The following is a 56779-nucleotide window of genomic DNA, read 5'->3' on the forward strand; positions in this document are numbered from 1 at the left end:
GGTTTGTCGATGTTCGGCATGCTCATACGCGGCGGCAGGATGGTCAAGGCTCCAATGCTGTGGATGTCCCTGCCGTTCTTCTTCGCGTGGTTTTTATTGGCATCCTTCTGCTGGCCTTCTTCACGGCTGTTCGGCTCCAGCTGGTCGTCCGGGTGGGGGCTCAGGGGAACCAGGATGGTGTTCGGGAAGGTCATGAAGCTGAGGTTGGTAGGCTGGATATAGCGGTTTTCCTCCCTTCTGTCCTGGAGGCGCATGGCTTTGACTACGGGAGTAAGGCGCGCGCTCTGGGTAATGGAGGATTCTTCGTAGTACGGGGGAACGAGCAAGGCGGCGATGAGGGCCGGGTCGTTCCCCTTCACCGTCCGGATAATCAAGTTCTTAAGTTCGTCGTCCGTTGTTCCCTTGACGGCTTCCCGGCGGAAGCGCTTGATGTGTTCCAGAGCAGTTTTGACGGCGGCTACGGAGTACTGGCGGGCAAGGCCGAAAATTTTCTTTCTGGCTTCCGAGGACAGTTTTTCCGCTTCTTCCCGGATGCGGTCGTCAAAAGGAAGGAATGTGTTGTCAAAGCTTCCGGGAGTCAGGGAGGCCTTCCACTGGCCCCCTTTTTTCACCAGGGCCACGGCGGTGGCCGCATAGACGTACGGGTTGGTCTTGTCCGGCAGCAGGATGTAGGCCATCGCCAGGTCGCCTTCGGCAATGATGGAGTTTTCATCCACAAAGGGGGGGCGTTCCGGGGCCGCTCCGGTGACATACCCCTGGACCGCCTCCAGACGGGAAAGGATGCTCTTTAGCCTGAGCTGGCTTACAAAGGGGGAAGTGGCGGGCAATGACTGGTATGGCTCGTGTTCCCAGTCCGTTTTTTCCTGAAGGGCGCGGAGCAGCAGTTTGGCCGCGTTCAACGGCGTGCTCTGATCCGGAACGGGGCCGGGGGCCGGGGCCTTGTTTTCCGGCGCCTGGTCCATATTAATTTGGAAACGGACAGGAGAGACGTCAGGCGGCTGGTCGCCCCGGGAGAACCCGAAGGAAAGGCAGAGGCAGAAAAGAGGGAGGGAGAGGGGGAGGATGTTCATGAGCGCTGGCCGCCACTATGGCATAAACGGCTGCGGGTGTAAATCATTCGTTGGAAGTGTTGACGCGGTCTTTGAAGCGGGGCGGCCAGCCGTGACGCCACGGGAAAAGGAACGAGAGAGGGTAAAGGAAAAGGATGCGTTCAAGAAGAATCCGCCATCCGGACGGAAGGGCTTTTCCGCGGCGTTCATGCCTTGAATTTTCGGGAAGAAAGTCTTTTTGCATTTGCCAACAGCGTTTAAGAGGGGTTTACTAATGCGCGTATGTCCGAACACAAGGAAAGAAAGACTCTTGAAGAACGCCAACAGATGTCTGATCTGGAACGGCTGCGCCACTCCTGCGCGCACGTTCTGGCTACGGCTGTCTGCCGCCTCTGGCCGGATGCCCAGCTGGCCGGCGGCCCCGCCGTGGACAACGGTTTTTATTATGACGTGGAGCTGGAGCACCGCATCAGCACAGAGGATTTTGAGCGCATAGAAGAGGAAATGAAAAAGGTGGTGAAGGAAAACCAGGTTTTCCAGAAGGAAATTATTTCCCGCGCGGATGCCATGAAGATGGCGGAATCCGGGGAATTAGGCGCCCTGGGGCCCCGCAGCGAGCCTTCCCGTTTCAAGATCGACCTGTTGAACGACATCCCGGAGGACGAGGAAATTTCTCTCTACCGCAACGGAGATTTTACGGACCTGTGCGCCGGCCCCCATGTAGGCCGCACGGGCAACTGCAAGGCGTTCAAGATCATGAGCGTGGCGAGCGCCTTCTACAAAGGGGACAAAAACCGCCCCATGCTCCAGCGCATTTACGGAACCTGTTTCCCGAACCGCACCCAGCTTGACGAGCATCTGGAACGGCTGGAGGAAGCGCGCCGCCGGGACCACCGCAAACTTGGCCGCGAACTGGGCCTGTTCTGCATTGACGAGTCCGTGGGCCAGGGACTCATCCTCTGGAAACCCAAGGGGGCTCTCATCCGCCGTTCCCTGCAGGACTTCATCACCGAGGAACTGGACAAGCTGGGCTACTCCCAGGTGTACACGCCCAACATCGGCAAGCTGGACCTGTACCGCACGTCCGGCCACTTCCCGTATTACCAGGAAAGCCAGTATGCGCCCATCCCGGAACGGGACGCCATGGAGAAGCTCAGCCAGGAAGGGGCTTCCTGCGCGGAATTGTTCAACGGCCTGGCCACCGGCACCATTGAAGGCTACATGCTCAAGCCGATGAACTGCCCCCACCACATCAAGATTTACGCGAATGACGCTCATTCCTACCGGGATCTTCCCGTGCGGCTGGCGGAGTTCGGCACGGTGTACCGCTGGGAACAGAGCGGAGAACTGGGCGGCATGACGCGCGTGCGCGGCTTCACGCAGGATGACGCCCACATCTTCTGCACGCCTGACCAGCTGGCCGGGGAAATCCGCCAGTGCCTGGGCATCGTGAAAACCATTTTCGGCACGCTGGGCATGACGGACTACCGCGTGCGCCTTTCCATGCGCGACCCGGAAAGTGACAAATATGTGGGTTCCCCGGAAAACTGGGACAAAGCGGAACAGGCCCTGCGGGAAGCCGCGGAATGGCTGGGGGCGGACTACAGCGAGGAAGCTGGGGAAGCCGCTTTCTACGGCCCCAAGATCGACTTCATCGTGCGCGACGCCATCGGCCGCGAATGGCAGCTGGGCACCGTGCAGGTGGACTACAACCTGCCGGAACGCTTTGACCTCCATTACACCGGAGCGGACAACAAGCCGCACCGGCCCGTGATGGTGCACCGCGCTCCCTTCGGCTCCATGGAACGCTTCACGGGGCTGCTGATTGAACACTTTGAAGGGAAATTCCCCACCTGGCTTTCTCCGGAACAGGTGCGCGTGCTGCCCATCTCCGACAAAGTGACGGACGTGGCCGCCGCGCATCGCGCCGCCCTGTCCGCCAGGGGAGTGCGCGTCACGGTGGACGAAACGCCGGATAAAATCGGCGCCAAAATCCGCAACGCCCGCCTGGACCGCGTTCCCTACATGCTGGTGCTCGGCCAGCGGGAGGCGGAAGACGGCACCGTCTCCGTCCGCCACCGGGACAAGGGGGACCTGGGCGCGATGCCTTTTGAGCAATTCGCGGACCTCGTGGCCCGGGAAATCGCGGAGCGTCATATTTCTCCCGTGATTTGAGTTGCCAAGTTATTCCTTTTAGTTTAGTAGTATCCGGACGTGCCAACCAAGCCAACGAAGAATAATGACGGAAATCGCCGCCGTGAGCGCGGCGATCAGACTCGGATCAATGAACGGATTCGCGCGCCCCGCGTGCGGGTAGTGACTGCCAACGGCGACCAGCTGGGCGTCATGAACACGCGCGACGCGCTGGAAAAAGCCAAGGCTCTGGGTCTGGACCTGGTGGAAGTGGCCGGCAATGCCGATCCGCCCGTATGCCGGGTGGTTGATTACGGCAAATACAAATACCAGCAGGCCAAACTGCAGAAAAACAACAAGAGCCGAACCGTCAAGCTCAAGGAAATCAAGCTCCGCATCGGTACGGATACCAATGACTATAACGTGAAAATGGCCCGTACGGAAAGCTTCCTGGACCATGGCCACAAGGTTCGCTTCCAGCTCCGTTTCCGTGGTCGTGAAAACGCCCACCAGGAACTTGGCTACGACGTCTTCAACAAAGTCATCGCGGACATGAAGACCATGGCGCAGGTGGACCAGGCCCCGCGCCTGGCCGGCAACACCATGCACATGGTGCTCTCCCCGCTCCCCGCCCAGCAGCGCGTGAAAAAATTCACCGCCCACTTGGATAAGGACTTCGATTCCGAAGACTCCGCCTTTGACGCGGAAGACGACGAGTAAAACGGCATTTTTTCTTTTTCAGGCTTTCCGCCCTTATAAGGCGGAAAGCCTTTTTTACGGGCAAATGCTTTTCTATAGAGACCCGGGGAATTCTCCCGGAGGCGCTGGAGGAATTGTTTCTTTCCGTTCAATAGGAATCTGGAAACCGTCCGGAACGCCTGGAAAAGATATTGCTCCATTACGAGGATATGGAGCCGATTCGTGTCTGCCGGGTATGTGCAAAAGACGCTATGCCGGGTATTTAAGCATCGTTCTCACTTCCTGAAGGGCAGGAATGGTTTTATTCCGGGCCGGACGCAGGAGGCTATGCGTTCTATTCCTCCTACGTTCGGAGAAACCGGGATGGAACGGGAAGAAGGTGATATAATATCTCAATTTTCTTTGGACATCCGTTTGCAGAAAGGCTGCATGCGGCACATGGTGGCGGTGCGCCAGAGCCATTCCAGGGGGCCGTACAGGAAGCGGGTGAGCCAGAGGCGGCAGGCCCAGGCCTGGAGGAGGAAGACGGCAACGGCCGCGCACAGGCATGACCACGGCCCCATGTCCTGGGCCAGGCCCAGCCCCCACCCGAAGAAGAGGAAGGTGAAGACCAGCGTCTGGGTGACGTAGCAGGTCAGCGTGCATTTGCCGGCGCTGCTGAGCAGCCGGGTGGGCAGGGGAAGGCCGGGATGGGTGAACAGCAGGACGGCAGCGGAGACGAAAGCCACGGTATAGGAGAGGTTTTCCCATGGATGCAGGAGGCGGGCTGCATCCGCTTCCAGAGGGGCGCCCAGCTGCGGGATGAGGTACAGACGCATTGCCAGCAAAGCCAGGAACAGGAGCCCGGCCACGCCCAGCGTCCGCAGGAACAGGCGGCGTTTGTTGGGCGCGTCTTCAAAGGCGCGCCATCTGCCCGCCAGCATGCCCAGGATGAAGAGGCCCATCGTCTGCCAGAGGCGGCCGCTGAGCAGGAAGAACTGCCATTTGCCCGCCTGGCCCTGCGTCAGGTTCCACAGGGCCGCCTGGCTCCAGCTGCCGTGGGCGTACAGGAATTCCCGCGTGGGGCCCGCAGCCGGGGAGCCCGTATGGAACCAGCCGGAGGAGTGGGGCCACCAGGCCGCTAGCCCGGCATGGTTCAGCAGGTCCATAAGCATGACCGGCTGAATCAGGCACAGGGCACAGAGGGTGATGAGCAGGGGAGTACCGCATTTGTAGAGCATGACCAGGGCAAAGCCCAGGGTGCCGAAGAGGGTGAGGATGTCTCCGTCATAGAACAGGGTATGCGCCAGACCTAGCAGGAACAGGAGCGTCAGGCGCCACATGAAGCGTTTCCGGAAGTCGATTCCTTGTTGCTCCCGCCTGTCCAGCTGGATGAAGAAGCTGAGGCCGAACAGGAAGGAGAAGAGCAGGAAAGATTTGCTGACAAAGAGATGTTCATAGGCCCAGTCCGCCGCGCTGTTGGCCGCGGCCTGCCATCCCTCCGCCGGGGGCATGGGAAGGTACAGGTTGAAGTGGTCGTGCGTGTGGACGATGACGATGCCCAGCAGGGCCAGAGCCCGGAGGATATCCAGAATGGTGATGCGCGCGGCCGGGAGCGGCGTTCCGGCGGGAGTCCGGGCGGTCATGGCGTCAGCAGGGGCGGGAAAAGGATGGGAGCAGTTCCGCCGCGCGCCTTCTGGCCCATTGGTCCGCTTCCAGGATGGGGGCCAGTTCCCCGCGGGGATCCGCCGGGGTGTGGTCGTCCATGACGGCCTCCACCAGTTTCCAGATGCCGGGGAAGGAGATCTGGCCGTGGATGAAGGCATTCACCGCCGCTTCGTTGGCGGCGTTGTAAACGGCGGCCAGGGTGCTGTTGCCGGCTCCGGCCCTGCGCGCCAGGTTCAGGGCGGGGAAGACGTCCGTGCGGGGTGCCTCGAACACCAGCCGGCCGATTTCCGCAAAATTGAGCTGCTTCAGGGAGTTGGGAACGCGGTCCGGCCATGTGACGGCGTACTGGATGGGGAAGCACATGTCCGAGCTGCTCATCTGGGCCAGCACCGTGCCGTCCCGGTATTCCACCATGGAGTGCACAATGCTCTGCGGGTGGACGATGACGTCCACTTTTTCCATGGGAACGTCAAAGAGCCAGCGGGCTTCAATCATTTCCAGCCCTTTATTGAACAGGGTGGCGGAGTCTATGGTGATTTTGCGGCCCATGCTCCAGGTGGGGTGCTTGAGGGCCTGTTCCAGCGTGACATGCTCCAGATCTTCCCTGTTCCAGGTGCGGAAGGGACCGCCGGAGGCCGTCAGAATCAGGCGGGAGACGGCTTCCGGGCCGCCGTGGTTGCCGTTCAGGCACTGGAAAATGGCGTTGTGTTCGCTGTCCACCGGAAGCACCTGCACACCGGCCCGGCGGGCTTTTTCCATGACGATTTGCCCGGCCATGACCAGAATTTCCTTGCTGGCGATGGCCAGGTCCTTGCCTGCTTCAATAGCGGCCAGCGCGGGCTTGAGACCGGCGGTTCCCACGATGGAGATTAACACCATGTCCGCTTCCGGGAGCTGCGCCAGGCGGCACAGCCCTTCTTCTCCCGTTTCCACCTGCGCGCCGGGGAGAGCGCGCGCCAGCTCGTCCGCTCCGGACGGGTCAAAGATGCATACGCTGCGCACGTTGAATTCGCGCGCCTGGCGGGCCAGCGCCTCCACGCTGGTTCCTGCGGCCAGCCCCACGATTTCCATTCTGTCCGGAATATCCCGGGCGACTTTCAGGGCGCTGGTTCCGATGGAGCCGGTGGAGCCCAGGATGACGACGCGTCGTTTCTGCATAACGGAGAAGCATCATGCAAAAAATACGGTCTCTTGACAAGCCGGGGGGATGAAAAATTTCCCCCCGCCGCATGGGCCGTTTTTCCGTCAGTCCGGCTTCATTCCGGTGGGCCGGGAGGAAGGACGCCACGCATTCGTGCCGTAGGTGGCTTGCGCCGTGGGTTCGGGGAGCTGCTGGAACTGCATTCTCTGCCGGTCTCTTTTCCATTTCCGCAGATTGAGGGAACGCCAGTTCCAAATGCGGCTTTTGGCATTGAGGGCTTCCCGGGTCATGGCGTAAACATTGGCTCCGGCTTCCGTCTCTCCTCCCAGCCGGCGATAGACGGCTATGGCAAAAGGGATGTTGTCCCGGAGTTCAAAGCGCGGCAGGTCTCCATCGCTGAAGTACCAGTCCGGATGCTCGTCCATCGTCATCAAATTCAGGTCGCCGCTCAGTTGGAACGGACTGCGGAGTCCGGTCAGAGCCAGAAAAACGAGGGCGATGGCTCCGCAGAGCTTCCCATAACGCAACCAGTTTCCATTGCCGGCCATGTAGCGGAAGAGAAGATACAGGAAGAAGGTTCCCATCAGCAGATAGATGCCGGCCGTAACGCGATTGGGAGAAAAGCCGAAATCTTTTATCTGGAAATACAGCCTCATGCCAACGCTGGCGGCGAGCAGACCTGTTTGCGCCGCCAGGATGAAGCCCAAGACAGTTCCCGTTTTTGATGCCCGCACGGAACCTTCCGGACGGAACAGAACCAGCAGCGTGACGGCGGAAAGAAAGGCCGCCAGCATGATGGAGTCCGCTCCGTCGTGTAAATAGACGGTCTGGGAGATGCCGTCAGGCACGCTCCCCCTCCATAAAAACGCCACATCCGTACCGTTGTTGACCAGAAAGGCCAGGTTGATGAACAGCAGGGACACGGCGGGAAGGCAGGGAAGCCACGGGCGTCCCGGGCGCACGGGATGCTGTTCCGGAAAGGATGAGCAGGGGCGCGGCGCGGTTATGATGCCGAAGGCCAGGGCTCCCAGGCACCACAGGAGGATATCCGCAATGGTTCCCATATCCGGAATCAGCCAGGAGAAATAATTACAGAACCATTGGTTCATGGCTGATTTGAAGGCGGCGACTACGGGGTTTCCTCCCGCAAAGATGGATAGGAAGAGCAGAAACAGAATCACTCCGATGGCGACGCTGCCTGCAAGCGGAATTTTCCCCAGGACTTTTCCGATTGCCTCTTTTGCCTGGGTCATCCGGAAAAATTTGTAGCCCCACCAGGAGACATACCGTTTGGCGGGATCGAAGCCGTTGCCTTCCTTCCGCGGCAGGAAGGTCATCACGGCAGGGAGCCCCAGCCCGATGAGCATGTTATAATGGGTGAAGGAAGAAAGGTTGATTCCTGTGGCGGCGGCGTTCAGCACGGCCATGAAAACGAGAAACGCCTGCTCCTTCCGGCTGAGATCCGTTCGCAGGGCCAGAAAGGCCGCCGTATACAGCAGGAGACCTAACGCAGTACCGATGCCCAAGCCCTCCAATGTGCCGAACATGAAGTCAGCGGCGAAGCCGGCGGCGATCAGAACAAGGAGGGGAATATGCCCGTGTCTCCACCATGAAGGGGAAAGCAAGGGGCGCGGATCGCTGCGGAAGGAAGGAAAAAGGGACGGACGTTCTGGGAAGGGGGAAGGTTCTGCCATGGGCTGGTGGTTGGATGGTTGGTTGCAGAACAGCCGGACGCACGTTGCAAAGGCATACTCTACCTGTTTAATCTAGCCGTTCTTGCTGGCGCGTCAAGCAGGGAGGGCCGGAAAAGAGCGGGACTGGACGTGAAGGAGCATTCCTCCGCATGGAAAAGGGTTGTATTTTCCTCCGGAGGGCGTATAGGATGGCCGAATGAAGCGCATCGCCGTGTATGCCGGTAGTTTCGACCCTCTGACCAATGGTCATTTATGGATGATCAGGCAGGGCGCGAGGATGTTTGATGAGCTGATTGTGGCCATAGGCGACAATCCGGACAAGCGTTATACGTTTTCCCATGAGGAACGCATGGATATGCTGCGGGTGGCGCTTTCCGACATGCCGGATGTGCGCATTGCCGAGTTCCACAACCGCTTTCTGGTGGATTTCGCCAATGAACACGGGGCTACGTTCATGCTGCGCGGCATCCGTTCCACGCAGGATTACGAGTATGAACGCGTGATGCGCCATATCAATGCGGATATGGCCCCCAAGGTGTGCACGGTGTTCCTGATGCCTCCCCGGGATACGGCGGAATTGTCTTCCAGCATGGTGAAAGGGTTGATTGGGCCGGAAGGATGGGAAAGCCAGGTGAGCCGCTATGTCCCCCATAATGTATTCGCCATGTTGAAGGAGAAGTACCGGGAGGTTTTTCCGCGTTCCTAGCGGTGATTCCGGATTTCCGTTCCGTTATTCGCTGTCCGGTGGAGAGGGGGCAGGTGCGGAACGCCTGCGCCTCCTTCTGTCTTTCTGCTTTCTCATGCGCTGGATGACGCGGGCCCTGGCGGCGCATCGGCCCGTTTGCATTTGTTCCACAGCATCGCACAGTTCCCTGCGCGCCAGAAAGCGGTTGAGTTCCCTGGATCTGTCCGCATGGCATTTGACGGCAATGCCCGTGGGCGTGTGCCTGAGATAAACGCAGTTGTTGGTTTTGTTCACTTTCTGGCCGCCGCGTCCGCTTCCGCGGACAAAGCTTTCCTCCAGGTCCTGCTCACGGATGCCCAGGGCTTCCATCCGTTCCTTGAGAGCCGCCAGTTTTTCAGGCCTGACCATAGCCGGAAGATTGCAGGGTGTTGACGCGCTGCCGGACCGCATGGACCAGCATGTTCCGGCTGGCAGACGTCATGGGGCGGAGGCTGACGGCAACGGTTGAACCGTCAGCCAGGCGGAGGTTCAGCCGGCCGCCTTCCCGGTCCGCAGAGCGAATCTGCTGCCAGAAGAACCATTGCATGGCGCGCCGCGCCCGCAGAAAGGGCAGGATTTCCACGCCCACCGGGGTGACGATGATGGCCGCGTGTTTCAGGCAGCGGTGCCCAGCGGCCAGGCAGAGGACGGCGGGAACAAGCGCCGCGGCCTGCATGGCCCACAGGGGGGCGGGCAGGTACGGGGTGATTGTATCATATCCCGTGAGCTGGAGGAAAGCGGCGGTGGCTGCCAGAAGGAACCCCGCCGCCGTCAGGATGGCGCCTGCCCGGTTCCGGGTGAAGCGCAGTTCCCTCTTTTGGACGGGAATGTGGCGGATGTCTTCCACGCCCAGCCCGGCCTGGACCGGACGGGGCGCGGAAGCGGGAGTATGGCGTTCAGGCTCCGGCATAGACGCCCGGGAGGATTTCCTTCGTTTCGTCGGAATCGTTTTCCATCAGCAGGGTGCCCCGGAGAACGGCTCCGTCATGGAAGTGGAAGCGGCCGCGCAAGGTCAGCTTGTCCATGCCTGCCAGGGAGGGCAGGCCCAGCCCGTCCAGGGAATCCACCAGCTTGTACAGTTTGGCATCCAGGTCCACTACCGGGGTGTTGCCCTGCCGTTCCGGAGCCAGAGCCACGTTGCCGTGTTCATCCACAACGATGGCGTCCGAACGGAGCAGGAACAGGTCGGAAGTGGTCTTGACGGGGAAGAAACGGGAACGCGGGACATTGACGGCCCTGGCTCCCGGGAAGCATTCGATGCCCGCGCCCATGGCCGTTTCCAGCTGGTACACCGGGGCGGATTCCGGATCGCGGGGGTTGAGCGTTTTTTTATTGCGGATCATGGGCAGCGGGAGCACGCCGCCGTTGGCGTCCAGAATTTCCTTGAGGGCGTCCAGGCGTATCCAGAGCGTATTGGTGTTGAAGTAGCGGTGCCTGGAGATATTCTGGAATTCGGGAATGTCCTCATCCGGGCATTGGGCCACTTCCCGCAGAATCAGCTGGCCGTCCGACTTCCTGACCGCCAGGTGGCCGCCTTTCCTGTCCGCCTCCGTGCGGCGGGTGACTTCCATGACGAAGGGGGCGCCGCTTTCCGCAAACCAGCGGAGGAAGTTCATGTCAAGCTGGGCGCCCAGATTGTCGGAATTGGAGACAAAGGCGTATTTAACGCCATCCGCCAGCAGGCGGTCCAGCCAGCCGGACCCCAGCAGGGCCGGATACAGGTCCCCATGGCCAGGCGGGCACCATTCCAGCTCCGGCTGCTCCGGGCAGCTGGCCGGGGAGAGGCCGTCCGCCAGAATTTTAGGCACGCGGTTCTGCATCAGTTCCACCTGGGCGGGGTCCGCAAAGCCGTCCGCCGCGTATTTTTCCAGGTAGGCCAGCGTGTCCGCGCTGGTGGAGAAAGAATTCATCAGCAGAAGGCGCACCGGCGTGCCGGAGATGGAGCGCAGATGCTTCACCTGCCTGACGATCAAATCCAGGAACGTATCCTCTCCTTTTATTTTCAGCAGGCTTTTCGCTTTCTGGAGGCCCATGCTCGTGCCGAGGCCGCCGTTGAGCTTGATGCAGACGCACCGGGAAATCAGGTCCTTGTCCGCCGCGGGGGTGGAGGCCGTGATGTCCTGCCAGTCTTCCACCTGGTCGGCGGGCAGGATGTCCGTTTCCGGAATCATGCCGGAGTGGTTGGAAACAAGGGATTCGTAACAACGGGAGAAAGCGTTGACGGCCGCGGCTGAAACGCCGGCAGACTCCATCTTTTCCGCAAAAGGAGTGAACGTACTCATTAACGGCTTTTGTACAAAATGCCCGGAGGCGGCTCAAGCATTATCAGCGTATCCGGAATGCCCGCGCGTTTTCTTTTTCCTGTGGGGGCTGCTCCGGATTATCTGGCTGCCGTCACCCGGATGCGCCGGTAGTCCGCCACCCATTGGGAACCGTCCCATAACTCATCTTTCAGGGAATTTTCCATTTCCTTGAAAATCTGGATGCGCTGTTCTTCGTGGAGGTTTTTCAAATCTTCCCGGAAGAATTGGTTGGCCCAGTTGCGCAGGCCGTCAGGACCGTCTTTCAGCGGCGTGGGGCGGTCAAATTCCTTCATTGTTTCCGGGCGGAGCCCGGCTTGTTCCAGCACGCTGCCGTATTCCTCCGCGGCGGGAAAGTAAAAACGCGTTGTGTACGGGAGGCTCCTGCGTTCCAGGGCTGTCTGGAAAGCTTCCCTGATGCGGAGAATATTGAAGCGGGCTCCGAATTCGCAGACCAGTTTCCCCTGTGGTTTCAGGACGCGGTAAACGGCATTTAAGAGAGTTTCCTGATCCGGTATCCAGTGGAAGGCCGCATTGGAGAAAACGATGTCAAACCTGTTGCGCCAGGGCATGAGGCGGGCGTCCAGCACGCGGAAGTCCATGCCGGGATAGAGCCGGCGGGCTGTTGCTATCATTTCCGGAGAGGAGTCCAGGCCGGTGACGGATGCCGATTTTTCCAGCAGGGCGTGCGTCAGCGTACCGGTTCCGCAGCCCAGGTCCAGAATGGACTGTTCTGGATTTTCCGGTACGCAGGAGAGCAGCTCTCTGCCGTATTCCGCGACAAAACCGTGTTTGTTTTCATACCATTCAGCGTTCCAGTCCATGACCTCTCCATCGTAGGGAAAAAAGGGATTTTTTTCAAGAAAGACTCTGTCTTGTTTTCATGGCATTTCTCCCGGAGGCGCTTTGTCCATTTCTCCGCGCCGTGCCGGGATTCTTCCTTGCGTTGGCGGGCGGGAAATGATTAAGATAAGCTTACTATGAAAGCAACAGCCCTGTTTCTGGCGGCTTCCGCCCTGGCCGCGGTTTCCGCCGGCGCCTATGACGGATACGGTTATGACCCCCGGCCCGCGAGTTCCTATAACAATACCATCAGCGGAGCGGCCCACATCGGCTATGATTCCCGGTATGCCTATAAGGACGTGGTGGCTTCCTCCGTGTTGAACCGCAGCGGCGTGTTCAATATCGGCGGCGAGCTGAACCTCAACCTGGCCAGGGACTGGAAGCAGGAAATCGGCGCGGAATACATGGCTTTCTGCGACGGGCTGCTGAGCGACAAGGACGCTTTTGACGCCGGCTGGAAGGCTGTCAAGGAGCTGTTCCCCAATCTTTCCTTCCGGGGCGGGTATGAGTTGAATTACGGCGGCCTTCCGGGGTATTTGAGCAAGCATATGGGGAAGGCTCCCCATTCCCTCGCCCAGTCCGTCACGGCGGGGCTGGCGTATGACGATCCGGGCCACGGCTATTTTGGCTCCCTGGATGTGCAGTACGGCTTTTACGGTATGATCGGCTGGCGCGTTGACCTGAACGCGGGCAAGCGCTGGAGCGGCCTGATTCATGAAAAGGTGGATCTGGAGCTGAGCGCCGGAACAGGTTATTCCTCCAGTTACTGGGGGCCCGGCGTAGCCGGGTTTGACCAGGTTAACATCAAGCTGGCGGCTCCCGTGCGCGTAACGGGCGTGGACTCCAGCCGCGGGTTCCGGGTTATTCCCTTCATCCAGCTTGACTGGGCGGGGAACACCCGTTCCGAAATCCGCCGCTACGCCGGCATGAACGCGATTGAGGATTTCCGCATCCGTGTGGGCGTGGAAGCCGTTTACCGTTTTTAAGCGGATGCTCCGCGGCCCCTTTCACCGGGAAGGGCCGCGGAGGCCGTTCCCTCCCCTTCCGGGGGCGTATGCCCCCACTCCCCGGCTTCCCTGAATCCCCTGCCATGTTGAAAATGATTTTTCTGCTGGCCCGGCGCATATTTATACGGCTGTTGCTGGCGCTGCTTCCGCTGGGCCTGTTTATGTTCCTGGCGCAGGCCATTCCCCTTTCCCCGCTGCAATCCCTGCTGGCGCTGGTTCCGGTGATTGCCTTTGAAGTGTGGCTCGTCATCAGGCATCTGCTGCCCGTCATGGGGGAGCTGGTGACCAAGACGCTGTATTCCTCCAATATTACTACGGATGAGGAAGTGCTGGTGGAGGCTTCCAGGCGCATGCTGAATTCCGGGGATCCCCAGGGCGCTCTGGAATTGCTGGAACGCTACCGGAAGGAGAATCCGGGGCTGGTGCGTTCCTGGCTCATGGAATCCAGCCTGCTGAACGATATGCGCCGGTACGCGGATTCCGTCAACGTCCTTCAGAAAGGTCTGGAATACGGAAGATGGCGCAAGGAGGACCGGGCTCTGTTCCTGTACAAGATAGGAGCCATTTACGAGTCCCAGCTCAATGCTCCGGACAGGGCCCGGAAATATTGGGAGGAAGCTGCGGATAAATATCCCGATACGGCCTATGGACGCTCCGCCCTGGACAAACTCTGACCGGAATCGGGAACGGAGCAAGGGTTTTTGATATAAATTTCGCCCGGCGTTATGTGCGTGGGGATTCTTTTTTCCGGAGGCGGCGGAGTCATGTAATTTCCGTACACGCAACGCAGGTAGCCATCGGCGTTTCCCATGGCGTCAAATTGGAATCCTTCAAAAGGCACGGCTTGATTTCCTTGATAATACGCGCCGGGAACTTTTTCTTTTGTGCCATATCCCCAGATGACATTGCCGGCCCAACGGGATTTTTCCCATGAATAGCGTCTGGCGATCCAATGACTTATTTTGTTCCAGCGGGCGGACGCCGCGCCCAAGGTGAGCGTTTTAAACATGAACAGAAACAACTGTTTCGGAAGGCTCCTGCCTTTTACCCGCAGATGAAGGCTGGCCAGCGTGGTGGCATGGCGGAACAGTCTGTGAAGGTATAGATAGGCGTTAGCTGCAATGAGGGATTTCGGCATGCCGTCAAGAGGGAAAATGTCAATGTGCAGTCCTATGCGGACTCTCTCTTTTCCCTTTCCAACCATGATGGTGCGGGTGTCTTCCAGTTTCATGAACGGGTAGAAGTAATCCGGCCTGGTGCGGGAATCATTTAATTCCAGATGAGCCGGATGCGGAGAAGTGTGGTAAAGCTGAAACAGCCGTTCATAATCTTCCCGGGGCATAAGTACGTCAATGTCATCATCCCACGGAATGAAACCCTGATGGCGCAATGCCCCGATCAGGCTTCCCGCGTATAGGGAATAACGTAAATTTTCTCTGTGGCAGAATTGATGAAATTCCTGTAAGATCTCAACCAGAATCCGTTTCGCCTGGGGTGCGGAGATTTCTTTCATCGGATTTTCAGATGATTTTTTATCCGGGTCGTGGAAATTTCCGGAGTCCGTTCCAGGTAGACGACTTCACATATGTCTTTTAGAAAATCGAATTTTCCTTCCCAGTCATTTCCCATGACAAAGATGTTGACGTTGTGCTTGATGATGTCTTCCCGCTTCTGTTCCCAATCATTTTCCGGGATGATCAGGTCCACGTACCGAATGGCTTCCAGCATTTGCCTGCGGTGTTCGTAATGGAAAAAAGATTGCTTGTTTTTGATGGCATTGAATGAATCCGAAGAGAGGGCGACAATCAGATAATCCCCCAAGGCTCTGGCCCGCCGAAGCAAGTTGATATGGCCGTAATGCAACATGTCGAATGTGCCGTAGGTAATCACTTTTTTCATAATGATTTGTTTTGATCCATAGCAGGGTTGGTTTGAGCAAGAGTGCTTACGCCGATAGTGGACTGGGCGCCTTTTCCCGGCGCCACTCGTATTCCTTTTTCAGGGATATGCCTTTGAGGGCCGCTTGATAGCAGGCATAAAATTCATTTTTGCGTAATGCAATGGCTGTGTTGATTTTCCGCTTAAGCCACTTAATTTGGTGGCTGCTCCTCATGTTCAGGGCAAAATAAGAGCCGTTGTCCGGTTTCCAGGAACCGCAGCAGTGGTGAATGGAAAAGCCGCGGGAGCGTATCAAGGCCGGCTGTTCAAAAAATTCCTTGGGATAAATGGTCACCAGGTCATTGCTCCAGGTTTTTCCGTTTAATAAAAAACCGGGAATTTCGTTAATGAAATAATCTGTATAGACGGTGTTGGAGACAGGCCAGCAATCCGGTTTAATTTGATCATATAAATCAAGCAGATTCATGCAGACCGGGTGATGAGGCGGGGCATAGAGAAAAGCGGTGCCGAGAGCGCAATTATAAATGTATCCCAATGAAAAACGATGATTTACAGGAAGAAGGGATAAAGGCTTAACTAGTTCTATATCGCAGTCCAAATAAAAGCCTCCGTGCTCCGTTAAAGCCTGAAGGCGTACGACGTCTCCTAAAAACCCCCATTTTTTTTGTTCCAGACATCTTCTGCCAAACTCAAAAGCGGATACATCAATATTGTTTTCGTTCCATTCAATCAGTTCAAACTCCGGGTTGAGGTCTTTCCATCTTTGCACATTGTCCAAAACGGCGTTGGGAACAGGGCCGCCAAACCAGCAATAATGGAGCTTTCTGATCACGTGATTGAGAAACTTATTTTCCTTTCACTCTGCGGATTGCCTATCCGCTGTCATGCTCCGAATAGTTGAATTCCAAGATTGTCAAATGGTTATTATCTCCTACCCCTTTTTATTTTTCCGTTTTTTCCACAATCAAAATTCTCCTATCATGTTTTCATTCAGATTTTTCTGTTGACTTCTGATAGGCAATCCGCTATCCAGCGGCAAGGCAAAGAAACAGAGGGTAGTAGAGTTCATTTTTATTTCAAAAGCGGAGTTTTTTACAGACTGAATATGGCAGGACTGGGGCGTATGAAATACATGGTGCTTTGCAATCTTCCCTACCGTTTGCGGAAAATCGCCGGACGGGTCGCGAAGAAATGCAGGAGAAGGAGGGACCGGTCCCTTGATGCGAAGCTGGAGGATATCCGCAATCTGCTTATTTATAACCACCCTATTTCCTCAGTTCCTCCGGCTACGGGAAAGTTGAGGCTTCTTCAGGACGGCAATACGGTTTTGCTGGCTCTTTTTGCGCGCAAATGCCGGGAAAACGGGCTGCGGTACTGGCTGGATTACGGGACGCTGCTGGGGGCGGTAAGGCACAGGGGCTTTATTCCGTGGGATGATGATCTGGATGTGAGCATGATGAGGCCGGAGTTTGACCGCCTGCTGGAGCTGCTTCCCGTTCTTTTTCCCCGTGAGGAAGGATTCACCTGGAATAGGCACGCCTTTCTGCAAATAGGGTATGAGGGCACCCCCCTCAACCTTGATGTGTATCCCTATCATTTTTATTCAGAGAGTCTTTCATCACCGGAACGGCATGAGAAGCTGGACAGGCTTATGAGCGGATTTAAGAAAGACGTGGTGCTGGTAGGTGCCAGGATGAACCTGACCGATGAACAGGTGCAGGAGAAAATCCGCCGGGATGTTCTGGAAGGAAGGGATGCCGCCGGGGAAGAAGAAGCCCCCGGGATTTTTCTTTCTCCTGCCATTACGTTTACAAAAAACACGCACCTTTCCTATGAAACGTTCTTTCCCCTTGGCTCCGCGGAATTTGAGGGGGTGATGTTTTCCGTGCCCAACCATGCCCGTCAGTACCTGCAATTTTTTTACGGCGATTACCTGTCCTATCCGGAACGCATCCAGTTCAAGCATCCTTCCGTGAAGGCCATGGTGGAGAAGGTTCCTTTTGAGGCGGCGGTCAACCGTTTCATTGACGTTTACGGAAAGAGGATTGATGCGCCCAGGCCATGAAAACGGTTATTACCTACGGAACTTTTGATTTGCTCCATACGGGGCACATGAATCTTCTGAGGAGAGCCCGGAAACTGGGGGACCGGCTCATCGTCGGCGTAACTACGGACAGCTACGACCAGAGCCGGGGCAAGCTGAATGTCATGGAGAGCCTGGAGGAGCGCATGGAAAATGTGCGGAAGACCGGTCTGGCGGATCTCATTATTAAAGAAGAGCTGGAAGGGCAGAAGATCCATGACATACGGAAGTACGGGGCGGATGTTTTTGTGATTGGCTCCGACTGGTCGGGGAAATTTGACTATCTTCGCGAGTATTGCGAGGTGGTTTACCTGGAACGCACCAAGGGCGTTTCTTCAACAGACCTCCGTTCCGCCAGGAATCCCATTGTTTATATGGGAATTGCAGGGCACGGGCGCATAGCGGGCCGTTTTCTCCGGGAGTCCAAATATGTCAGCAATATTGAAATAACAGCCGTTTTCGGAAGGAATAAGGAGAGAGTCCGCCGTTTTGCCGAGTCTCATGCTTTGCTGGAATATGATACGGAATATGAGCAGTTCTTGGACCGGGTTCATGCCGTTTACATTGCCGTTCCCCATCATCTCCATTATGAAATGGCTAGGAGGGCCCTGTTGCGGGGGAAACACGTGTTGTGCGAGAAGCCCCTTGCCCTTGCCCGGGATGAGGCGGAAGAGCTGTTCCGGATTGCAGCGGAGAAAGGAGTCGTTTTACTGGAAGCGCTTAAAACTGCGTTTTGCCCGGCCTTCCAGCAGTTGACCAGTTTGGCGGGCAGCGGCGTCATTGGTTCCATTAAGGCGGTGGACGCCACGTTTACCAAGCTGATAGAGGATGAAACCGCCAGGGAATATGATCCCATGCAGGCCGGAGGCGCGTGGACGGAGCTGGGTTCCTATCCCGCTTTTGCCGTCGGGAAGCTTCTGGGGACCGATCCCCGCAGGGTCCGTTTTGTGACTTGCAGAAATTCTCATACGGGCGTGGACGTGTTCACGCGCGCGGAATTTCTTTATTCCAATGCAGTAGCCACCGCCACGGCAGCCATAGGCGCCAAGCAGGAGGGGGACTTGTGCATTACCGGAACGGAGGGGTATATTTATGTGCCGGCGCCGTGGTGGAAGACGGAGATGTTTGAAGTGCGGTTTGAGGATTCCCGGCTCAACAGGAAGTATTTTGCCAATTTTGAAGGGGACGGGCTGCGTTATGAGCTCGGCGTGTTTTTGCGCCTGATTCACGGCTGTCATCATGGCAACCGTCTTTTGACCCGTGAGGATTCCATGTTCATGGCTGATGTTGCCTCCCGCTTCAGGCGTGGGGAATGTGTTGATGAAATCAGCTGATCAGGACAGGCATGCCGTTTGCCGGAAATGAAAGGAGGGAGATTTTTCCTTCTGCTCCTCAACATGAATCAGGCGGTCGTAGATGTGCTTGGCGAAGACGATATCGTGGAGGCCCAGCCCGATATTGTAGCTGAGGATGCGTTCTTCCGGAGACGTTCTTCCCGCTGTTTTTCCGGCCAGAACCGGAGCTATTTCCCCAAATTGACGGAAGCGCTCAAAATGCCGGAAATTCTTAACATGGTCACGATCATCGGCAAATACCTTGTCAAAAAACAAATCACAATTTTGGAATCCCTTTGTATGTACGGGGATAACAGTAATGCCTGGTTTGAAACAGCTGTCTTCGGCAAGGATGCCCTCCGCATTAGTAATGCAGGAAATGACGGCATCTGTTCCATCAATGAGGCTATTGATGTTTTTCACTTCTTCAAAACGGACGTTGCTGTGGCATTGGAATTCTTCAATGAATTGGGGAACATGCGTTTTGTAGGAAAGAAGACGCACCGTGAAGTTTTTTTCAGGATATAACGCCAGAATGCATGCCATAGTGGCGCGGGCCGTATTTCCCAGCCCCATCAGGGAAATTGTCTGGAAATCCTGTCTGGCGAATGTTTGAAGGGCGAGGGCGGCTACTGCTCCGGTACGGGCGTTCGTGACCCAAAAAGCGTCCATAAGAGCCAGAAGCTCTCCAGTATGATAATCGTAAAGCAGTATTTCCCCATTAATGGTTTTGGCCCGTTCCGGGTAACGCGTTACAATTTTTACCCCCATGGCGTTCAGGCCGGGGACGATGCAGGGCATCGTATTCATGAATTTTCCTTCTTCAAAGGCGATGCTTGTTTTATGGGGAAGGAATACAGGTTCTTCCTCCTTGATATGGAAGGACTCTTTTACCCATTGGATTGACTGCCGGGGAGAAATATTGAGGGAGGAAATAATTTCGTGAGGAATTGTCAGCATGGTAGGGGGATTAGAGTAAAAACGGCGTTTGGAAAAAGAGAGCTAATGACTAGTTTGAATGCATGGAACACATCTCGTGCATGGCCCGGACCAGGGCATCATTGTCGGTTGCGTCCCTGACGGCGACACGGATGAATTCCCTGCCTTCAAATCCTTTTTTCCGGCTGCAATCCTTAACAAGGATGGAGTGGTTTTTCAGCAGAAGGCCGGTCAGGGTGCGAGCTTTCATGGGGGGCTTGACCTCGCACATGAAGTAGTTTGCCTGGGAAGGGAACACGTTCAGGAAAGGCACGCGGGAGAGTTCCTGCATGAAGCGGTCCCGTTCTTTCATGAAACGGTTGCACGCACGTAGGATTGCTCATATTTCCCGAAGATTTGCATGTAGAATTCCGCAATGGAATTGATGTTCCAGATGGAAACGTCTTTTTTGAGCCATGCCGCCAGTTCCCTGTCCGCGGAGGCCAGAACACCCAGGCGGAGACCCGGAACGCCGTAGGATTTGGAAATGCTTTTTACCACGGTCAGGTGGGGATATTCTTCCAGGATGTCGTCTTTCAGCAGCGTATTGTCCGGCATTCCGCAGGAGAAGTCTACAAAGGATTCATCCACGATCAGGCGTACGCCGCGGGTTTTTGTCCACTGGCAGAGGCGCAGCACATCGCCTTTCGGCAGGAAGAAGCCGGAAGGGTTTCCCGGATTGACGAGGAGCAGGGTACCAATGTCTTTCCCGGAAAAAAATTCCATCAGGTCGTCCGCCGTGTAAGTGAAATTCCGGGAAGCAGTATGGAAGGGCACCACCATATCTGGATTCAGCCGGTTGGGATATTCCTCAAAGGTAGGGTAGATGATCCCCATTTTTCCCTCCAGGTGAGACATGAGCGCCTTAATGAGTTCCGCCGCGCCGTTGCCGATGCAGATGTATTCCTGGCTGATGCCGAAGTATTTTGCCGCCAGCAGGCTATTGACCCTCATTCCGGACGGGTATTCCCTCACCAGGCGTTCAAAATTTGCCTTGAGTTCGGACATGAGGCGTTTGTTGGGGAAATAGGGGTTGACCAGGTAGCAGAAATCCCTGATGCGGGGATAGCTCCAGTAGCCTCCGTACCGGGATTCCATCAGGCGCAGGTGTTCTTCCCTGTCCGGGGTGAATATGGAAGCTGCGATGTCCAGGTCCTGGATGTCGTCTATTTCATACCATGCTTCGCCGCCGAGGCGCAGCGCCTTGATTTCCGGCTTGTCCAGCAGGGCGATGACCCGCAGCACCTGTTCGTAATATTCATTATTGCCCAGGGCTTTGCTGTAGGCTGTAAGAAAGGGGACGTAATGGGTCTGGGAGAATTCCCTGCTGAATTTGTAAATATTGACGGTTTTAAAATATTCCGTCTTTTTCTTGTAGGAGAATTTGCTTCCGGGAATGAATTGCCTGATGTTGTCGTCTTCATCCAGCGTGACGACCGTGCCGTCCATCCAGCTTTCAAATTTGGCGACGAGGGCAAGGCTGGGATAGGGGTGGCGGAGCAGGGCGTCAATAACGGAGTCTTCAAAAATCAGGTCGGATTCAAAGAGCAGCGTATCGTCCTGGAGCAGGTGTTCTTTGGCCAGGTACAGGGAATAGATATTGTTGGTGCTGGCATACAGGGGATTGTCCACGTATTCCACAGGGGTGGAAATGTCCAGCCGGGAAAGGAAAGTCTTGAGCTTTTCCCCCTCATAGCCCGTAACGATTACAATTTTTTCCAGAGACGGGGAAAGGCGGTCCAATTGTTTCATCATGCGTTCTATCAGCGTCACTCCGTTGACCTGAACCATGCATTTGGTGTTGTTCCGGGTGAGCGCTCCCAGCCTTTTTCCCATTCCAGCCGCTAAAATGATCGCCTGCATAAGTACTCTAATTGGTCTTCAGAACTTGAGAAAGAACTGGAAACTATGTTTAACGGATTGAGCATCCGCCGTCAAAGTAAAAATTTCTGTAAGAATATGTTAATGGAATATTACACGGGTAAAAAGAAAAGACCGTTTTTTATGTCTCATCGCAAGCCTGTTATTTTTCATTGATTTGGCTTTGGTCAGAATGGACGAAACGCTTAACGGATGCTCAATCCGCTTGTCGCCAATACAGTGGAAAGGGTCGGATGAGGTTTGTCCGCCATTTTGGAAAGAGCAGTTTTACGATGATGGAACGAGTGTTTTTCTCCGAAAAGAACGGCTTGTTTTTCATTGACTTGTAAAAAGTGGGAGATAAAGTTCTGAATCTGCCGGATGTGCTTTCCTGGAAAAATGAAGCATAGCCCGCGTGTTTTTTGACCAAATTTACCTATGATGAAGCTGCCATCATTCATTACCGCCGGAAGAACCGGGAAATTAGTAAGGGGAAAGCATTGGTGGGTGACGGAAGTCCGGTGCTGCGGCCTGAACGTGCTTTCTTCCTGCACGGACAGGAAGAAGCGTTTCGTCCGTCTTTTCGGCATTCCGTGCGGGCGGTTCAAGGTGGGCCGGGAAAGTGAATTTTCCCAGTTGGGCAAACTGGTTAAAGCTACCGTCCGGGCCGAGGAAATGCCCCAGGCATCCGGAGTGCTGAGGATTGTGCAGCAGGCCATGACCTGTTTTTTGAATGAGGTGGCCGGCATTCTTGAAGAGGGCGGTTATCAGTACTGGCTGGATTTCGGGACCCTGCTGGGCGCGGTGCGGCACCGGGGCTTTATCCCCTGGGATGACGATCTGGATATTTCCATGCTGCGTGAAGATTATGAGAGGTTGAGGGCGAACGCCGCCGGGCTTTTCGGTTCGCGCGGTTTCTCCGTCAGTATGGATCCGTTCATCCAGATCGGGTTGCCGGGCACGTTATGCAATGTGGACATTTTCCCGTATGACACGGCCCCTGCCGCGTGGTCTCCGGATGCCCCTGAGGAAGGGGAGTGGCTGCTGCGCGGTTACAAGGCATCCGGAATGCTTGATTATGAGGTGGATTCCTCCTGCCGCTACCGGACGCGGTGTTCTTATGAGGAAAAGATGGCGATCCGGGACCGTGTGGTGATGGGAGGACGGCGGCCGGCGGATGGAGGAAACATTTTCCTGGGTTTTGAGATTCCTTTTGCCGGCCCGTGCCGCCATTCCTTCCGCCATGAATGGCTGTTTCCGCTTTCCCGCGTCCGGTTTGAGGGAAGGGAGTTCCCGGCCCCGCGGTTGCCTGAAATGGTGTTGTACGGCCAGTACGGGGACTGGGGAGCTCTGCCGGATTCTCCCCCTGTGCATTTTGATTTGAACCATATTTCCAAGGAGGTTCTGGGCAGGATGATGTACATGCGTGATACGGGGCGCCTTCCCGGACGAGGGTAAAGGGCGCGCCTGTTTTCCTTCCCCTCCGGGAGCAGCCCTTCTTTCTTCCTTGACCCTTCTGATTGAGGCGGGGTATCATCAGATAATGAGAAGACCCCCGATACCCGGCTTGGTGATGGCGGACGGATGGCTCCAGCCGTATTCCCGCCAGATAAGCGACCGCCAGCGTCTGTTTGACCTGAAAATGAAGAGGATCAACCAGCGCGCCGGTTCTCTGGAGGAATACGCGCGTGGCTACCGCTATTACGGTTTCAACAGGGACGCGGAGACGGGGGCGTGGACGTACCGGGAATGGGTTCCCGCCGCCCGCAGGGTGTCCCTGATTGGAGATTTTAACGGCTGGAACCGGGAGAGCCACCCGCTGGAGCGGAATGAGCGCGGCGTGTGGGAGATTACGCTGCCGCCTGATGCGCTGGCTCACGGGCAGAAGGTGAAGGTGCACGTGGTCGGTGCGGACGGCACGGGCAGAGATCGCATTCCCGCGTGGATTACCAGGACCGTCCAGGATCCGACCACCTATGATTTTGCCGGGGAGATCTGGATGCCGGAGCGCCCCTATGAATGGCGGAATAACGGTTTTGATCCTTCCCGGGTGGAAGTTCCGTTCGTGTATGAAGCGCATGTAGGCATGGGCGGGGAAGAAGGGCGCGTGCATACGTACCGCGAGTTTGCGGACGAGGTTCTTCCCCGGATCTCCAGTCTGGGTTACAATACCGTCCAGCTGATGGCGGTCCAGGAGCACCCCTATTACGGTTCCTTCGGCTACCATGTTTCCTCCTTTTTCGCCCCTTCCTCCCGTTTCGGCGAGCCGGAGGACCTGAAATACCTGATAGACCAGGCTCACGGCCTGGGCATCGCCGTGCTGCTGGACGTGGTGCATTCCCACGCCGTGAAGAATGAGGCGGAAGGGCTGAACAATTTTGACGGTTCCGGAGGCATGTATTTCCTGCCCGGGGAGCGCGGCCGTCATCCGGACTGGGATTCCTGTTGTTTTGATTATGGCCGGGACGAGGTGATTGAGTTCCTCCTGTCCAATGTCCGCTGGTGGCTGGAAGAGTTCCGTTTTGACGGCTTCCGTTTTGACGGCGTGACGTCCATGCTGTATTTCCACCGCGGGCATGAGCCGTTCGGGGATTTGGGCGCCTACTTCGGCTCTTCCGTGGATCTGGATGCCGTGGCTTATCTGCAGCTGGCCACTACGCTGATTCAGCGGGTGAAGCCGGGCGCCATAGCGATTGCGGAGGACATGTCCGGCATGCCGGGGTTGTGCCGTCCGGTGGACGAAGGGGGGATTGGCTTTTCCCACCGCCTGGCCATGGGCATTCCCGATTACTGGATTAAGCTGCTCAAGGAGAAAAAGGATGAGGAATGGAGCATGGGAGACATGTGGTACACGCTGACCAACAGGCGCTACGGAGAGCCGCATGTGGCCTATTGCGAGAGCCATGACCAGGCCCTGGTGGGAGACAAAACTCTGGCGTTCCGCCTGATGGATGCGGAAATGTACTGGAAAATGGCCGTGGACCAGCAGAGCCTCATTATTGACCGCGGCATGGCTCTGCACAAGATGATCCGCCTGGTGACGCTGGCTACCGGGGGGGAAGGCTGGCTGAATTTCATGGGCAATGAATTCGGGCATCCGGAATGGATTGATTTTCCGCGCGAAGGCAACGGCTGGTCTTACGAATACTGCCGCCGCCAGTGGTCCCTGGTGGACAATCCTTCCCTCAGGTTCAAGTTCCTGAATGCCTTTGACCAGGCGATGGTCCGCCTGGCGCAGGAAGCCCGGCTGCTGAATAATCCGCCGCCTTTCCCGCTTAATATTGACGAGACCAACCGTGTCATGGCATTCCACCGCGGCGGTCTGGTATTTGTGTTCAACTGGTCCGGGGACAAGGCTATCATGGATTACATGCTGCCTGTTCCTCAGAAGGGGGAATGGCGGGTCGTGCTGGATACGGACAGCGCCCGTTTCGGCGGTTTCGGGAGGCAGGATGTTTCCATGCCGCATTTTACGGATGAGGACGGGAACCTTTCCCTGTACCTGCTGCCGCGTACGGCCCTGGTCCTGAAAAGGGCAGGTTCCGCCGTCATGGCCCGCCGCCTGGGGCGGGAGGATTAGCGTGCGGCCTCAAAAAAACTGGCGGGTTGTTGATCCGTCCATGAAAGGGGCGTGCGGGACGGGCCAGCGTACCGGGCGCGGGATGAATAGGCGCTCTCCCTGCCGGAACGTGTCCGGCAGGCTGTTACCAATTTGCGGGAAGCTCCCGCAGAGGAGGCGCTCCTGAATCCGCCTTTTTCAGGCGGATGGTCAGGATGTCCGTTTTGAAGTCCTTGGACTTCTCGTTATTGCGGCCCCACAAAATGGCCCCTTGCGTGGTCATTTCCGGATAAAACGTTTTTTCCGTGGAAAGGAAGCCGGGTTTATCCGCCGCAACGTGCACGGGCTTGTGCCTGTTCAGGGAGAGCGTGACGGGGGCCTGGCCGGCGTAATCTCCGTTCACGCGCAGGCTGGCTCCGGAAGGAATGCTGCGGATGGTGATGTCCCGGGAAGAGCTGCTGCATGAGAGGCTTGCGCCGCAGAATGCGGAGAGCAGGAGAAGATGCGGGAAAAGGCCGTGAGTCATTGCTCTGGAAAAAATCAATGGTGTTCCGCCATTTTCATGGCGGCCTGCTTAATCTGGACCGCCATGGAGTTGAGGGCGTTAGCCCTGGTGGGCGCCAGGTGGTCTTTCAGGCCGGTTTTGTCCAGCTTGGACATGTCCGCCTTCAGGATTTCTTCCGGAGGCAGACCGGAAAGCAGCCGGATGAAGACGGCAATGAGGCCCTTGGTGATGAGGGAATCGCTGTCTGCGTACAGTTTCAGCACGCCGTTGTCCGGTTCCGTGTGCAGCCACACGCGGGATTGGCATCCCTTGATGAGGGAGTCCTCCGTTTTGTAGGCTTCCTCCAGCCTGGGCAGTTTTTTCCCCAGGCTGATGATGTATTCGTAGCGTTCCGTCCAGTCCTGGAACAAGTCCAGTTCATCCAGCAGGTCTTGCAGGCGTTCTTCGTAGTTCATGGCTCGGAGATTGGGTAGGATGAGCCGGGCGGGTTATCCCCGGCGGGCGTCCGCAAGCGTGGCGAGCACGGCTTTCTGGGCATGCACCCTGTTTTCCGCTTCCCGGAAGATAACGGGAGCAAAATGTTCCAGCACGTCTTCCGTGATTTCCTTGCCGCGGTAGGCGGGCAGGCAGTGGAAAACGGAATGGCCGGCGGCGGCGTGTTCCAGCAGCTCCCTGTTCACCTGGTAGGGATAGAAGTGTTTTTCCTTGGACAGCCCTTCCGATTCCTGGCCCATGGAAAGCCAGACGTCCGTGTTGATGACGGAAGCGCCCTTGACGGCTTCCACGGGGTCCGTGGTAAAGATGACGTTCTCGCAGTCCAGATGCCTGCGGAAGTCTTCCAGGGGAAGATAATTGGTGGGGGCGCCGATGGCGAGCGTAAAGCCCAGCCTCTTGGCCGCCCACATCCAGGAGCGGGACATGTTGTTGTCCCCATCCCCCACGAAGGCGATTTTCATATCCTTCCAGGAGCCGGGACCGTAGATTTCCTCAATGGTAAGCAGGTCCGCCAGGATCTGGCAGGGGTGCTCCTCGTCCGTCAGGGCATTGATGGTGGGAATGCCGGAAAAACTGGCGAATTCCTCCACCTCCTGCTGCCCGTACGTACGGATGGCGGCGCCGTGAATCATACGTCCCAACACTCGGGCCGTATCCTTGATGGGCTCTCCGCGCCCAAGCTGGATGTCATGGACGGAAAGGAACATGGGGCGGCCCCCCAGTTCGCTGATGCCTACTTCAAAGGAAACACGGGTGCGGGTGGAGGATTTGGAAAAGATGAGCGCCCAGGTCTGCCCCTTCAGGGGGAGGCGTTCGTGATGGCCGCGTTCCGCCTTAAGCCGGTGGCCCAGGGCGAGCAGGCCCCGGATTTCGTCTCCGGTAAGCTGTTCGATGGAAAGGAGGTTGTTCATGGTTTTTGAAAGGGAATTAAAAACGGGAAAGCCGCACCATACTCCCTGTTTTCTTAAAAGAAAAGGGAATAATGCGGCTTTCCAGGCAGGGGTGGAGATGCCTTTACAGCCTGGCCGCCGCCTGGTCCGGCCACGGTACGGGAGCACCTTCACGGGCTCCGGCGGGATTATTCTTTTTGTAGGTGGGCATTTGGGCCTTGCGCTCCTTGAGCAGGGCGGTCATGGTCCTGGCCATGGTCTTAACGCGTTCCGGCTGCTGTTCCGCCAGGTTGTGCTCCTCGCTGATGTCCTCCTTGAGGTTGAAGAGTTCGAACTTCTGGTCAGGGTGCCAGTAGATAAGCTTCCAGTCCCCCTGGCGCATGGCCGTGCTGGGGGAATAACGGGAGTTGTTTCCGTTCCCTTCCCCCCATACGTTGGGCGTGTGGAAGAGCAGGGGGCGGTTGGGATTCATGCTGCCGCCTTTCAGCAGGGCAACAAAGCTTTTGCCGTCCACAACCTGAGGCGCCTGAATTTTTTTTGCTCCCGCTATTTCCAGAATGGTGGGGAAAAAGTCTTCAATGATGACGGGAGTGGCGCAGACGCTTTCCGCCTTTGTGACCCCGGGCCAGTAGACGATCATCGGTTCCCGGATGCCGCCTTCCCGGTTGGAACCCTTGCCGAAACTAAGCGGGTAATTGGATTCCTTGTTGCCCATGCGTCCGCTGATGGCAAGGCCCCCGTTGTCTGCCATGAAGATGATGACGGTATTTTTATCCAGATTGTTTTTTTTCAGATATTCCCGGATGTCGCCCAGGCTCTTGTCCATCCCCTGGATCAGGGCGGAATAGCGTTTTTCGTTGTCGGACCATTTATGGCCGTCATTGGGGTTGGAATACTCTTCCGCAAACCTCTTGTCATAGCCGCGCATGTCGAAGGGGCAGTGGATGGCGTAATGGGACATGTACAGGTAGAAAGGCTTGTCCGCCTCCCTGGGGTTTTTCCGGATGGCGTCCAGGCGTTTCAGCGCCTCTTGCGTCAGGGCTTCCGTCAGGAATGTGTCGTTTTCATAGTAATTATTTTCATCCAGTCCGCGGACATGGAAATTCCCCGTGCCGTATTTCCGGGAACCCCGGTAGTCCGCCGGGCCGCCTATTTCCGTGCCGGCGATATTGTAGTCAAAGCCGAAGAGCCTGGGATTGGCTCCGGGCGTATTTTTGGAGCCGAAATGGGCTTTTCCGCAGTGGATGGTGGTATAACCCTGTTTTTTGAGCAGGGCGGGCAACCCAAGCACCTGGGTGAAGGGTTTTTCCATCCTGTACTGGATTTTTTCTTCCGTCAGGGGAAGATGGGTGGTTCCGGACGCCCTGGTTCCTGCCGGCTGGATGCCGTTGACGCTCCAGTCTGCGGGAGCCTTGAGCGCTTGATGGCCTGCGTCCGTGGTCTGGTCACGCAGGAGCGTCCAGTTCGTGACGCGGTGGCGGGCGGAGTTCATGCCGGACATGAGGCTGCACCGGCTGGGGGAACAGATAGGCTGCGCATAGGCGTTCGTGAAGACCATGCCCTGCTTGCCCAGAGCTTCCATGTTGGGCGTGCGGTAGCGCTTGTTCAGGAAAGTTGGCTTGGGAGAGCCGTCCTCTTCCCTCCAAAAGGGCAGGGAAGTGTCCTGCCAGCCCATGTCGTCCACCAGGAAAAGGATGATGTTGGGGCGTTTTAATTCTGCCGCGCGGGCTTCTTTTGCGGAAGCTGCGGAAGCGGAACAGGCGCTTCCCAGCAGGAACGGGATGAAAAAGGCTGCAATGCGGGAAATGTTCATTATCAAAAAAGCCGGTACCTGTAATAACGCATGGGCCGGACATTTCTGTCAAGGATTCGTGTTCCTGCGGCAGTTTGCCCGGGAAAGTTCCGTTTTTCCGGGCCGGATAGGGCTTATTCAAACAGGGCCGGATAGGATTTCCGGGCCAGAGTCGTGCTCAAGTCCACGATAGCCCTGCTGTTGGGGGCCTGGAGCGCCTTCTGCGCCATGTCCCGGCACTGGCTGTAGTCCAGATTGCGGATGGCGTACCGGATGATGGGGACAAGGTGGACGCCCACGGACATGGAGGTGGCTCCCAAGCCGATCAGCAGGGGAAGCAGGGTGATGTCCCCCGCCATTTCCCCACAGATGGCCGTGGGAATGTTTTCCCGTTCTCCGGCGGTGATCGTCATGCCCATGATGCGTATCACGGCAGGATGCGTGGGGCGGAACATATTGGCGACGCGGTTGTTGACCCGGTCCACGGCAATAGTGTACTGGGTGAGGTCATTCGTGCCTATGGAAAAGAAGTCCACCTCGCGGGCCAGCACGTCCGTCATAATGGCGGCGCTGGGCACTTCAATCATGATGCCCACTTTCAAATCCCGCGCATAGGGGATGTTCTTCCTTTCCAGTTCCTCCCGGCATTCCTGGAGGATGTGCTTGGCCGTGACCACTTCCGTGTAGCCGGAGACCATGGGGAACATAACGCCGCAGCCGGGCGTGTCCGCGCAGGCGCGGAGGATGGCCCGGAGCTGCTGCTTGAACAGTTCCGGTCGGCTGAGGGAGACGCGGATGCCTCGCCAGCCAAGGAAGGGATTCGGTTCCGGGGCGCGGAGCTGTTCGCACGGCAGTTTGTCGCCGCCGGAGTCCAGGGTGCGGAAGATGACGCCGTGGGGGGAACAGCCTTCCGCCAGTTTTCTGTAGTAGCGCGTTTGTTCTTCTTCATCCGGCATGCCGGATGGATTGCCCAGAAGAAAGAATTCCGTGCGGAACAGGCCTACGCCTTCCGCTCCCACCTCCTTGATGCCGGAGTATTCATGGGGGAACTCCACGTTGACGGACAGGCGGATGTTGCGGCCGTCCCGGGTGATGGTGGGCAGGCCGCGCAGCGCTTCCAGCGCCTTGTAGGCCTTTTCCTTTTCCACCTGGAGGCGGTGGTAGTATTCCTCCGTTTCCTTCGTGGGTTTCAGGATGAGCACGCCCTTGTAGCCGTCCAGAATGGCGGGGGAGTGGCTTTCCACTCTCAGAAGGGCCTGCTCAAGCCCCACGACGGCGGGGATGCCCATGGAGCGGGCGAGAATGGCTGTGTGGGAGACGGAGGAGCCCATTTCCGTGGCAAAGCCGTGAATCAGGCTGGCGTCCATGGCGGCCGTGTCGGAAGGGGTCAGGTCATAAGCCACCAGCACCTGGTCTTTTTCCGCTTCTTCCTCGTCTTCAGGAGGTTCCGTGCTGCGGAGGTTGTTAATGACCCGCTGCATGACATCCTCCATGTCCGCGGTTTTGGCGCGCAGGTAGGGATCGTCCACGCGGCGCAGAACTTCCATGTAGTTCTGCATGACCACATAAAAGATGTGCTCCACGTTCTGGAGGCGCTTGACCAGTTCCGTCTGAACCTGCTGGAGGATAACCTTGTCCTGAAGGAGAAGGATGTGGGCGTCGAAGATGGAGGCATCCTTCTCTCCGGATATCTGGATCATGCGTTCCCGCAGCGTCCTGATCTGGTCCGCGGTTGTTTGCAACGCCCGGTGGAAGCGCACCAGCTCGGCATCCACCTCTTCCGGGGAAATATCGTACGCTACAGGTTCCCTGGAACCGCTGATCTGAATTTTAATCTTGCCCAGGGCAATACCGGGGGAAACGGGAATGCCCTGAAGCCAGGTTTCTTCCGTTGAAATGGGTTCCTGAATCATCTGCGGGCTTGATGGCCCGGTCTCATATGGCTGTGAGCCGGAGTGTTTTAATCTTCTTCAAACTTGCGGGAAATCAGGTCTTCCAGCGCGTTCAACGCTTCCTGTTCGTCCTTCCCTTCCGCCATGATGGTGATCTTGGAGCCGTGGCCTACCGCCAGCATCATCAAACCCAGAATACTCTTGCCGTCAACTTCCTCGCCATCCTTCTCCACGACAATGTCTGCATCAAATTTGCTGGCCAGTTTGACGAATTGAGCAGCCGGACGCGCGTGAATGCCGAGTTTGTTGATGATGGTGAGCTCCTTGGTGACCATGGAATTTGAAGTAAGGGGTGATAACGGTTGCTACAACGGTAAGTACACTAATTAAAGTTTTTTTCCAAGAGTTTTTTGTCAGTCCTAGTTTTCAGAGGATTGGAAGTTTGACATGAGGCGGCGGTTGAACTCCCCGGCCATGTCGATGCCCATGTCCTTGAGATGGTAGTCCATGGCGGCTACTTCCACCAGCCTGGCAATATCCCTGCCGGGAGCCACGGAAAGCTGGACATGGAGCACTTTTTCCCCCAGGACATCCAGCCCCTCCCGCTCCAGGCCCAGCCTGTCCAGCTCTTCCTGGTCCTTGGCGGGAATGAGGGTGACGATGAGGTCCAGGCGCTTGTTGTGGCGGATGGATTTCAGGCCGAAAAGGGTGGTGATGTTGACGATGCCCAGGCCGCGCACCTCCATGAAGCCGCGGCTCATTTCCGGGGCGCTGGCCACCAGTTCTCCGCCCACGTTGCGCACGTACACCATGTCATCCGCCACGAGGGCCGCCCCGCGTTCAATCAGGCCCAGGGCCGTTTCACTCTTCCCCACGCCGCTCTTGCCGCGGATGAGGACGCCCACTCCGCGCACGTCCACCATGCAGCCGTGCAGGGTGACGCTTTCCGCGAATTCGTTTTCCAGAATGATGGTGGCGGAGTTGACGAATTTCATGGTTACCAGGCTTGTGCGGAAGACGCAGACGCCGGCCTCATCCGCCAGTTCCACGATTTCCCGTGGAGGGATCTTGTCACGGGAGAAGACGATGCCCGGCACCTCGCACCGGAACATGCGCTGAATGCGCGATTTGCGCATGCCTTCCGGCAGTTTTTGAAGATAGGCCAGCTCCGCGGAGCCGAAAACCTGGATGCGTTTGTTGGCAAAGTAGGAGTAGAAGCCGGCGATCGCCAGGCCGGGGCGGTTGAGGGCGGGTTCGCAGATGTGGCGGCTGAGGCCGGCGGGGCTGTTGATGAGTTCCAGTTGGAGGGCTTCCTTGTACTTGCCGTAAAATTTGGACAGGGTGACGAAATCCACTTTCTTCACTTTGGATTTGCTGAACATAATCCTATATAAAGAAACAAAACACACGTGAGAGCAATCAAATATTGTTGCCGGGGCCGTGTGCGGGGGCCTTTTTTGAAAAAAGGCCCGTTCCGGCATGGAATGCCACACTTTACCGGTTGATTTGAAGCCGCAGGCATGGTCTGATGAAGGCATGAACAGACTGGATCAATTAGCCACCTTGTTGAGATTTCCCAGCATTTCCGCACAGAAGGAACACGCCCGGGACGTGAGTGATTGCGCGGACTGGCTGGTAGATAAATTGTCCGGCATGGGATTGGAAGCAAAGGCCTGTAAAACGCCCCTCCACCCCATTGTGCTGGCCCGCAGCCCGCGGGAGGAAGGAAAGCCCACCGTGCTGATTTACGGCCATTACGACGTGCAGCCCGTAGATCCTGTGGAATTGTGGGAATCCGACCCGTTTGAGCCGGAAGTGAGGGACGGGAGAATTTACGCCCGCGGCGCTACGGACAACAAGGGGCAGCTGTTCGCCCATATCCTGGGCGTGGAGGAATTGCTCCGCCAGAACGGAGGCCACCTTCCCGTGAATGTGATTTTCCTTCTGGAAGGGGAGGAGGAAGTGGGCAGCGGCAGTCTTTCCCAGTTCATCAAGGAGCACAGGGAAGAACTGGCCTGCGACGTGATTGTGGTTTCCGATACCGGAATGGCCGCTCCGGACACCCCTACGTTTTCCTACGGTCTGCGCGGCCTGGCCGGGGCGGAAATAATCGTCAGAGGCCCTTCCGCGGATCTTCATTCCGGCGTGTTTGGAGGAGCGGTGGCCAATCCCATCACGGCTCTTGCGGAAATAATCGCTTCCTTCCATGATGAGGAGGGGCGTGTGGCCGTGAGAGGGTTTTACGACGGCGTGGAACCTATCGCCACATGGGAACGCAGCATGTGGGCCACGGTGCCCGGCATGAGCAATGAGGAACTGGCTCTGCTGACGGGCGTGGAAACCGTGGTGACGGAGGCCGGGTTCACCGGAGCGGAATGTATCTTTGCCCGTCCGACGCTGGAAATCAACGGTATTGGGGGAGGTTACCAGGGCGAGGGAAGCAAGACGATTATCCCCAGCCATGCCTTTGCCAAAATTTCATGCCGGCTGGTGCCGGGGCAACAGCCTGAAAGGATTGAAACCCTGTTGGAAGAACATGTGAAGAGACATTCCCCCAAGGGCGTCACGGTGGAGTTCAGGCGTGGCCACGGCGGGAATGCTTACGTGTGCGATCCGAATTCCGAGTTCGGTCTTGCCGCCCAGCAGGCTCTGGAAGAGGCTTTTGGCCGCAAACCCGTGCTGGTAAGGGAAGGAGGCAGCATTCCGATTATTGAGGAGATGAAGCGCATGCTGGGAGCGGATGCCCTGATGCTGGGCATGTGCCTTCCTGATGCCCATATCCACTCCCCCAATGAAAACTTTCCCGTGGATTTGTTCTCCAGGGGCATTGACATGAGCCAGATTCTTCTGCGCCGCCTGGGGCAGATCAAGCATTGACCTTTCTTATGGACCAGCCTGCCGCCGCTGAAATAGTCAATTTGCACAAGACCTTTAAAACAGGTCTTGGCAAGCCCGTGGTGCATGCCGTGCGGGGGATAGACATGAATATCCGGCAGGGGGAGGTGTATGGCCTCATTGGCCCGAACGGCTCCGGCAAGTCCACTCTGATGAAGGCCCTGCTGGGGCTGGTGAGGCCTACGGAAGGTTCCTGCTCCATTTTCGGCAGGTCCAGCCTGGCTCCGGACAGCAAGGAGGAAGTGGGCTTTCTTCCGGAAAACCCCTACTTTTACAAATTCCTGACGGGAGCGGAAACTGTTTCCTTTTACGGCAAATTGTGCGGCCTGAGCGGAAAACCTCTGAAAGAGAAAGTCCGGGAACTGCTGGAGCTGGTGGGATTAGCCGATGCGGCGGACAGGCGGCTGGGCGGCTATTCCAAAGGGATGCTCCAGCGCATCGGCATGGCGCAGGCGCTGGTCCAGTCCCCCCGCCTGCTGGTTCTGGACGAACCGACCGCCGGAGTGGATCCCCTGGGGTCGCGAGATATCCGGAATATTATCGACAACCTGAAAGGGCGGGGAATGACCGTATTCCTGTGCTCCCACCTGCTGGAACAGGTGCAGGAGGTTTGCGACCGGGTGGGCGTCATCTTTAAAGGGCTGCTCATTGCGGAAGGGACTGTGAATGAGCTGACGCGGGATTCCGACAAGCAGGAAATACTTCTGGAGCATGCTTCCCCGGAACTGATGGAACGGCTGAAGGATATGGTGAAGGAAGACGGCCGTGCCTCATGGCTGGAGGACGGGCATCCGCGCAACTCCCTGGAAAGCGTATTTCTAAAAAGTTTGTTGGAATGGAAGGAAAAGCATCCCAATCCGGAACCGTAAGCGGTCCGGCGGCCGCTAAACGGGAAGTGCGCCGCATGATACGTGAAAGGGTGGGCAGATTGGATGCCGCCGCCCGGGAGGCCATGTCCCGTTCCATCTGCCGCCGCGTGGCGGCGCTGGTGCGGGAAAGGAATTTCCGGCGCGTGGCTGTTTTTGCCGCCAGGCCGGGGGAGGTGGATTTGCTTTCCCTGCTGGATTTGCTTCCGGACCGGGAATGGTACTTCCCGCTGGTGCATGAAGGGAGAAAGCTGAGTTTTCACCGTGTATGCCATCACGGGGAATTGGTGGCGGGCAGCTGGGGCATACGCGAACCCGGTCCGGACTGCCCGGAACTGCATGCGGGGGAAATGGATTTGATCGTGCTGCCGGGGGCCGCGTTTACCGGAGACGGCAAGCGGCTGGGGTATGGCGGCGGATTTTATGATACGCTGCTGGCCGGCCCGGCTGCTGGGGTGCCGCTGGCGGGAGTCTGTTTCCCCTGCCAGCTTCTGGACGACCTGCCCATGGAAGCCCATGACAGGCGTGTGGATATGGTGATTACGCCAGAAGGGGAGTGACCTCTCCCGAGAAAGGAAAAGAGGCTAGATGCGGAAACGGTGTTTCTGCACAGTCAGTTTATAGAACAGGTCGTAGCGGGCGTTAAGCAGGGGCTGGAGATATTCCACCCCTCCGGCTACCTGGCCGCGGATGTCCGCATACAGTTTCCGGTAGTCGGAAAGTCCGCTGATCATGGCTTCATACAGGGGAGTGCGCAATCCGCATTCCACGGCAATGTGCATTTCAGCCGCTGCGGCCACAATCTGGCGGGACAGTCGGAATTGCATCCAGGCCAGCCCCAGGTTGCCGCCCACCCAGATGACCAGGGCTGCGCCCACGCAGGCGAACCCTGCTGCATGCTCTCCGAAACAGCCCAGCAGGGCTCCCAGAATTACCAGAAGGAGCATCAGCTTGATTTCCGTTCTCATCACGTCCTCCTGGTCCAGAAACAGCTTGCTGAGGCACGGCTTGATGCCGAAGTCCTTCAGGGGCATGTAAATGGAACGCCCCAGCCTTTCCTTGTACACTTCCAGATCCGTCTGGAGCTTTGCGGCCGGAAAATCTCCTATGTCGCAGTCCCACTGTTCTTTCACGCGTGGGCGCACATGGTTCCAGTGCGTCTGGCAGATGTTCAGGAATTCCTTGTTGTAATACGCGTGCCGTTCCTCAATGCCGGATTTGACCAGCTCATAAAACCATTCGTCAATGACGGGAGGAAGCTTGTGCAGGATCATCGTGCGCCGGATGGAGAGGAAACGCCCCATCTGGCGTGCCGACTTTTTCCCCAGGCGCGGCACGCAGTCCTGCACGTATTGCGCGTATGCCTTGAGGCGGGCCGGCATTTCATCCTCCATCTGGAGCTGGATGCGGTCGATTTCCCGGTCAATGGACGTCAGGAAGCCGGAATCCATCTTGGAAAGGCGGCTCAGTTCATCGAGCACCTTCCCCTGTTCCGCCAGAAGGCTGTCCGTAGCCAGCAGGAGGCGTTCCACGCGTTTGTCCGTCAGCGGGCTGCGTTTCAGCACTTCCTGAACGCATGCCGTCAGGGCTTCCACTCCTTCCCCTGCGTGCTCTCCGGCGGTCGTGACGGGGTACAGGGGCAGCTGCACTCCCAGGCGTTCCCGGGAGGTGGCGCGAAGTTCCTCTTTCAAGGATTGGAGCTGCTCAAAGGAGAGCAGCTCCGCATGAGTGATGACGAGAACCATGCGGGAATGAAGCCGTTCCTCCAGCGTCCGGAGATAGTCCCACAGGGCGGAATGGCTGCCGCCGCTGGCGGAAATAACCACGAGGATGGCATCCGATTTGGGAACGATGTGCTTCAGCTTTCTGGGGGCATCCTCCTGTTCCAGGCCGATGGTGTCCCAGAACTCCAGGTTGAGCAGGGCGTCCGACGGGTAAAAAAGGTCCAGAACCCATTCATGGGTATGGGGAGCGGGATGAGGCCTGTACTGCCAGCGAACCAGCGTGGCTTCACTGGACACGCGGGAACAGAACCGTTCCCCGGCCAGGGCGTCCAGCGTAGAGGATTTGCCGGACCCTGTCATGCCGATGACGGTGACATTCTGCGGAGAGCAGCATTCGGCCAGGGCTTCTTCCACCTTTTCCTGGGAACCGAAATGACGGTCGGGGCCAATGCGGGCGGAGAACGCCGCGGCGGCATCCGCTACGTCCCGCACCGCATGCGGAATCACGTTTTTTCCTCCTGTCAGCATGGGGTGATGAAATCAGGTCTCCGTCCGGGCTGTTCCGGTTTTGCGGAACAAACCTACACGCCGCTTTTCCTTCTGTCCAACTAAAATCACGAAGCGGGAGCGTATGAGCGGCCGCCGAAAATGGCCGTCCCTACGCGGACGAGCGTGGCTCCTTCCTCGATTGCCGTTTCAAAGTCATGGCTCATGCCCATGGACAGTTCCGTCAGTGCGGCTCCCCCTCTGCCGGACAGCGCTTCCTTCAGATCCCGGAGACGGCGGAAATAGGGCCGCGCCTCCTCCGGATTTTCCACCGGGGGAGGAATGCACATAAGACCGGCGATTTCAAGGTGATTCAGAGCGGACAGCTCCGGCCATTCCCTTTCCAGGGTTTCCGGGGAGAATCCGAATTTGCTGTCTTCATCCCCGACATTCACTTCCAGTAAAATGCGGGGCCGTTTTCCCGTTTCCTGGGCCACGGTATCTATGAACCGGGCCAGGCGCAGGGAGTCCACGGCATGGATCAGCGTGAAATATTCCAGGGCCTTGCGCACCTTGTTGCGCTGGAGGGGGCCAATGAGATGCCATTCCGTATCCGGAGGAAGGGAGGGGATTTTTCCCAGTCCCTCCTGGACCTTGTTTTCGCCGAAAATGCGCTGGCCCGCATCATGGCATGCTTTCACATCCTCTGCGGGAAAAGTTTTACTGACGGCGACGAGGCGGACGGAACCTGCCGGGCGTCCGGCGCGGAGTTCCGCTGCGCGTATGCGGGAGAGAATATGTTCCAGATTTTGTTGAATGCTCATGATGGGTGGTTCAGTTCAGGGATGGCTGCGCGGGCGCGTGGCTCATGATATGGTGCAGGGGCGAAAGCCGCCGCATGGCCATGGCCCAGACCTTGGAAGAATCCGTTTCCAGACAGATGTCCGGCACCATGGGGGAAACATACCAGGCGCGGTCATTCAGTTCCCGGCGCAGCTGGGGCGGCGTCCACCCGCTATGGCCTACGTAGGCGCGCAGGATGGCGCGGGGATCTTCCAGGTATTCCAGGGCCTGTTCCTCTTGCAGATGAAACTGGACGCGCAGTTTATCCTCCGTGCGGATGAAAGCGGCGAAGATGAGCTGGTTGCGTTCTACGGGCCCTCCCTTGAAGATAGGCACAGTGTAAAGGGATTCCGGGATTTCCGTATGGCGGGCTACGTCCCCCACATTCATGCCGGCCGGATGATTCAAAATATGGCCGATGACAAATTCCTTCTCCGCCCTGCTCAGGAAGATGACGGAATGATGGAATCCGGCGCCATCCAGGTAGGGTGCGGCAATCAGAAGGTGTCCCGCCAGGTTTTCATTGCTGATATCTTCATGTTCCATCATGGCCATAAATCTACGTTACCAAATGTGACGGAGGCAGGCAACCATGCGTTCAAACGGCCATGTCAGGAGGCGGCGAAAACGAAATACCGGAAAAACAGGCGGGAAGATGAGTTTTTACCCGAGTGTATAGCGGGTCCCCCTGGCGGAACGGACGGCAACCCTGGAATTTCCGGTCGTCTTGCGGGAGGCCGCCCTCCTGGAGGAAACGGATTTCCTTCCGGCTGATGCCGTCTGCCTGCGGGAAAGGGCGACGGCGGGGGGACGGGAAGCCCTGCGGCGGTGGGAAATGACGGAGGCCGTATTGGCGTTCTCCATGCGGTCTGGAGCGGAAGCCATGACCAGCAGGGAAGAATCCTGCATTTTTTCCGCCTGGGCCAGAGCTTTCAGGGAGGCGTCAATGGAACAGCGTTCAATCACGACCGGGTCTCCGGTCCGGAGCAGGTTGAAGGCTTCATACACGTCATTGCTCTTCATCCGGACGCAGCCGTAGGAGGCGGGAGTGCCGATGGTGCGTTCCTCCGCCGTACCGTGAATATAAATCAGGCGCGAGTGAGCGTTCCGGTTACGGGGTTCCAGACCTTCCAGCCACATGATGCGCGTGACGATGGGGTCCCGGCCCGGAGAATTGGGCGCGACGCATTCCCCGGTGGGCTTGCGGCTTTTAAACACCATGCCCTTGGGCTGCCCGCTGCCGATTTTGGAAGCGATGCGATGGGCGCCCAGCGGAGTGCGGCAGCTTCCCTTTTTGTCTCCCAGGCCGAATTTGGAAGTGCTGACAGGGTAGGTTTTCACTACCCGGCCATGACGCATGACGGCCATTTTCTGGTCCCTGACGCTGACGACCGCGCCGTCTTTCACGATGGCGGTGGGCTCATAATCCGGACGGGAACAGGATGCCAGCACTCCGAACACAGCGAAAGCTGCGCCGGCGAGTTGAATCAGGCGTGCTGCTTGCGAGAGAGGCGCAGGCATGGGAAAGGCGTCAGTTCTTGGCTTTGGCAGTTTGCTTGGCGGGCAGCAGGTTGGAAATCATGCGGCCCAGGGAACAGAATCCTGTGTAATAGAAACCCAGGAAAGGAATCATCAGGATGGGGGAAAGGTAATGGCCCTGGCGGATCATGATGATGATCAGGTTCAGGAAGAAAGTTCCGCAGGCGATTTCCAGAACGGGGATGACGACGGATTTAATGGCCCGGTATCCGTTGCGTTTGAGCTGGGAGACGTGCCGGCGGTCTTCCTTCCGGTCCACGCCGTATTTGGGCGTGCGGACGAAGGCGGACTGATGGCCGAAGATGGCTTCCAGAACAGCCTTGGCGTTGTTGACCGCCATGCCCACGCTCAGCGTGAGAAGGAGGGGGAGGTACGGCAGTTCCTTCCACCAGGATTTGGGACGCACCACGATTTGGGCGCTCATGTAAAAGATGCAGACGGCCACGCTGGTCATGAAGAACAGGGCCACATTCACAAACCACATGAAGACCGTTTCATTTTCCGGAATGCGCTGCGTGCAGATGGGGTACACCAGGAAGCAGAGCAGTGCCAGGAGCAGGTAGGAATAATTGCAGGTGAGGTGGGTGGTGGCTTCTACCTTGGCTTTAAGGGGAGCATTGGAGCGCCAGATGTCCAGCAGGATTTTCTGGCAGACCTGAATGGAACCCTTGGTCCACCGGTGCTGCTGGGACTTGAACCCGTCCATGTCCACGGGAAGTTCCGCCGGGGTAACGACGTCGTTCAGGTAGATGAAGCGCCAGCCCTTGAGCTGGACACGGTAGGAAAGGTCCATGTCTTCCGTCAGGGTGTCATGGGACCAGCCGCCCGCGTCGCCGATTACGCATTTGCGCCATATGCCCGCAGTGCCGTTGAAGGTGAAGAATCGGCCGGAACGGTTGCGGGCCGTCTGTTCCATGGCAAAATGGCCGTCCAGGTACATCCCCTGGATGCGGGTGAGGAGATTGTATTCACGGTTGATGTGGCCCCAGCGGGTTTGAACGAGGCCCACGTTTTCATCCGTGAAGAAATGGATGGTTTTTTGCAGGAGATCCGGTTCCGGAACGAAGTCTGCGTCCAGAATCAGCAGGAATTCCCCCTTCGCTGTTTTGGTGGCCGCTTCCAGCGCGCCTGCCTTGAAGCCGGTGCGGTCCGTGCGGTGGATGCAGACGGCGTCAAAGCCGCGGGACTTTAATTCCTCCACCTTGCGGCAGCATTGTTCCGTGGTGTCGTCTGTGGAATCGTCCAGAATCTGGATTTCCAGCCTGTCCTGCGGATAATCCAGAGCGGCTACGGATTCCAGGAGGCGGTCCACGACGAACTTCTCATTGAACATGGGGAGCTGGACCGTCACGACGGGCAGTTCCTGGAAGCGCGCTTTGGGCTGGGGCTTATTATTGCGGTTTTTCCAGTACAGGTAAACGATGCTCAGGCGGTGGAAGCCATACCCCGCCAGGCCGACGAGGACCAGAAGATAACACAAAAGCCAGATAAAATTGTAATTTAAAGACATGAAGGGGGCACAAAGGGGGGGGGTATCTTTTTGCGTCAGGGCAGGGGGATTTCCTTGACGTGACGCCCGTATAGGACACCATAGGGCGAGAGTCAAGACATATTCCGTTTTGCTTAACCTTTTCGAGTGTTGTTATGAAGAGATTGTATCTGCTGGCCGCAGCTGTATCCGTCACGGGGGGAATGGCGTTTTCCGCTCCAAAAGAAGAGGCCCCGGAGAAGGAGGCGGCAGTACTGGATGCGCAAACGCCACCGTCCGGCAAGCAGGACCAGCCGACCGTTCCGGAACGCCTGCTGGACGACTCCCACATGAATGAGGAGCTGGGCATCAACGAATTTACCGCGCCGTCCATCCGCAAGATTTTTGAAGATTTGGAGGGGCTCCCTGAAATACCGGAAAAGGTGGCCCTGCGCGCACGTCCGGAGCGGCCTCCCATGGACCGCTGTTCCCTGGCTCTTCAGCTGGGCGGCATGATGGCGGACGGCTTCGTAATCGTGCAGTGCGGCAAGATGAACGAGGTGAAACCCATTGCCCTGGATCTTTCCAGCTATGCAAAGGCCATTGGAGCCGGAGAAAGGGTGAACCGCCACGCCGCCAGCCTGCTGAAAAATGCGGAAGACGGGGATTTGAGCAGTTTCAAAAACAACCTGGCCCTTATTCAATCCGATGTGGAGCAGGAGCTTGCCTCCCTGCGGGATTCCGATATGGCGAACCTGATCGGCCTGGGGGGGTGGATACGCGCCCTGGATGCCGCTACCGCGGCTCTGGATAACAAATTTGCGGAGGACAAGGCGAAGGTCATCTTCCAGCCGGATGTCCCGGAATATTTTCACTATATTCTGGACGGGGTAGAGCCGGAAATGAAAGAACGCCGCGACATCGCCAAAATCATGAACCTTCTGACGATTTTGCAGGAGCAGATGACGCTGGCTCCGGACGCCAGGCCCGCCAAGGCGGGCGTGGAAGCCATCCGCAAAACGACGCTGGAGTTGATCAAGGCGGCTCTGGCCCCTGTGGAATCATAATTCCTCTCCAGAGGCATGCCGCATATGGTTCTTCCCCTTTTAACCAGTCTGGAAGTGCGTCTTACTCCGCGCGGCCTGTACCTGCGGGATGAAAAACTGAAACGGATGGTCCGGGATGATGGCCGCGTTCCCGTGCCTTACAACGTAAGCATCTTCAATACGGGGGACGGCGCCGTGCGTATCATCGGCAAAAAGTGGACCGTCCGTTCACATGGAGACGGAACGCAGATAATTGAAGGGGACGAACTGTTCGGTTCACGACCCCTGTTGTGCCAGGGGCAGATTTTTGCGTTCAACGGCCTTCAGATGCTGCGGCTGCCGGCGCGCATCCAGCTGACCCTTCTTGTCCGGGACGAGGCGGGAATCCTCTATCATACGGATCCCGTCAGCCTTAAATGGTGAAATAAAAAGCCCTGCAAATATTTATGCAGGGCTTTTTTCCGGATAAGGGATAGGGGAAGAACCTGAGGATAAAAGCTATAAGTCCATAGAATTATTCCTTAATCATTTTTCCCTTCAATCATTGCTTTTCCAGGTTAACCTTCTTCATCATCCCCGTGGTTGAGGATGAAGTTCAGGTCGTCAATGCCCAGGCTGGAGGTAAAGCCTTCATCTCCCAGCACGTTGGCGACGAGCTGGTTCTTCTGATGCTGGAGAATGCGGATTTTTTCTTCCACGGAATCCTTCGTCAGGAGGCGGTAGGCAATCACCTTGTTTTTCTGGCCGATGCGGTGCGTACGGTCGATGGCCTGGCTTTCTACGGCCGGGTTCCACCACGGGTCATACAGGACGACATAGGAGGCGGAAGTAAGGTTGAGGCCGGCGCCGCCGGCTTTCAGGGAAAGCAGGAAGACGGAGGGATCCTTGGTCGTCTGGAATTTTTCAATTTCTCCGCGGCGGTCCTTGGTCTGGCCGGTGAGGTAGTTAAGCGGCCTGTTTTCCGCTTCCAGCCTGTTCTTGATGATTTCCAGCATGGAGACGAACTGGGAGAAGACGAGCACCTTGTGTCCTTCTTCCCGGAGCTGGTCCAGCAGATAGAAGAGGGCCGTCATTTTGGCGCTGTCTTCCTTGGCGTATTTGGGATCCACCAGGCCGGGGTGGCAACAGATCTGGCGCAGGCGCATCAGGCCCTGCAAAATGGCGAAGCTGTTCTTTTTGACGGATTCATCCGAATCCAGGCCGAGCAGGGCCTGCTGAATGCGGCGGAGTTCCGCCTTGTACAACTGGCTCTGGATGCCTTCCATTTTGGCGTATACTTCTTCTTCCGTCCTGGGAGGCAGGTCTTTTGCCACCTGGGATTTGGTGCGGCGCAGCAGGAAGGGTTTCAGGCGCGCGGCCAGGCGGTTCTGGCTTTGCGGGTCCTTGCGCTTGTCAAAGCGCTTCTTGAAGTAGGAGCGGGAACCGAGGACGCCGGGCATGGAGAAGGCCATGAGGGACCACATGTCCAGCAGGCGGTTTTCAATGGGGGTGCCGGAAAGAACGAGACGGTTGTAGGAAACGATTTCCCGCGCCGCCTTGGCTGCCTTGGAATCCGGGTTTTTGATCTGCTGGCCTTCGTCCAGAATGACCGTAAGCCATTTGATCTGGTTCAGGGTTTCCCCGCAGACGCGGAGCTGGGCGTAGTTGACCACGACCATGTCGTAGTTCTTCTTGATGTCTTCCAGATTGGCCTGGTCCTTGCTGCGGATGACGAGGACGCGCACGCCTGGCGCAAATTTTTCCGTTTCTCCCGCCCAGACGTCCAGCACGGATTTGGGGCAAACGATAAGAACCGGAGGAATGACGGCTTTTTTCTTGGATTTGTTTTTGCGGGCGAATTCTTCACGCAGCCAGAGGACGTAAGTGATGGACTGGATTGTTTTACCCAGGCCCATGTCGTCCGCCAGAATGCCGCCGAACCCGTTCGTGGCAAGGTAAGCCAGGAAGTGGAACCCTTCCACCTGATACGGGCGCAGGGTGGCCTGGAGCTGGGAGGGAACGTCCGGCTTGACGTCGATCTGGATTTCCGCGGTACGGTCTTTGATGCGTTTCCATGCCTTCGGGTCGAATACTTCCGCGGCTTTCGGGTCCGCCAGCTGCATGGCATGCATGCGGTGGGTTTCTCCGGAAAGATCGAAGGGATCCAGGCCCAGGCGGGTAACGGCGTCGCGCTGGTCGTTGTCCAGCTTAATTTCCAGGCGCATCCATCCTCCGTCGTCCATGCGGACGTAACCGCCTCTGGCGGCGACCAGGGCGCGGATTTGTTCCTTGGAGAGCTGGACGCCTTCCACATCAATGACGATGCGCAGGTCAAACCAGTCGATTTCCTGGTTGACTACTTCAAACCGCACGGCGGCGGCCACCGGATCCGCCAGCAGCGTCTTGAGCTTGTCGTCCATATTGACGGTCAGCTCTTCCGGAAGCTGCTTGGCCCATTCCGCGAATTTTTCGGGGAACTGGCGGGTGACGCGGGCCTTGAACGCGCCCACCTGGGGATCGTAGGAAAAGCCCATTTCTTCCAGCAGGCCGGGAATGGGATAAAGGTGCTCCCGGATGAAACGCAGCAGAACTTTGTTCTTCATGGGCTCCTGATGGGATACGTCCCAGCCGTCCTTGCCGAGTTTTTCCGTGCGGTAGCCGGAAGCGTCCCTGGCGCTTACTTCGCAGAGCACGTGTTCCGTTTCCGCGGAGGTGAGGCCGCGGACGATTTTCATGTCAAAGGTGCCGCGCAGGTCAATGTCCACCACGCGGTCTTCCATGCTGGGGGGCAGGGAAGCGCCTATTTTGCGGAGGAATTCCACCCCTTCAAGGCTGTCGATGACCTGCTTGGGAATGGAGTAGCGGGGTTCCACTTCCGTGCTTTCCAGCCAGCGGGGAGGGCCGGGGAAAACGGTTTCGTCAGACTGGTACAGTTCCTGCTGGCCCGGAAGCTGCCGGACGGAGTGGGAGACGTTGATGCCGGTGGACGTAGCGAGCTGAAGAGCGTAGCAGTCCGGTTCAATGGGATCGTCCTGGCAAATCCATTTGAGCGGTTCGTCCACCACTTTGAAATAGTTTTCATCAAGGTTCACCAGGTAGCCTTTCAGGGCGGGCTGGTGGAAAAGTTTGTTCATCAGGGCGCATGCGGCTTCCTGGTCCAGGTCCAGCGTCAGGGCGTCTTCCGCACGGGCGTAGTCGGACAGGGAGACGAGCAGGATTTCCGTCTGGGCGTCCATGCGTACGGCGGCCCGTTCATGCAGATTTTCCAGATGTTCCAGATCCTGTTTTTCCCGGACGGGAATCCAGTCCTGCTTCAGGGAATGGCGGTATTCGAAATGCCCCTCGTTAATAGTGGAAACAAGCCTCATGAACAGTTCTCCGCGGGGTTGCTGCGGGGGGCGTTCATTCACGGATTGGATGCGGTCGTACCAGGTGCCGACTTCACGGGAGCGCTCCCACTCATGAATCTTGCGCTGTACCTTTTCCAGATCCGTAATGGAGTCCATGAATTCCGGATAGGGCAGGCGTTTCTTGTTGAAAGCGTAAGCAATGTAATTCCAGAATTCGAGGATGTTCGTGGGAGGCACGGGCCACAACTCCAGCGGGTCATAGCTGACGATTTCCCATCGGGGATTCAGGCGCACCATATCATGGTCGTGAATCTCCTGTTCAATGGCGAAACGGCGGTAGCGCTTCTCCAGTTTGCTGACGTAGTCCGCTTCCTTGTCGTCCAGTTCGCGGCCCAGTTTCTCTTCCAGAATATCCAGAAGGGGAACATCATTCAGTTCGTTCGGGGACTCCGGAAGATCCTGGCCGCGGTACATGCGCTCCAGCATGGCGGCATACATGGCCGCTCCGGCGAGGTCCTCGTCTTCCGTGGAGCATGCTCCGAACCACCTGTTGCCCTGAAGGCGCAGATTTACGCGGTGCACGCCGTATGCGTCTTCCACGCGGCCCTGAATATATAAATGATTGCCGAAAATTTGCGTGACTGCGCCATCTTTCTGAAGTTTCTCTCCCCGCAGCCGGATTTCTTCCGGAAAGGCATTGAGAAAGTTCAGAGTAGCCCTGTCCGGGTTAAGTGCCATGCTCATAATATCAAACTGTCATATAAAAATTGGAAACAAGCGTACCCAGTCAGGGGACGCCACAGGTCTATGCACTTTACTATGGCACAAAAAGCGGATTAGAGCAACTATTCTCTGAAAATAATTCCGGAGGTTGTTTGTGGTGAAGTGTTTATTATTGGATGACAAATTGTTATGTTTATGTGAAGAAGGTCGATTTTGGAAGAAAACGAACATATTTTATCATCTTGGAAAGAAAAGATGTCAGTCTTGCGTAACATGATTCTTGACAGGTACGTCGTAAAAGCGTCTTTTATGCCTGAAATTTTATGTCCTCTGCATCACTTCTACAGTTACTGGCGACTCAAGCCCGCTTGAGCGATGGCGAATTGGCCGAACGTCTTGACATGACTGAAGAAGCCGTGCGGGCCCAGCGGGAGCAGTGGGAGCAGGAAGGCGTTATCCTCGGATACCAGGCTGTAGTGAATGAGGAATATGAACACGACAGCAAGGTGGCTGCTTTCATTGAAGTGAAAATGACGCCTGAACGCGACGGCGGTTTTGACCGCCTGGCGATGCGCATCTCACGGTTTGACGAAGTGTCCTCCTGTTATCTGGCAAGCGGAGGTTTTGACCTGCTGGTGCTGGTGGAAGGAAAAAGCATGCGGGAGATTGCCCGGTTTGTGGCGGAAAAACTTTCTACGCAGGAAGGGGTGTTGTCCACTTCCACACACTTTCATCTGAAAACCTACAAGAAAAAACGGTTGTGTGTTCGAAGATCCCGTGCAGACCGAACGCCTGGCCGTCGCTCCGTAATCCTCTGCCGTTACGAAAGGAATCATTATGAACTGGCAGAATAAAATAGCGGAGCAGGTAAGCTCCATACCCCGTTCCGGCATCCGGGAATTCTTTGACCTGGTTACGGGGCGGACGGATATTATTTCCCTGGGCGTAGGGGAGCCGGACTTCGTGACGCCGTGGAACATACGGGAAGCGGCTATTTACTCCCTGGAAAAGGGTCATACCTCCTATACATCCAATTACGGGTTGGAATCCCTGCGCCGTTCCATCGTCAAATACGTGGACGGATTTTTCCACGTCAACTACGATCCCCTGCGGGAAGTGCTGGTGACCGTAGGCGTAAGCGAGGCCATAGATCTCGCTCTCCGTGCCATTCTGAATCCGGGGGACGAGGTTCTTTACCACGAACCCTGTTATGTTTCCTATGCTCCCAGCGTCAATATGGCCTACGGCGTGGCTACCGCCGTTCCTACGAGCAAGAGGGATCTTTTCGCCCTTAACCCGGAGGTGTTGGAAGCGGCCATTACTCCGCGGACCAAAGTGCTGATGCTCAACTTCCCGACTAATCCTACCGGAGCGGTGGCCCCGGTGGAAACCCTTCAGGAAATTGCCCGCATCTGCATCAAGCACGATCTCATGGTGCTGACGGATGAAATTTACAGCGAACTGCGTTATGACGGCAAGCCGCATGTTTCCATAGCTTCTCTGCCGGGGATGAAGGAACGCACGCTTCTGCTGCACGGCTTCTCCAAGGCATTCGCCATGACGGGGTTCCGCCTGGGTTATGCCTGCGGTCCGGAGCCGCTCATTTCCGCCATGATGAAAATTCATCAGTATTCCATGCTCTGCGCCCCCATTACTTCCCAGGAGGCGGCCATTGAAGCGTTGGAAAACGGGACATCCGCCATGTTGAAAATGCGGGAAAGCTACCGACAGCGCCGGGATTATCTGGTGAAGCGCCTTAATGAGATCGGCATGGACTGCCACCTGCCTGGCGGTGCGTTCTATGTCTTCCCGGACATTTCCAAATTTGGCTTGACCAGCAAGGAGTTTGCCACCCGGCTGCTGATGGAGAAGCAGGTGGCCGCCGTGCCGGGGACCGCCTTCGGCGCGAGCGGAGAAGGCTTCCTGCGCTGTTGTTATGCGACCGCCTTTGACCAGATCAAGGAGGCCTGCAACCGCATGGAGCATTTTGTGAAAACTCTTTCCTGACCCGGCAGTATTCATGAACTCCGTGACGGAGGCGCTGAAAACAAAGGCGTATGTGGCGCCGTTTGCAGTATTCATGGGCTTTACCCTGGTATGGCAGTTTGGCGCCCCGTTTCTGGAATGGGACCACCCGGCTGCACCCTGGTGGAGAAGGGCGCCGGAACAATGGCTGTACCCCGTTCAGGCGATCGTTTGTTTTGCCCTGGTTTTCCGGTGGAAAAAAGCCATTGATTGGGATTGGCGGTGGAAGCCCGCTGCCTGGGGAATTCTGTTCGGCGTGCTGGGTATCCTGTGCTGGCTGGCCCCGACCATGATAGCGGACCGCCTGCCCGGAGGCGCGGACGCCTGGTTTGGTCATCCCTCCTGGCCCTGGTACCGGTATCTGCTGGGAATTGACGCGCGTCCGGAGGGGTTTGATCCGGGCATCGTCTTCCTTACGGATTCCTGGAGCTGGCTGGCGGCCCTGGTGCTGCGTTTCTTCCGTGCCGTGGTTGTGGTGGCTCTGGTGGAGGAACTTTTCTGGCGCGGCTATCTGATGCGTTTGATGGTGAATCCGGACCATCCTTGGAAGGTGCCATTCGGCGCTCATAGCTGGAAGGCATACTGGGTGACTACCCTCTGTTTCATGGCGGTGCACCAGCCCGTGGACTACTGCGGCGCGTTCGTTTACGGTTCCCTGGCATATCTGCTTGCCGTCTGGCGGAAAAATCTGTGCGCCGTGATCGTGATGCATGCGGCGGCGAATGCGCTGCTGGGCTGGGCCGCTCTGGCATGGGGCAAATACGGATTATGGTGAATCCGGCGTTTACAGGGAGGAATTTCTTGAGTACATAAAAGCCGATGACTCCAGAGGAAGCCATAGAAATTTTGTGGGACTACCATCACGTGAAGCAGGTGCTGCATCCGGCGGAACTCATTTTCATTCTTGGCAGCAATGACATAAGGGTGGCGGAATATGCGGCGGAACTTTATGCCCGGAAGCTGGCTCCCCTGTTGCTCTTTTCCGGCGGGATGGGGCGTTTTACGGGGGAATGGGCTGTACCGGAAGCGGAACTTTTCGCAGAGGCGGCCATGAAGAAGGGCGTGCCGGGGGATTGCATCCTCATTGAAAACAAATCCACCAACACGGGAGAAAATGTCCGCTTTTCCCGCGCTGTCCTGGAAAAAGCCGGCATTCCGGAACCATCCAGCCTCATTGCCCTGCAAAAGCCCTATATGGAACGGCGAACGCTGGCTACGCTCCAGGCCCAGTGGCCGGAAGCGCGGGTGGCGGTCAGCTCCCCTCCCTTCACGTTCAGGGAATACCTGACCGGGGAACTGCCGCAGGAGCTGGTAGTCTCCGCCATGGTGGGGGACTTTCAAAGGATACTGGAATATCCTAAACAGGGATTTTCCACGGAACAGCCTGTGACTCCGGAGGCGATGGCGGCATTCCGCACGCTGGTGGAAGCGGGTTATGGCTCCCAGCTGCTCAAGGGGGTTCCCCTCCCCTGGAATTCTTGAGAAGACACGCTTTTTGCTTTCACTGAACGCTGATTGCGGGCATCAATACAACCCGCATAGCCAACCCAATTATATAACTCATCATGGCAGACAGAACCAACACAGACCCCGCCCGAATGGAAAAAATCGTGAGCCTCTGTAAAAGGAGGGGATTCATCTTCCAGTCAGCTGAAATTTACGGCGGTCTGAACGGTTGCTGGGACTATGGTCCCATGGGGGTGGAACTCAAGCGCAATCTGAAGGAATACTGGTGGCGTAAAAATGTGCAGGAACGCGAGGATGTGGTCGGCATGGACGGTTCTATCCTGACGCATAACTCCGTACTGGTGGCTTCCGGTCATGTGGGCGGATTTTCCGACCCGATGTGCGATTGCCTGTTGACCAAGGAGCGTCTGCGTGCGGACCAGGTTCCGGCCCAGAGCGGCATGGGGTTTTTCTATACCGGAGCCGCCAAAAAAGACGGTTCCTGGAATATTGAAAAGAAGTACTCCGTTCTGGTGGAATCTGAAAAACAGGCGGACAAGGCCCGTAAGACCGCGGCTCAATACTATGCCCAGCTGGCCGGCAAGGATGTCTCTTACAAGGACATGGAACTGAAGGGCGAGTGCATGGAAACCGTAACGGATTCCACCATGTACAACCCTGCCAACGGTTCCCTGCTGACGGAAGCCCGTGAGTTCAATCTCATGTTCAAGACAACCATTGGAGCTACCTCTGATGAAAACGATCCCAACGCTACGGGCTGGCTGCGCCCGGAAACGGCCCAGTCCATTTTCTGCCAGTATAAAAACATTCTGGACAGCTCCCGCGTCAAACTGCCTTTCGGGATCGCCCAGATCGGCAAATCTTTCCGCAACGAAATCAACCCGAGAAACTTCACTTTCCGTTCCCGCGAATTCGAACAAATGGAAATTGAATATTTCTGCCGGCCGGAAGACGGGCTGCGCCTGGTGGATGAATGGCTGGAACACCGCCTCTGCTTCTATGACGAGGTGGGGGTCCCGCGCGAACACATTCATATTTTGGATGTGCCGGACGGCGAACGCGCGTTCTACTCCAAGAAAACCTATGACCTGGAGTATGAATTCCCCTTCGGCATCCAGGAACTGGAAGGCATCGCCTACCGGACGGATTATGACCTGAGCTGCCATCAGAAAGGTTCCGGCCGTCCGCTGGAATACTTTGATGAAGAGACGCGGGAGAAATTCATTCCCCATGTGGTGGAGCCTTCGGCCGGTTGTGACCGCACCATTCTGGCCATCATCTGCGAAGCTTACGATGAAGAGGAACTGGTGGACGACAAAGGTAAAAAAGATGTCCGCACGGTGCTCCGCTTCGTGCCCCGCATGGCCCCGATCAAGGCGGCCATCTTCCCTCTGCTTAAGAAAAACGGGGAACAGGTGCGTATTGCCCGGGAAATTGAAAAGACGCTTCAGCCGTGGATGTCCGTCTTTTATGATGAAACGGGAGCCGTCGGCCGCCGTTACCGCCGCCAGGATGAAGTGGGTACTCCTTTCTGCATTACGGTGGATTTTGAAACGCTCGGAGAAAACGATGCTTCTCTCAAGGGGACGGTGACCATTCGCCACCGCGACTCCATGAAACAGGAACGTGTTGCAATTAACGACCTGCTGCATTGGCTGATTGCCCGCGTGCGTTAATGTTTTTTTCAGCGGTTTGAGGCCGGAAAATGCCTTCAGAGCCGTCCCGTTTACAGCGGGACGGCTTTTTATTTCCCAAATAGCAGCGGAGAAAGGGGGCTTGGATGGCCAATATCGAAAGTGATTTTTCCGGAAGAAGGCCCATTGTTCCGGAATCAGTATGACAGGAGGCTGGCGCATTTTTTGATGCGGGTATGCCCGGCGGGAAATGGGTGCTTTTTACACGTTCGCGAAAAGCATATTGAATGAAATTTTAATGAGAGTTATTGACGGCCTGCCAGCAGAAAAGGAAGATGACGGACGAGGCGGTTCGGAAAAAACGTCCTGATTTTTGAGCTTTTTTTCTCATCTGCTGTCAAAGGTTTATACGGCATGGAATGATGCAATCAGGTAGAAAGAAGATATTAATGATGGAACATTCAGTAATTTTTCCGGACCATCGGAAGGTTTGCGCCCTGGGACAGGGAACCTGGAAAATGGGAAAATCAGCGTTGAGGGAAACCGATGAGATAGATGCTTTGCGCGTCGGCATTGAGCTGGGCATGAGCGTAGTGGATACGGCAGAGATGTATGGCAACGAGGAAATGGTGGGAGCGGCAATCCGCGGATTGCGTGACCGTGTGTTCCTGGTTACCAAGGTGCTGCCCGGCAACGCCAGCAGGACTGGAACCAAAGCGGCCTGCGAACGGAGCCTGAACAGGCTGAAGACGGACTATGTGGATTTGTTTCTGCTTCACTGGGGCGGTCCCCATCCCATTGAAGATACGGTTGCCTCCATGGTTGAGCTGCAGCAGGAGGGTAAGATAAAGGCCTGGGGCGTGAGCAATATGGACGTTCCGGAAATGGAGCGGTTTTATGCCGTCCCGGGGGGAGCCTCCTGCGCCGCCAACCAGATTCTTTATAATCTGGCCCATCGCGGCGTGGAGTACGATTTGCTGCCGTGGTGCCGGGAGCGTCACCTTCCCGTGATGGCCTATTCGCCTGCGGATGAAGGGCGGCTTTCCCGCAATCCGGTGCTGATGGGAATTGCGCAGAAGCATGAGGCCACCCCGGTGCAGATTGCCCTGGCCTGGATTCTGCGCCGCCCCGGAATGATTGCGATCCCCAAGGCCGGCTCCGTCACGCATGTGCAGGAGAATTACCGGAGCTTGTCCATTGAGCTGACTGCGGAAGATGTGGATTTGCTGGATGAGGCTTTTCCGCCCCCGGTCAGCAAGGTGCATCTGGATTCCTGGTAAACCGTGACGCCGTCCGACAGTCGGAGTGAAACGGGACGCGCGGATTTTCCTGACGCATCAGAATGGTTTTAAGCCCTTCATCTGTACCGGGATGAAAGGGTGTCTGCGGATAATTTCCATATACGCATGCCTTGATGATCCTTGTGGGTACGATATGAGGGAGGCATTGGCTTTGCCGTTCGTAAGGCCGGGGAATCCGCTGACGCATATCCGGAAGGGGGACCGGATATTTTTATTTGAAAAGAAGAATGTGCTGTTTTCCCGTTCCAGCTTCTTCAGCAGGAAAGAAGGCTGAATGCGGCTGTGAGAAAGCCGCCCTTCCGGGGGAATACGGCATTCCCGGAGAGGCGGCTCCAGAAAAGGGGCGGGAAGATCAAAAGCGTTACAGCGGCTGCGCGGCCGTCCTGGGTATCCAGACAGGCGTATTCTGGAAGGTGCTGGCGTAGTACCAGGAGCCGCGTTCCGCGCGCAGGATGAGCGGGGTGGATTCCGGCAGGGTGATGAGCGCCGGGCTGTTCATGTCCGCCGCATGTCTGCCGGGCGTTTTTTGGGTAACGACCAGCAACCGGTTCGCCGGAATGGATTCCGGGGTTTCCGGGTACATGATGTAGTTCATGACAGCCGCTACGGTGACCAGTCCGCTCAGGGTGGCCAGAATGGTCAGCAGCGCCCCGTGTTTGCGGGTAACGGTCAGCAGGGCCAGGAAGGTAAGCATGACGGCCCCGGACAGGATGGCGATGGGGCCGAGCGTATCATGGCTGATGTAAGTGAGCCACTGGTTTTCCGTGGTATTGGCGGGCAGGATGGCTCCCTCCTTGCGTTCGATGAATTGCAGGTTGTATTCAGCTTCCGTGAAGTATGGGGAGAGTTCCAGGGCGCGGCGGTAATTGAGGGCAGCCAGCCCGGGCTTGTTCATGCGGTAATAGGAATTGCCGATGCCGAAGCAGGCGTAGGCTCGTTCTGACCTGGAAAGCTCCGTATTGCCGCTTTCCTTGCTGAAGTAGTCGATGGCTTTGGCGTATTCTCCCTGTTCATAGGCTTTTACGCCCAGGTTTTCCGTTTCCGACGCGTTTCCGGCTGTTCCGGCCAGAGACAGGGCCAATACGGCGGCCACCATGAGAACGGGAAGCTTGGCGATGGCTTTTTTAATAGCCTGGAGCATGCGCTGGCGTTCCGCGTGCGGCAGTTCGTCCGAGGATTCCGAAGGCTTGAATGCCTTGTCGTCCCGGAGTTGAAGGATATCTTTCATTTGTTCATTCTGCTTGGAAGGAGGAATATAGGATTCAATAAAGTTGCCGGCGGAGCGCAGGAATTCCGTGGAGCTTGCCTGGCGCGGAGCGGAGGCGAGCCTGCGGAAGGCTCTCATGCGTTCCCTGGCCGTGAAGCTTTCCTTCCGGATTTTCCGGATGTAGCGGATCAGAGCCATTCCCAGCAGGACGACGGCGGGGATGTAGGCCAGGAAATACCATCCCCAGTGAGCCGGAGCGGTAAGGGCGTTCATAACGGCGGCGGGCATGATTCCGTAAATATCCGTCATTTCCGCTACCGGAATGGCGCCAGCCGGGGGGGGCGTGGCGGGAGCGGCGCCTCCGGCCGCCGTTCCTGTGATGACCGAGGCCTTCCATTCCAGGGGAATGGGGGCAGTCGTTACGGTTTTGTACTGCTGCGTGCTGGGGTCAAAAAAAGTGAGTTCAAAGGGTGGGATGGCATCCGTCTGGGCGACCGGGCGCATCATTTGCTGAAATTCCACGGTTCCCTGGATGGAGCGCGTATTCTGGCCCGGGTCCAGCTTGTTGGGAGGGTAGAGCTTCCAGTTGGAGGCGTCCGTGAGGGCCGGGCAGGCGATGCTGTGGATGTTGCCTGTTCCTGTTACCCTGATTTTCACGGTAATGGGTTCATTGGCGCTGAGATCCCGCGCATCCGTGGTGGAGGAGATGCGGAAATTCCCTACGGCATTGGTGAAGGAAGCGGGAGCTCCCTGTGGAAGTTCCTGGGCCGTGATTTTTACTTCTGGAATAGCCATTTCCACCAGCACTTCCGAACGGATGAAGTTGGCGATGAGAGGATCCGCCTCCGGCAGGGCGGCGCGGGCCGTGACAGCGCCGGATGCCGTTACTTCCCCGGCGCGCAGCGGGAACAGGGTGCTCTGGAAGGTCATGACATTCCAGTTGACGCCTTTATAAAGTACGGAGCCGCGAGGCTGGCCGCGGAGCAGTTCCACCAGCGTGGGTTCAAAGCGCCAGGTAGCCAGGTTGGAGGTGGTAATGGCGGGCGCCGTGTATTCCAGAATGTATTCCGGAGCATAAATTTTCAGTTCGCAGCGGTCCGGCTGGTGGACATAGGGCTTCTGGTTATCCACATGCCAAAGCATGCCATACGGAACTGCTGTGCCGTTCAGATTCAGCGTATTCCATTTGATGGCGCTGTACGGGTAGACAGCCAGCGTCTGGGGAAGCGTGGTATAGGTGCGGCCATTGTTGGCCTGCAGGGTCAGGGAAGGGATTTCCACGGTGCCCACTTCGTCCGGCGTCACTTCAATGGCCATCAGGAAGGCGGATTGGTTGGGGGCCCCCGGCCAGCGGATGTAGTTGCCCTGGCTGACCCAGCGCAGGCTAGCGCCCTTTACACGGGGAAGCGGATCCTGGCGGGCGATGCTGCCGTCCGTCAGGATGATGAAAAGACGGGTTTGTTCTCCCGGCACAACGGCGTCGGACAGCCAGGTGGTAACCACCTGCTGAGCCATCAGCGTGACAGTCATGCAGAAGAAAAGCGAAAGAATGGCGAGCAGTTTTTTCATTGTATTGCGGGATATGGTTAAAGGGGTGGCATCGCGGATGCGGGAGGAACGGGTTAATAATCCTTATCCGGAGGAATTTCCGGCGAACGCTGGGGAACGGGGCAGCCGGGTTCAATGTCCCTGCGTTCCATCAGGATGGCTCTTGCCTCCCGGCGTTCTTTTTCCTCCCTGCTTTCCTGTTGCGCGGCTACCGGAACGGGCTTGTCCCCTTCCGGCTGGGGCTGCGGTTTTTCCATGCCGGGCGTTTCAGGAAGCCTGTCTTTTTCCGGGGAGGAGGGAAGACGGGCGTTTTTCATTTCATTCTCGTCCTTCTTGCCTTCCTTGGTTTCGGCGTTATCCTTGTCTTGGTCCTTGTCTTGGTCCTTGTCTTGGTCCTTGTCTTGGTCCTTGTCTTGGTCCTTGTCTTGGTCCTTGTCTTGGTCCTTGTCTTGGTCCTTGTCTTGGTCCTTGTCTTGGTCCTTGTTCTGGTCCTTGTTCTGGTCCTTGTTCTGGTCCTTGTTCTGGTCCTTGTTCTGGTCCTTGTTCTGGTCCTTGTTCTGGTCCTTGTTCTGGTCCTTGTTCTGGTCCTTGTTCTGGTCCTTGTTCTGGTCCTTGTTCTGGTCCTTGTTCTGGTCCTTGTTCTGGTCCTTGTTCTGGTCCTTGTTCTGGTCCTTGTTCTGGTCCTTGTTCTGGTCCTTGTTCTGGTCCTTGTTCTGGTCCTTGTTCTGGTCCTTGTTCTGGTCCTTGTTCTGGTCCTTGTTCTGGTCCTTGTTCTGGTCCTTGTTCTGGTCCTTGTTCTGGTCCTTGTTCTGGTCCTTGTTCTGGTCCTTGTTCTGGTCCTTGTTCTGGTCCTTGTTCTGGTCCTTGTTCTGGTCCTTGTTCTGGTCCTTGTTCTGGTCCTTGTTCTGGTCCTTGTTCTGGTCCTGTTGTTTTTTCTTTTCTTCTTCCAATTTCTTCTTTAACTCTTCCAGTTGCCGGCGGTATTCGTCCAGGGATTGATCATAACGGAGCATTTCCTCTTTGTTGGATGCTGCTCCTTCATGGGAACCATAGGCGGAGAGCGCGTCGTCAAAGCGCTTGACGGCTTCCTTAACATGTTTTTTCGCAACGGGTATTTTTGCCAGCCGGGCATCAATTTCCTTAATCTGGTCGTCAATGGAAGAGGACTGGGCCTGCTGCTGTTCCCCTTCCGGCCTGGAGAAGGTCATGGTTTTGCGGGCCTGGGCGGCTTCCAGGTTGCCAAGGTTGAAGTGGGAATCCGCCTGGAGCGCGGGTTGGGGAGAAAGAAGCGCCTGGGAGAAAGCCTCCGCGGCTTCCTTGGGGTTATCAGCTTTTTGTGCCAGGCATCCTTTGGCGAATTCCAGGGCCTGGCGTGTTTCTTCCGCCAGGTCGGGAACAGCGAGCATTTCATCAATGGACTTGACGGCTTCTTCCGTTTTTCCCGTGCGGATCAAATCCGTAACATTGTCCAGGGCGTGCATGTCCGCCCGCGCTTCCGGTCCCAGCAGTCCGGCGCAGAACAATGCCGCAACAGTCAGAGCCGTCATACCGCGGCGCCCGGAACGGCGGAAGGAGCGCCAGCGTGTTCCCGCCAAAAGGGTGAGGATCAGGCAGATGAGGGCCGGAACGGCAAAGATGATGTAGCGGTCATTCGGCACGCGGCGCACTTCTTCCCTGCCTTCCGTGGCGTCCAGCCGGTCCGCGATGTCCTTGACGAAGCGGTTCAGCGCCGCTCCGTCGGAGAGTTGGACATACTGGCCTTCCGTTTGCCTGGCCAGGTATTGCAGGCTTTCCGGATTGAGCTTGGAGACGACGTGCTGGCCGCGACGGTCCCGGTACAGGCCGGAGGGGGATTGTTCATCCGGGATAGTGGTGCCGATGGTTGTGCCGATGCCCGCCGTCACGATGATAAGCTGGTGCTGCCGTGCGGCTTCCGCCGTCTTATAGGTGATGTTGACGGTGTCTTCTCCGTCGCTGAGGATGACGAGGGCGTTTTTGGCGTCCGCTTCCTTGTCCCGCTTGAAAGTTTGAAGGGCCAGGCGCACGACGTTTTCCAGGTTGGTGCCCCCTTGGGAAACCCAGCCGAATTGAAGTTGTTCAATGGTTTCTTTTAATGCGTTATGGTCATGGGTAAGGGGCATGAGCAGGACGGCG

General features: G+C 57.0%; 48 protein-coding genes and 1 pseudogene (2 of these 49 running past the window's edge). 20 read left to right on the plus strand and 29 right to left on the minus strand.

What is annotated here, in order from left to right; genetic code table 11:
* Positions 1 to 1070: the 5' portion of a hypothetical protein gene (locus O4G22_RS09010; protein WP_306701600.1), read on the minus strand. Its footprint begins 574 nt before the window's first position; only the first 1070 of its 1644 coding nucleotides appear in the window; the start codon lies at positions 1068 to 1070; the stop codon falls past the left edge of the window.
* Between the two features lie 261 nt (positions 1071 to 1331).
* Between O4G22_RS09010 and thrS the strand changes: the two genes are divergently transcribed.
* Together thrS and infC are read left to right on the plus strand one after the other, a co-directional pair.
* A complete protein-coding gene (gene thrS / locus O4G22_RS09015; protein WP_297408272.1) occupies positions 1332 to 3224 on the plus strand; it encodes a threonine--tRNA ligase in 1893 nt (630 codons plus the stop codon).
* 39 nt (positions 3225 to 3263) lie between these two features.
* Positions 3264 to 3902 carry a translation initiation factor IF-3 gene (gene infC / locus O4G22_RS09020; protein WP_094136305.1) on the plus strand — a complete coding sequence of 213 codons (639 nt, stop codon included), beginning with the start codon at positions 3264 to 3266 and terminating at the stop codon, positions 3900 to 3902.
* Between the two features lie 371 nt (positions 3903 to 4273).
* Here infC and O4G22_RS09025 read toward each other — a convergent pair whose 3' ends face one another.
* From O4G22_RS09025 to O4G22_RS09035, 3 genes are all read right to left on the minus strand, one after another.
* Positions 4274 to 5506: a DUF418 domain-containing protein gene (locus tag O4G22_RS09025; protein WP_306701602.1), complete on the minus strand. Its 1233-nt coding sequence runs from the start codon at positions 5504 to 5506 to the stop codon at positions 4274 to 4276.
* 4 nt (positions 5507 to 5510) lie between these two features.
* Positions 5511 to 6686 carry a 1-deoxy-D-xylulose-5-phosphate reductoisomerase gene (locus tag O4G22_RS09030; protein ID WP_094136303.1) on the minus strand — a complete coding sequence of 392 codons (1176 nt, stop codon included), beginning with the start codon at positions 6684 to 6686 and terminating at the stop codon, positions 5511 to 5513.
* 87 nt (positions 6687 to 6773) lie between these two features.
* Positions 6774 to 8363, minus strand: a complete 1590-nt coding sequence (locus O4G22_RS09035) for a DUF4153 domain-containing protein (RefSeq protein ID WP_306701603.1) — start codon at positions 8361 to 8363, stop codon at positions 6774 to 6776.
* A gap of 196 nt (positions 8364 to 8559) precedes the next feature.
* On the opposite strand from O4G22_RS09035, the gene coaD reads away from it, so the two are divergent.
* Entirely contained in the window at positions 8560 to 9069 is a 510-nt protein-coding gene (gene coaD, locus O4G22_RS09040) for a pantetheine-phosphate adenylyltransferase (RefSeq protein ID WP_094136301.1), read from the plus strand.
* Between the two features lie 24 nt (positions 9070 to 9093).
* On the opposite strand, the gene O4G22_RS09045 is transcribed toward coaD, so the two are convergent.
* The 4 genes from O4G22_RS09045 to O4G22_RS09060 form a co-directional block, all read right to left on the minus strand.
* Entirely contained in the window at positions 9094 to 9456 is a 363-nt protein-coding gene (locus tag O4G22_RS09045; protein WP_094136300.1) for a peptide chain release factor family protein, read from the minus strand.
* The gene (locus O4G22_RS09050) at positions 9443 to 9997 is read right to left on the minus strand and encodes a hypothetical protein (RefSeq protein ID WP_306701604.1); all 555 of its coding nucleotides are present in this window, start codon (positions 9995 to 9997) and stop codon (positions 9443 to 9445) included. The genes O4G22_RS09045 and O4G22_RS09050 overlap by 14 nt, the downstream gene beginning before the upstream one ends.
* A complete protein-coding gene (locus O4G22_RS09055) occupies positions 9984 to 11369 on the minus strand; it encodes a UTP--glucose-1-phosphate uridylyltransferase (protein WP_306701605.1) in 1386 nt (461 codons plus the stop codon). Before O4G22_RS09055 ends, O4G22_RS09050 begins: the two co-directional genes overlap by 14 nt.
* 98 nt (positions 11370 to 11467) lie before the next feature.
* Positions 11468 to 12211: a class I SAM-dependent methyltransferase gene (locus O4G22_RS09060; RefSeq protein WP_306701606.1), complete on the minus strand. Its 744-nt coding sequence runs from the start codon at positions 12209 to 12211 to the stop codon at positions 11468 to 11470.
* Between the two features lie 156 nt (positions 12212 to 12367).
* Between O4G22_RS09060 and O4G22_RS09065 the strand changes: the two genes are divergently transcribed.
* Both O4G22_RS09065 and O4G22_RS09070 read left to right on the plus strand, forming a co-directional pair.
* Positions 12368 to 13216, plus strand: a complete 849-nt coding sequence (locus O4G22_RS09065; protein WP_306701608.1) for a hypothetical protein — start codon at positions 12368 to 12370, stop codon at positions 13214 to 13216.
* Positions 13217 to 13320: 104 nt separating this feature from the next.
* Complete coding sequence (locus O4G22_RS09070; RefSeq protein ID WP_046435598.1) at positions 13321 to 13911, plus strand: tetratricopeptide repeat protein; 591 nt, start codon at positions 13321 to 13323, stop codon at positions 13909 to 13911.
* On the opposite strand, the gene O4G22_RS09075 is transcribed toward O4G22_RS09070, so the two are convergent.
* The 3 genes from O4G22_RS09075 to O4G22_RS09085 are packed head-to-tail and all read right to left on the minus strand — an operon-like array spanning position 13881 to position 15968.
* The gene (locus tag O4G22_RS09075; protein ID WP_306701609.1) at positions 13881 to 14750 is read right to left on the minus strand and encodes a LicD family protein; all 870 of its coding nucleotides are present in this window, start codon (positions 14748 to 14750) and stop codon (positions 13881 to 13883) included. The two genes, O4G22_RS09070 and O4G22_RS09075, sit on opposite strands and share 31 nt — an antisense overlap.
* Positions 14747 to 15136: a glycerol-3-phosphate cytidylyltransferase gene (gene tagD, locus O4G22_RS09080; protein ID WP_046435594.1), complete on the minus strand. Its 390-nt coding sequence runs from the start codon at positions 15134 to 15136 to the stop codon at positions 14747 to 14749. The genes O4G22_RS09075 and tagD overlap by 4 nt, the downstream gene beginning before the upstream one ends.
* A gap of 46 nt (positions 15137 to 15182) precedes the next feature.
* A complete protein-coding gene (locus O4G22_RS09085) occupies positions 15183 to 15968 on the minus strand; it encodes a glycosyltransferase family 32 protein (protein WP_215833444.1) in 786 nt (261 codons plus the stop codon).
* A gap of 291 nt (positions 15969 to 16259) precedes the next feature.
* Between O4G22_RS09085 and O4G22_RS09090 the strand changes: the two genes are divergently transcribed.
* Both O4G22_RS09090 and O4G22_RS09100 read left to right on the plus strand, forming a co-directional pair.
* Positions 16260 to 17201, plus strand: coding sequence for a LicD family protein (locus O4G22_RS09090; protein WP_046435592.1), 942 nt, complete (start codon positions 16260 to 16262; stop codon positions 17199 to 17201).
* On the plus strand, positions 17198 to 18553 hold the full coding sequence (locus tag O4G22_RS09100; RefSeq protein WP_046435590.1) for a Gfo/Idh/MocA family oxidoreductase: 1356 nt from the start codon (positions 17198 to 17200) through the stop codon (positions 18551 to 18553). Before O4G22_RS09090 ends, O4G22_RS09100 begins: the two co-directional genes overlap by 4 nt.
* Here O4G22_RS09100 and O4G22_RS09105 read toward each other — a convergent pair whose 3' ends face one another.
* The 3 genes and pseudogenes from O4G22_RS09105 to O4G22_RS09120 all read right to left on the minus strand — a co-directional run bounded on the left by O4G22_RS09105 (position 18554) and on the right by O4G22_RS09120 (position 21852).
* Positions 18554 to 19513, minus strand: a complete 960-nt coding sequence (locus O4G22_RS09105) for a hypothetical protein (protein WP_046435588.1) — start codon at positions 19511 to 19513, stop codon at positions 18554 to 18556.
* Between the two features lie 49 nt (positions 19514 to 19562).
* Positions 19563 to 21394, minus strand: a pseudogene (locus tag O4G22_RS09115) (aminotransferase class I/II-fold pyridoxal phosphate-dependent enzyme).
* 203 nt (positions 21395 to 21597) lie between these two features.
* Positions 21598 to 21852, minus strand: coding sequence for a hypothetical protein (locus tag O4G22_RS09120; protein ID WP_306713869.1), 255 nt, complete (start codon positions 21850 to 21852; stop codon positions 21598 to 21600).
* On the opposite strand from O4G22_RS09120, the gene O4G22_RS09125 reads away from it, so the two are divergent.
* Both O4G22_RS09125 and O4G22_RS09130 read left to right on the plus strand, forming a co-directional pair.
* Positions 21830 to 22849 (plus strand): LicD family protein, encoded by a 1020-nt coding sequence (locus O4G22_RS09125; RefSeq protein ID WP_306701613.1) that lies wholly within the window; start codon positions 21830 to 21832, stop codon positions 22847 to 22849. The genes O4G22_RS09120 and O4G22_RS09125 overlap by 23 nt on opposite strands.
* An 85-nt stretch (positions 22850 to 22934) precedes the next feature.
* Complete coding sequence (locus O4G22_RS09130) at positions 22935 to 24971, plus strand: alpha amylase C-terminal domain-containing protein (RefSeq protein WP_306701614.1); 2037 nt, start codon at positions 22935 to 22937, stop codon at positions 24969 to 24971.
* A gap of 124 nt (positions 24972 to 25095) precedes the next feature.
* On the opposite strand, the gene O4G22_RS09135 is transcribed toward O4G22_RS09130, so the two are convergent.
* The 7 genes from O4G22_RS09135 to hprK all read right to left on the minus strand — a co-directional run bounded on the left by O4G22_RS09135 (position 25096) and on the right by hprK (position 31906).
* Entirely contained in the window at positions 25096 to 25476 is a 381-nt protein-coding gene (locus tag O4G22_RS09135) for a PEGA domain-containing protein (protein ID WP_094153250.1), read from the minus strand.
* Positions 25477 to 25490: 14 nt separating this feature from the next.
* Positions 25491 to 25910, minus strand: coding sequence for a SufE family protein (locus tag O4G22_RS09140; RefSeq protein WP_290487769.1), 420 nt, complete (start codon positions 25908 to 25910; stop codon positions 25491 to 25493).
* A gap of 33 nt (positions 25911 to 25943) precedes the next feature.
* Entirely contained in the window at positions 25944 to 26861 is a 918-nt protein-coding gene (gene argF / locus O4G22_RS09145) for an ornithine carbamoyltransferase (RefSeq protein WP_046435577.1), read from the minus strand.
* A 103-nt stretch (positions 26862 to 26964) separates the two neighbouring features.
* Positions 26965 to 28653 (minus strand): sulfatase, encoded by a 1689-nt coding sequence (locus O4G22_RS09150; protein ID WP_306701615.1) that lies wholly within the window; start codon positions 28651 to 28653, stop codon positions 26965 to 26967.
* Between the two features lie 113 nt (positions 28654 to 28766).
* The gene (gene ptsP, locus O4G22_RS09155; RefSeq protein ID WP_297408252.1) at positions 28767 to 30545 is read right to left on the minus strand and encodes a phosphoenolpyruvate--protein phosphotransferase; all 1779 of its coding nucleotides are present in this window, start codon (positions 30543 to 30545) and stop codon (positions 28767 to 28769) included.
* Between the two features lie 47 nt (positions 30546 to 30592).
* Positions 30593 to 30859 carry an HPr family phosphocarrier protein gene (locus tag O4G22_RS09160; RefSeq protein WP_094136284.1) on the minus strand — a complete coding sequence of 89 codons (267 nt, stop codon included), beginning with the start codon at positions 30857 to 30859 and terminating at the stop codon, positions 30593 to 30595.
* Positions 30860 to 30943: 84 nt separating this feature from the next.
* Positions 30944 to 31906 carry an HPr(Ser) kinase/phosphatase gene (gene hprK, locus O4G22_RS09165; protein WP_012420790.1) on the minus strand — a complete coding sequence of 321 codons (963 nt, stop codon included), beginning with the start codon at positions 31904 to 31906 and terminating at the stop codon, positions 30944 to 30946.
* A 154-nt stretch (positions 31907 to 32060) separates the two neighbouring features.
* On the opposite strand from hprK, the gene O4G22_RS09170 reads away from it, so the two are divergent.
* The 3 genes from O4G22_RS09170 to O4G22_RS09180 are packed head-to-tail and all read left to right on the plus strand — an operon-like array spanning position 32061 to position 34845.
* Positions 32061 to 33401: a dipeptidase gene (locus tag O4G22_RS09170; RefSeq protein WP_306701616.1), complete on the plus strand. Its 1341-nt coding sequence runs from the start codon at positions 32061 to 32063 to the stop codon at positions 33399 to 33401.
* Positions 33402 to 33409: 8 nt separating this feature from the next.
* A complete protein-coding gene (locus O4G22_RS09175) occupies positions 33410 to 34288 on the plus strand; it encodes an ABC transporter ATP-binding protein (RefSeq protein WP_300771470.1) in 879 nt (292 codons plus the stop codon).
* On the plus strand, positions 34255 to 34845 hold the full coding sequence (locus O4G22_RS09180) for a 5-formyltetrahydrofolate cyclo-ligase (protein ID WP_306701617.1): 591 nt from the start codon (positions 34255 to 34257) through the stop codon (positions 34843 to 34845). Before O4G22_RS09175 ends, O4G22_RS09180 begins: the two co-directional genes overlap by 34 nt.
* A gap of 24 nt (positions 34846 to 34869) precedes the next feature.
* Here the strand turns inward: O4G22_RS09180 and O4G22_RS09185 are convergent, their stop codons facing one another.
* From O4G22_RS09185 to O4G22_RS09205, 5 genes are all read right to left on the minus strand, one after another.
* Positions 34870 to 36537, minus strand: coding sequence for a GTPase family protein (locus tag O4G22_RS09185; protein ID WP_094136279.1), 1668 nt, complete (start codon positions 36535 to 36537; stop codon positions 34870 to 34872).
* Positions 36538 to 36623: 86 nt separating this feature from the next.
* Positions 36624 to 37319 (minus strand): YggS family pyridoxal phosphate-dependent enzyme, encoded by a 696-nt coding sequence (locus tag O4G22_RS09190; protein WP_306701618.1) that lies wholly within the window; start codon positions 37317 to 37319, stop codon positions 36624 to 36626.
* 10 nt (positions 37320 to 37329) lie between these two features.
* Entirely contained in the window at positions 37330 to 37887 is a 558-nt protein-coding gene (locus O4G22_RS09195) for a YqgE/AlgH family protein (RefSeq protein WP_290487780.1), read from the minus strand.
* 114 nt (positions 37888 to 38001) lie between these two features.
* Complete coding sequence (locus tag O4G22_RS09200; RefSeq protein WP_306701619.1) at positions 38002 to 38859, minus strand: L,D-transpeptidase; 858 nt, start codon at positions 38857 to 38859, stop codon at positions 38002 to 38004.
* Between the two features lie 10 nt (positions 38860 to 38869).
* Positions 38870 to 40387: a cellulose synthase family protein gene (locus O4G22_RS09205; protein WP_094136275.1), complete on the minus strand. Its 1518-nt coding sequence runs from the start codon at positions 40385 to 40387 to the stop codon at positions 38870 to 38872.
* A 134-nt stretch (positions 40388 to 40521) separates the two neighbouring features.
* Here O4G22_RS09205 and O4G22_RS09210 point away from each other — a divergent pair, with 134 nt between their 5' ends.
* Positions 40522 to 41412, plus strand: a complete 891-nt coding sequence (locus tag O4G22_RS09210) for a hypothetical protein (protein ID WP_146021556.1) — start codon at positions 40522 to 40524, stop codon at positions 41410 to 41412.
* Between the two features lie 15 nt (positions 41413 to 41427).
* Positions 41428 to 41814, plus strand: coding sequence for an ApaG domain (locus O4G22_RS09215; RefSeq protein ID WP_046435564.1), 387 nt, complete (start codon positions 41428 to 41430; stop codon positions 41812 to 41814).
* 134 nt (positions 41815 to 41948) lie between these two features.
* On the opposite strand, the gene O4G22_RS09220 is transcribed toward O4G22_RS09215, so the two are convergent.
* The gene (locus O4G22_RS09220; protein ID WP_306701620.1) at positions 41949 to 45464 is read right to left on the minus strand and encodes a DEAD/DEAH box helicase; all 3516 of its coding nucleotides are present in this window, start codon (positions 45462 to 45464) and stop codon (positions 41949 to 41951) included.
* Between the two features lie 380 nt (positions 45465 to 45844).
* On the opposite strand from O4G22_RS09220, the gene O4G22_RS09225 reads away from it, so the two are divergent.
* The 6 genes from O4G22_RS09225 (at position 45845) to O4G22_RS09250 (ending at position 51849) form a co-directional block, all read left to right on the plus strand.
* Positions 45845 to 46297, plus strand: a complete 453-nt coding sequence (locus O4G22_RS09225; RefSeq protein ID WP_306713870.1) for an Lrp/AsnC family transcriptional regulator — start codon at positions 45845 to 45847, stop codon at positions 46295 to 46297.
* Complete coding sequence (locus O4G22_RS09230) at positions 46281 to 47450, plus strand: aminotransferase class I/II-fold pyridoxal phosphate-dependent enzyme (RefSeq protein WP_290487796.1); 1170 nt, start codon at positions 46281 to 46283, stop codon at positions 47448 to 47450. Before O4G22_RS09225 ends, O4G22_RS09230 begins: the two co-directional genes overlap by 17 nt.
* A gap of 13 nt (positions 47451 to 47463) precedes the next feature.
* Entirely contained in the window at positions 47464 to 48243 is a 780-nt protein-coding gene (locus tag O4G22_RS09235; RefSeq protein ID WP_295979299.1) for a CPBP family glutamic-type intramembrane protease, read from the plus strand.
* A 44-nt stretch (positions 48244 to 48287) separates the two neighbouring features.
* Positions 48288 to 48950 (plus strand): YdcF family protein, encoded by a 663-nt coding sequence (locus O4G22_RS09240; protein WP_094136269.1) that lies wholly within the window; start codon positions 48288 to 48290, stop codon positions 48948 to 48950.
* 83 nt (positions 48951 to 49033) lie between these two features.
* The gene (locus O4G22_RS09245; RefSeq protein ID WP_290487802.1) at positions 49034 to 50611 is read left to right on the plus strand and encodes a glycine--tRNA ligase; all 1578 of its coding nucleotides are present in this window, start codon (positions 49034 to 49036) and stop codon (positions 50609 to 50611) included.
* Positions 50612 to 51018: 407 nt separating this feature from the next.
* A complete protein-coding gene (locus O4G22_RS09250; RefSeq protein ID WP_306701621.1) occupies positions 51019 to 51849 on the plus strand; it encodes an aldo/keto reductase in 831 nt (276 codons plus the stop codon).
* A 382-nt stretch (positions 51850 to 52231) separates the two neighbouring features.
* Here the strand turns inward: O4G22_RS09250 and O4G22_RS09255 are convergent, their stop codons facing one another.
* Positions 52232 to 54646 carry a tetratricopeptide repeat protein gene (locus O4G22_RS09255; protein WP_306701622.1) on the minus strand — a complete coding sequence of 805 codons (2415 nt, stop codon included), beginning with the start codon at positions 54644 to 54646 and terminating at the stop codon, positions 52232 to 52234.
* A gap of 53 nt (positions 54647 to 54699) precedes the next feature.
* Positions 54700 to 56779: the 3' portion of a vWA domain-containing protein gene (locus O4G22_RS09260; RefSeq protein ID WP_306713871.1), read on the minus strand. The gene runs 413 nt beyond the window's last position; the window shows 2080 of its 2493 coding nt (coding positions 414-2493); its start codon lies off the right edge, out of view; it ends in the stop codon at positions 54700 to 54702.

The organism is Akkermansia muciniphila (assembly GCF_030848305.1).
Lineage (GTDB): Bacteria > Verrucomicrobiota > Verrucomicrobiia > Verrucomicrobiales > Akkermansiaceae > Akkermansia > Akkermansia muciniphila_A.

Bases quoted from the DNA above. Each gene is read 5' to 3' on its own strand.
- thrS (WP_297408272.1), top strand. From the start codon at position 1,332: ATGTCCGAACACAAGGAAAGAAAGACTCTTGAAGAACGCCAACAGATG.
- O4G22_RS09025 (WP_306701602.1), bottom strand. From the start codon at position 5,506: ATGACCGCCCGGACTCCCGCCGGAACGCCGCTCCCGGCCGCGCGCATC.
- O4G22_RS09030 (WP_094136303.1), bottom strand. From the start codon at position 6,686: ATGCAGAAACGACGCGTCGTCATCCTGGGCTCCACCGGCTCCATCGGA.
- O4G22_RS09035 (WP_306701603.1), bottom strand. From the start codon at position 8,363: ATGGCAGAACCTTCCCCCTTCCCAGAACGTCCGTCCCTTTTTCCTTCC.
- coaD (WP_094136301.1), top strand. From the start codon at position 8,560: ATGAAGCGCATCGCCGTGTATGCCGGTAGTTTCGACCCTCTGACCAAT.
- O4G22_RS09045 (WP_094136300.1), bottom strand. From the start codon at position 9,456: ATGGTCAGGCCTGAAAAACTGGCGGCTCTCAAGGAACGGATGGAAGCC.
- O4G22_RS09050 (WP_306701604.1), bottom strand. From the start codon at position 9,997: ATGCCGGAGCCTGAACGCCATACTCCCGCTTCCGCGCCCCGTCCGGTC.
- O4G22_RS09055 (WP_306701605.1), bottom strand. From the start codon at position 11,369: ATGAGTACGTTCACTCCTTTTGCGGAAAAGATGGAGTCTGCCGGCGTT.
- O4G22_RS09060 (WP_306701606.1), bottom strand. From the start codon at position 12,211: ATGGACTGGAACGCTGAATGGTATGAAAACAAACACGGTTTTGTCGCG.
- O4G22_RS09065 (WP_306701608.1), top strand. From the start codon at position 12,368: ATGAAAGCAACAGCCCTGTTTCTGGCGGCTTCCGCCCTGGCCGCGGTT.
- O4G22_RS09070 (WP_046435598.1), top strand. From the start codon at position 13,321: ATGTTGAAAATGATTTTTCTGCTGGCCCGGCGCATATTTATACGGCTG.
- O4G22_RS09075 (WP_306701609.1), bottom strand. From the start codon at position 14,750: ATGAAAGAAATCTCCGCACCCCAGGCGAAACGGATTCTGGTTGAGATC.
- tagD (WP_046435594.1), bottom strand. From the start codon at position 15,136: ATGAAAAAAGTGATTACCTACGGCACATTCGACATGTTGCATTACGGC.
- O4G22_RS09090 (WP_046435592.1), top strand. From the start codon at position 16,260: ATGAAATACATGGTGCTTTGCAATCTTCCCTACCGTTTGCGGAAAATC.
- O4G22_RS09100 (WP_046435590.1), top strand. From the start codon at position 17,198: ATGAAAACGGTTATTACCTACGGAACTTTTGATTTGCTCCATACGGGG.
- O4G22_RS09105 (WP_046435588.1), bottom strand. From the start codon at position 19,513: ATGCTGACAATTCCTCACGAAATTATTTCCTCCCTCAATATTTCTCCC.
- O4G22_RS09125 (WP_306701613.1), top strand. From the start codon at position 21,830: ATGATGAAGCTGCCATCATTCATTACCGCCGGAAGAACCGGGAAATTA.
- O4G22_RS09120 (WP_306713869.1), bottom strand. From the start codon at position 21,852: ATGAATGATGGCAGCTTCATCATAGGTAAATTTGGTCAAAAAACACGC.
- O4G22_RS09130 (WP_306701614.1), top strand. From the start codon at position 22,935: ATGAGAAGACCCCCGATACCCGGCTTGGTGATGGCGGACGGATGGCTC.
- O4G22_RS09135 (WP_094153250.1), bottom strand. From the start codon at position 25,476: ATGACTCACGGCCTTTTCCCGCATCTTCTCCTGCTCTCCGCATTCTGC.
- O4G22_RS09140 (WP_290487769.1), bottom strand. From the start codon at position 25,910: ATGAACTACGAAGAACGCCTGCAAGACCTGCTGGATGAACTGGACTTG.
- argF (WP_046435577.1), bottom strand. From the start codon at position 26,861: ATGAACAACCTCCTTTCCATCGAACAGCTTACCGGAGACGAAATCCGG.
- O4G22_RS09150 (WP_306701615.1), bottom strand. From the start codon at position 28,653: ATGAACATTTCCCGCATTGCAGCCTTTTTCATCCCGTTCCTGCTGGGA.
- ptsP (WP_297408252.1), bottom strand. From the start codon at position 30,545: ATGATTCAGGAACCCATTTCAACGGAAGAAACCTGGCTTCAGGGCATT.
- O4G22_RS09160 (WP_094136284.1), bottom strand. From the start codon at position 30,859: ATGGTCACCAAGGAGCTCACCATCATCAACAAACTCGGCATTCACGCG.
- hprK (WP_012420790.1), bottom strand. From the start codon at position 31,906: ATGTTCAGCAAATCCAAAGTGAAGAAAGTGGATTTCGTCACCCTGTCC.
- O4G22_RS09170 (WP_306701616.1), top strand. From the start codon at position 32,061: ATGAACAGACTGGATCAATTAGCCACCTTGTTGAGATTTCCCAGCATT.
- O4G22_RS09175 (WP_300771470.1), top strand. From the start codon at position 33,410: ATGGACCAGCCTGCCGCCGCTGAAATAGTCAATTTGCACAAGACCTTT.
- O4G22_RS09180 (WP_306701617.1), top strand. From the start codon at position 34,255: ATGGAAGGAAAAGCATCCCAATCCGGAACCGTAAGCGGTCCGGCGGCC.
- O4G22_RS09185 (WP_094136279.1), bottom strand. From the start codon at position 36,537: ATGCTGACAGGAGGAAAAAACGTGATTCCGCATGCGGTGCGGGACGTA.
- O4G22_RS09190 (WP_306701618.1), bottom strand. From the start codon at position 37,319: ATGAGCATTCAACAAAATCTGGAACATATTCTCTCCCGCATACGCGCA.
- O4G22_RS09195 (WP_290487780.1), bottom strand. From the start codon at position 37,887: ATGATGGAACATGAAGATATCAGCAATGAAAACCTGGCGGGACACCTT.
- O4G22_RS09200 (WP_306701619.1), bottom strand. From the start codon at position 38,859: ATGCCTGCGCCTCTCTCGCAAGCAGCACGCCTGATTCAACTCGCCGGC.
- O4G22_RS09205 (WP_094136275.1), bottom strand. From the start codon at position 40,387: ATGTCTTTAAATTACAATTTTATCTGGCTTTTGTGTTATCTTCTGGTC.
- O4G22_RS09210 (WP_146021556.1), top strand. From the start codon at position 40,522: ATGAAGAGATTGTATCTGCTGGCCGCAGCTGTATCCGTCACGGGGGGA.
- O4G22_RS09215 (WP_046435564.1), top strand. From the start codon at position 41,428: ATGCCGCATATGGTTCTTCCCCTTTTAACCAGTCTGGAAGTGCGTCTT.
- O4G22_RS09220 (WP_306701620.1), bottom strand. From the start codon at position 45,464: ATGAGCATGGCACTTAACCCGGACAGGGCTACTCTGAACTTTCTCAAT.
- O4G22_RS09225 (WP_306713870.1), top strand. From the start codon at position 45,845: ATGACTGAAGAAGCCGTGCGGGCCCAGCGGGAGCAGTGGGAGCAGGAA.
- O4G22_RS09230 (WP_290487796.1), top strand. From the start codon at position 46,281: ATGAACTGGCAGAATAAAATAGCGGAGCAGGTAAGCTCCATACCCCGT.
- O4G22_RS09235 (WP_295979299.1), top strand. From the start codon at position 47,464: ATGAACTCCGTGACGGAGGCGCTGAAAACAAAGGCGTATGTGGCGCCG.
- O4G22_RS09240 (WP_094136269.1), top strand. From the start codon at position 48,288: ATGACTCCAGAGGAAGCCATAGAAATTTTGTGGGACTACCATCACGTG.
- O4G22_RS09245 (WP_290487802.1), top strand. From the start codon at position 49,034: ATGGCAGACAGAACCAACACAGACCCCGCCCGAATGGAAAAAATCGTG.
- O4G22_RS09250 (WP_306701621.1), top strand. From the start codon at position 51,019: ATGATGGAACATTCAGTAATTTTTCCGGACCATCGGAAGGTTTGCGCC.
- O4G22_RS09255 (WP_306701622.1), bottom strand. From the start codon at position 54,646: ATGAAAAAACTGCTCGCCATTCTTTCGCTTTTCTTCTGCATGACTGTC.